The organism is Pleomorphomonas diazotrophica (genome assembly GCF_002844595.1).
Lineage (GTDB): Bacteria > Pseudomonadota > Alphaproteobacteria > Rhizobiales > Pleomorphomonadaceae > Pleomorphomonas > Pleomorphomonas diazotrophica.
The window spans coordinates 1-40964 of sequence record NZ_PJNW01000018.1 but is presented as its reverse complement, the minus strand read 5'-3'; the positions used below and the strand labels follow the sequence as shown (position 1 = coordinate 40964).

Genomic DNA, 40964 nt, shown 5'->3' with positions numbered 1-40964 from the left:
GCCATGCTCCGCCACCCAGAGCAGCAGCCTTTCGCGAACCTCGTCGATCCCGCCCTTGGCGTCCAGCCAGGCTTTGTAGACGAACTGTGCCTCAGGTGTTGTGCCATGCTCCGCCACCCAGAGGAGCAGCCTTTCGCGGACCTCGTCGATCCCGCCCTTGGCGTTCAGCCAGGCTTGGTAGACGAAACTCGCCTTAAGTGTCGTTTCATTCCCGGCAAGCCAAGGCCTCAGATGTGCCAACACCTCGTCCGGCTGCGTTCCCCATTTCAACAGCGACACGATGAGATAATGACTGTCGAGAGCCACCGGTGCTGCGAGAAGTCGCTTAATGACATCGTCGTGAAAACGCGTGGGATCAAACGCATGAGCGCAGCGCAGGACCATGTTGCTAGGGTGTCGGAAAGCAACCGCAACACCAAGCGGCACGTTCAACGCCCGCTCAGCCGTCACCCGGTCGACCACCGTTCGGCCTTTCGTGGCCGCCCATTCGCCAGCTCGCGCAATGGTCAAATGGGTCTCCGGCGCATCCGCCAAGCGAGTTCTCAGCACGTCGGAGGATGCAAGCAGAGTGATCAACTCTGAGGGATGCAGGAGCCGGCTCTTAATGAGCGGAGGAAGGGCCGCGAGTGTCTTTTTGTCATCGCAGGCGATCAAGGCCTCAATTAGTGCCTTGCCCGATAGCTTCTGGAATAAGGGATGATCGCCCAGTCGATCCAAGGCAGCAATGAAACGGTCGAGACGGTCTTCTTTCAGCGCCGCCAACCCGAGATCCTGAACCCTATCCTGCTCTCCCCCCGGCATCGCGGACAAATGGCGCGCGAGTATTGCGTCCGCCAGTACGTCGTGCGCAGCCGAATAAGCCTCGCCCTCGGCCTCGATCCAGCGGTCAGCTTTCAAAACGTCGAAGACATCACGTCGCAAACCGGAGTTGGCCCGAAATGCATCTACTTCAGTCTTTGGCATCGGTAGGCGCACCACAAGATCTGCAAGCAGGTTTTGGACAGGCTGCGATGGAAAACGGTCTTCGAGAGCTCTGAGGCGGACAGAAGCCCAGCCTGAGAAGTCCTTGATTGCGGCTAAATTTCTGAACTGCAAGTCGAACTGTGCACGATCCTTTTGATAAAGAAATCCCGCAAATGCCGCCATCACCGGCAGGCCCTTGCAAGTTCTTGCAATTTCGTCCGATTGAGGAATTCTGAAATGACCAGTGATCTTTCGTACAACCCAGTCTGCATATCCATCTTGGGTTGTGTGTTGAGAAAGGTCTGTCGCTTCGGGTTGGAGGTCGGTTAGCCGGTCCGTGACCTTTTGAAGAGAGCTAGAACGCGTCGAAGCAAGAATGGCGAGGCGGTGTCTGCCATCAGACGCAAGCCTGGCTACGGCCTCGGATAATTGATCTAGTTCTTCGAATGCCTCAGCATAGTCGATAAAGAGTAGTAGTCTTGCCGAGTCGGCATGGCTTTGGCAAATCGAGTCTAGGTCAGACACGCGTGCCTTGCGATCAAGGCGGATTGGCCACCAACCGGCTTCCCGCGCTTTCTCACATACTTCAATCGAAAGGCGGGTCTTGCCAACCCCGCCCGGCCCGAAAATCACAAGGGCCCTGGTATCATTGCCTTGAGTTAGGAACTGGAGAATGGCATCGAACTGTGAGACAGGGTTCCGCTTAGTCTCTGACATATACGAGTCAAGCGAGAAATATGGCAGGTTTCTATTTGCCAGAAACTGTTTGAACCCTCCCCCTGAGCCGAAGCTAAGCGCAATCTCGCTATAACCTTGCGGAAACCCACCAAACCAGCGGTAGAAAAGTGGCGCGAAACGAGCGCTTTCTCCAACAAAATCATCCCAATAACGCAAATCAACCGCGACATGCGCTAGATGGCTTAGCTCGTCGTGCTCCTTGGACAGCTGTTCAAAGAACTCTGAAATAGATTTCCGTAACTGGTTCCGATCATCTGCGCTAGGGCAGATTGATGAAGTAACGAAGGTGTAAGTCCTCAATTCGCCTTCAGATCGTAACCAAGGCCGGTACTTTTTTCGCCGAATCTCATCTCCGCGAGCCAAAAGCGGAAGGTTTTCTTCAAGATGACGCTTAACTTCAGTCCAACGTTCTACGGCGGTTGAATTTGTATCGGCTCCTATAAATTTACATTCTACGATCCGCTGAATTTTTTGTTCGGCGTCAGCAATATCGATTGCTCCATCGGGACCGCGCGCCAGCCCCCGGACGAGATCTTCTCCAGGCGACTCCAAGCGAAGGAACTCGTCCACAAAGCGCTCAAACGCACCGCCGCTATCCTCTCGATCGAGAATGCGGCTATCAAAACGCTTTCCCGCAAAGTCGTTCATTGAGTTGATGCAGTCTTTTCTTTCCGCCTTTGCCGCAAGCTACAAAAAGCCCAGAGCCCAGCAATGACGATAGTGTCTACCAGCGCCCCATTCTATTGTTTCAAGGCTCAACTTCAAGGTGCGCCGTACACGTATGACCATAAAGTGGCAGGCAGCGATTGGCTGCTGTATCGTGTCTGTGAGTCCGCTTCGGAGACGGCTATGCGTTGGTCGCCCCCCCGCTCTGGGACCAATCTCGGACTTCGTCGAACCACGGGGCGGCCGCTTTCGTCACAGCGTCCGGGGAAGGGGATGGAAAACTCCCGGCCAATATCCGACTCCGCCACAGCTCGGCACCCTGAAAGTCAGCGCGGTTGAAGGTCGCGACGAATGTCCGTTGCGATATCGCTCAAGTCGTTGTTCAGCTGATGGTCGCGCTGCGCGAGAACACGGGTGGTCGCGGAAGGGAGGGCCTTTGCGTAGAGTTGCAAGTGCTCGGCGGGCACTTCGTCGTCGGCGGAGCCGTGGTAGAGCAACACTGGAATATCGGCGGGAAAGCCGGTTGCGGAATGGGTGAGCGGCGCGATTTCGTCGCTCTGCCAGCCGCCTTCGCCAAGGAAGGGCGCGGCAAGAAGGAGGATGGCTCCCGGCTTCTGCCTCGGATACTGCTCGGCGAGGACGTGGATCAGGACCGCGCCGCCAATGGAATGGCCGATGACGATGGCGCCTTCGTCGAGGCGGCTCAGTTCGTCAAGAAGCGCGGTTTTCCAGGCCGGGTAGCTCGGGCTGGCTTCATCCGGCATGCGGGGATAGATGACCGTGTACTCTTCTCCGAGTTCGCGTTCGAGGCTTCGGACCAGCTTGTCGTCCCACCCGTCATGCACGCCCGCGCCGCCGCCCTGAACGAACAGAACCTGTCTGGTCATCTCGCAAACCTCCACGGGCGATGCGCCGTCTCATGGCGGTGACGCGGCAACCCAGAGACCGCTATGCCCGGCTCGCCCGGACGCTCAGCCACCAATCGTCGGGCCTTCCCATGCACCGGCGTATCTCGCCGACGTTCCAACTGGCGTCGGCGAGGGCGGAGCGCAGGGCGCTCTCGCGCCAGTATGTCTCGACATAGTGCCGGGGCGCCGCGGCACTGCCGAGCGTGAACGCGCTGTCGCCGTCACCGTCCCTGACCGAGGCGTGCAGCCGGCCGCCGGGACGGGTCGCCTCGGCAAGCCGTCGAAGCACCGTGCGGAAATCCCGCCGCTCGACATGAATGAGGCAGGCGCAGGCCCAAACGCCGTCGTAAGGCCTGTCGGGATGGAGCGGGTCGGCGAGGTCGTCGGTCAGGGGGTCCAACAGATCGGCCTTGAAGCCGCTCTCTCGAAGCAGTTCCACGAAGCCTTTCGAGACGTCGGTGCGCCTGACGCTGATCCCGCGCGTTTCCAGCGCTAGCGCGTCGCGCCCGCCGCCGCTTCCGATCTCCAGCACCCTGCCGGAACCGCCAAGTTCGGTCACGAAGGCATCGATCTCGGCCGCGACCCATTCGGGCATTGCGGCCGCCTCGGCAGCGTATTCCGCCGCCCTCGTATCGTAGGACTGTACGGTGTCTCGGTTGGTGCTCATTCCAGCACTGATCCCAAAGCAGAGGTCCCGACGCGCGAGCTTACCAATCCATCGCGCGTCCAACAATCCAGCGCGGGCCGCGCCCGCAGGCGCGACACCGACCCTTCGCCTGGGAATTTGAATGAACTCAGCAAGGTTGTACCGCATGCGTTGAGGCATGAGCCCTGGCTGTACGAGTTGGAGCTGGACGACGAAGGTTGGGTGGCGACGAGAGGTCTGCTTTCGGCGCTGCGCCCCCCTCGGGGAGGGATGGCGGATCTTGGCGAAGCCGATCTCTCGGAGATGATCGCGCAATCGGAGAAAAAGAGGCACGAGATAGCCGGCGGCCGGATTCGCGCCCTTTACGGACACTCCCTGCCGGAAAAGCTGCTGAAGCAACCGGCCGAGCCACCTGGGACGCTTTATCACGGCGGAAGACAGTCGATGCCATCAGGGCGAACGGACTGCGGAAAACCGGTCCCTACCTCGCCCCATCCACGATCACCAGCGGCCGCCCTAGCGTGCAGGTCTCGATGCGGGCGTCCACCTTGTAGACTTCGCCCAACATGGCCGGCGTGATGACGTCGAGGGTGGGGCCGTTGGCGATAAGGCGGCCGGAGGCGACGACCATGGCGTGGTCGCAGTAGCGCATGGCGTGGTTGAGGTCGTGCAGCGCGATCAGCACGGCGATGCCGCTCTTTTTGGCGAGACGCCGCATGTAGTCGAGCACCTCGATCTGGCGGTAAAGGTCGAGCGCCGAGGTGGGCTCGTCCATAAGCAGGATTTTCGGCTTCCTGACCAGCGCCTGGGCGATGGCGACGAGCTGGCGCTGGCCGCCGGAGAGCGCGCCGAGATCGCGGAAGGCCAGATCGGAAATCGACAGCGAGGCGAGGATCTCGTCGATCTCGCGCAGCTCGTCCTCGGCCACGCGCCAGCTCGCCCCCTGCTTGGCGGCGAGCAGCACGGATTCGTAGACCGTCAGCACCGCGTTGGCGCCGGTGTCCTGCGGCATGTAGCAGATCGGCCGGGCCGCGGCGTCGGCGCCGTCGACATGCACCACGCCCTCGCCCTTCAGGAGGCCGGCGATGCGCTTGAACAGCGTCGATTTGCCGGCGGCGTTGGGGCCGATCACCGCGGTCAGCGCGCCGCCCTCGATCGGGCCGGTGGTGATGTCGGAGAAGACGGTGGCGCGGCCATAGCGCGCGCCGATCCCGTCGAGCGTCAGGGCTACCACGCGCGCCTCCTGTTGGTGAAGATCAGCGAGAAGAAGAAGGGCACGCCCACCAGCGCCGTGATGACGCCGATCGGCAGGATCGCGCCGGGGATCAGCATCTTCGAGACGACGGAGGTGACGGAAAGCAACAGCGCGCCGCAGATCATCGAGCCCGGCAGGAAGAAGCGCTGGTCCTCGCCCACCACCATGCGGGCGATATGCGGCCCGACGAGGCCGATGAAACCGATGGTGCCGACGAAGGCGACGGGGATGGCCGCCAGGAGGGAGACGAGCAGCATGGTCTCCAGCCTCAGCGCCCGCACATTGACGCCGAAGGAGGCGGCCTTGTCGTCGCCGAGCCTCAGCGCCGTCAGGGCCCAGGACTTGCGCGCGAACAGCGGCACGACGATGACGAGGATGGCGCCGGTGACGGCGACCTTCGTCCAGGTGGCCTTGGTGAGCGAGCCCATGGTCCAGAACACCACGGCGGCGAGCGCCTGCTCGGAGGCGAGATACTCGAGCAGCGACAAGAGTGCGTTGAAGGTGAAGACCAGCGCGATGCCCAGGAGCACGATGGTCTCGACCGTCACGCCGCGCAGCGTGGACACGCCGTAGATGAACAGCGACGCGGCGATCGCCATCAGGAAGGCGTTGATCGGGATCATGTATTCGACGGCGGCCGGGAACACCGCGACGCCGGCGACGAGGCCGAGGGCCGCGCCAAAGCCGGCGGCGGCGGAAATGCCCAGCGTGAAGGGGCTGGCCAAGGGATTGGCGAGGATGGTCTGCATCTCGGCGCCGGCCAGCGACAGGCAGGCGCCGACGGTGACGGCCATCAGCGCCACGGGCATGCGGATGTCCCAGATGACGACGCGAAGCTGCACGTCGACGGCGGCCGGCGACAGCACGGCCGAGATCACCTGAGACAGCGAATAGCGCGCCGGGCCGAGCGCCATGTCGGCGGCGACCGAGATCACCAGGCAGATCAGGAGCACCGTGAGTATGGCGATCCGGCGGGCGGCGAGCGCGCGATAGACGCGCCGGGTTTCCGGCGCCGCCTCCACGGCATCGCCTGCGGCAACGGCGGCCATCAGGTCGTTCCTCCGTCGCGCGCCAAGGCATGCACACATTTCCGAGCGCCGATCCTAGGTTCGGGGAAAACCACAGGGCGAGGAGGGATTAATATAGCGTCCGCCTTTCCCACGTCTCCATTGTCACGCGCTGCATCTATGGGCGCTCTATATCGGCGTTGCGCTCTGTCCTGCCTGAGGTCCTCGCCTACGCAAGGATGACAACTTATATATATGTTTTTATTATATAATTCTGTCACCTCCGCGCAGGCGGGAACCTCAGGCCGCATAGGGCGAGCGGGTGATATCAGATGCCCCTTTCCTACTTGGGCGCTCTCTCCACCGCAGCCCAAAAGAGAGACCATCGGAGATGTGTGCATAGGGTAGCGGTCGAGCGGGATGAGGACGGCGGCCGCCGTCACGAGAGAGGATGTCGTCATTCTAAGGTCTCGAAACATGCGGGCGCCGGTGGCGTGAGCCACCGGCAACCTTCATCACGATCCGCTGTTCAGCGAGGCGAAGTAGCCGGGGTGGTAGGTGACCGGCAGGAAGCGCTCGTGCAGTTCCCGGAAGGTCGCGTCCGGATCGAGATCCTTGAAGAGGTCCGGATGCAGCCACTTGGCGATCTGCTGCACGGCCACGAACTGATAGGGGCTGTTGTAGAACTGGTGCCAGATGGCGTGGACGTTGCCCTCGGTCACGCCCTTGACGCCGGTGAAGCCGGGGCGCTGCATGAGCGCGGCGAGCTTCGTCCTGGCTTCCTCCTGATTGGCGCCGGGGCCGACGCCCACCCACTTGCCGCCGGGGACGTAGAGTTCCCAGTTGGAGCCGGTGACGATGATCTGATCCGGGTTGGAGGCGATGATCTGCTCGGGGTTCACGGTGCCGAAGGTGCCGGGAATGATGTCCTTGGCGAGATTGACGCCGCCCGCAAGCTCGACCATGGCGCCGAAGTTCTCGTTGCCGAAGGACATGCAGCAATCGTCCGAATAGCCGCCCGCCCGCTCCATGAAGACCACGGGCTTCCTGATGTCGCCGGCCTTGGCCAGTGTGTCGGTGACCTTGGCGATCTCGGCCTGACGGAACTTCACGAACTCCTCGGCCCTGTCCTCCTTGCCGAACAGCGTGCCGATGATGCGCATCGAGGCGTCGGTGTTCTGCATCGGCTTCTCGCGGAAGTCGATGTAGACGAGGGGTATGCCGACCCTGGCGAGCTTCTCGATATAGCCGGATTCTTCCGTCGCCGATTTCGCCTCGGTGTTCATGATGATCACGTCGGGCTTCAGCGCCACGGCCTGCTCGATGTCGAAGGTGCCGTCCTTCATGCCGCCGAAGGTCGGGATCTTCTCCATGTCGGGGAACTTCTGGAGGTAGATGTTGTAGCCGTCGAGGTCGGCCTTCTTGAAGTCGTCGCGCCAGCCGACAACGCGCTTGAACGGCGCGTCGGTGTCGAGCGCGGCGGTGAAATAGATCTGCCGTCCCTCGCCGAGGATCACGCGGTTCACCGGCACATTCACCTCGACCTCGCGGCCGGCAATGTCGGTGATCTTGACCTTGTCGGCCATGGCAAGGCCTGGCATCAGGGCGAGCGAAATCGCGGCGGCGCGAGCCACCATTTTGAAATGAAACACGTTTTTCTCCCCGTATCGGATTTCGTGGGGATTATGATTTTATGACTTTAACAGTCAAGAATTATCTTTTAGAAGGCTTCCAGCCTCATTCCCATCGACGGACTTTCGCCATGACCACGCACGCGGCGCGCGCCAACATGAACCTCCGGGACGAGATCCAGGCCTATTGGTCGAAGAGGGCCGAGACCTTCGACAGCCAGCCGGGCCATGAGATTTTTTCCGAGGAGGAGCGCGCCGCCTGGCATGCGCTTCTGAGGCGCCATCTCGGCGACGGAGCGGGTCGCGCCGCGCTCGATCTCGCCTGCGGCACGGCGGTGGTCTCGCACCTGCTCGACGATCTCGGTTTCGAGGTGACGGGCATGGACTGGGCCGAGCCGATGCTGGAACGAGCGCGCGCCAAGGCGGCAAAGCGCGGCCGGCGGATCCGCTTCTATCTCGGCGACGCCGAGAACACGCTGGAGCCGGACGCAAGCTACGACGTGATCACCAACCGCCATCTGGTGTGGACCCTGGTCGATCCGCTCGCCGCCTTCCGCGAGTGGCACCGCCTGCTGAAGCCGGGTGGAAAGCTGCTGGTGGTCGATGGCGATTTCGTCAATGCCGGCCCGATTGCCAAGGCCGCCCGCGCGCTGTCGGCGTGGCTGGTCCGCCTCGGCCTCGGTTCGTCGGGACCGGTGAATGGCCCCGTCACCGGCGAGATGGCCGCCACCCACCAGTCGATCCTGTCGCGCGTCTATTTCTCGGAAGGCGCGCGCGCCGACGCGGTCGTGGCGCTGCTGAAGGAGGCGGGCTTTTCCAGGGTGACGCTCGACACCGACATGCGCGCCATCCACCGCACCCAGCGGAAGAACTTCTCCTTCCTCAAGGGCCTCGAACGCGCCACCCAGCACCGCTACGCCATCTCAGCGCAGAAATGAACGCTGCCGCCGCCGTCAGCGGCAAGCCCGGCTGGCTGCCGCCGCTGACTGAACGCGGCCCTGGGCCGCGATGCCCCAGTGGCGCGGCTCAAGGTCCGGGTGACGACGCAGCTTGACTTTCAGGGTGCGTGTCGACGTCGCCGGCTAGAACACGATCGACCATCCGGGCAGCCGACCCGAGATAGTTGGCGGGATCGGTCAGTTCGCCCAGTCGCTCCAATCCAAGCGGCGCCGCAACCTCGGGCATCTCGGACAGCGCCTCGAACAACGACGTGTCGCGTTCCACCGCCCGGCGGCACCCGGCATAGACCAGGTCATGCGCCGTCTGGCGGCCGGTGATCGGCGCCAGCGCCATCATCACCGCCTCGGCGACGATCAGGCCTCTCGACACGTCGAGATTGGCGCGCATGCGCCCGGCATGAACCTCGAGGCCGCCCAGCATGAACGTCGCCTGCCGCAGAGCGCCCGATGTCAATCCGAAGGCTTCGGGAACCGCCGCCCATTCCAGGTGCCATGGACCGGTCGCGCGCTCGAAATCATGCACCATGGCGTCGAGCATCAGCCCGGCATGCTGCCGCACCATCCTGGCGGCCGCGATGATGAGTTCGCACGAAACGGGATTGCGCTTCTGGGGCATCGTGCTCGACGCGCCGCGATGCCGGACATAGGGCTCCGACACCTCGCCCAGTTCGGTCGTCATCATGATCGAAATGTCGAAGGCGAGTTTGGCCAGGCTGCCGGAAATGAGCGCCAGGAGCTGGACGGCCTCGGTCATGGCGTCTCGCGTCGAATGCCAGGTGATCGTCGGCACGCCAAGACCGAGGGCTCTCGCGAGCCCGGCCTGCACCCCCAACCCCTGGTGGCCGAGCGAGGCGAGCGTGCCCGACGCGCCGGAGAACTCAACGACCAGCACTCGCGGGCGCAGCTCGCGCAGTCGCTGGGCGTGACGGGCGAGCGCGCTCAGCCAGACCGCAGCCTTGTAGCCGAAGGTGATCGGCAGCGCGTGCTGAAGATGGGTGCGACCGGCCATCGGCGTGTCGCGGTGGGTTTCCGCCAACATGCGCAGCGCATCCATCGCGTCGCCGAGCTGCCGCTCGATCAGGTCCAGTCCGGCCCGCACCTGCAACACCGTCGCGGTGTCCATGATGTCCTGCGTGGTCGCGCCCCAGTGCAGATAGCGCCCGGCTTCGCCAGCCGCATCCGCGAGTTGTTCGACGATCGGCAGAATGGGATAGCCGACGATCTCGGTCTCGCGGGCGAGACGCTCCTCGTCGAAGGAATAGGTTTCGGCCGCCTGCGCGATCTGGCGCGCCGCATCCGTCGGGATGATGCCGAGATCGGCCTCTGCTCCGGCGAGCGCGACCTCGGTTTCGACGCAGCGCTGCCGGAAGGCCTGCGCGCAGAAGATCTCGCGCATCCGCCCGTCGGTCAGGCTTGAGCCGAAGAATGGGGAATCGATCAGGGACAGGCTGTTCACGATTTCTCTCCGGCTCGGGTCGGGTGATAACCGGGACGCAGCAGCATGAGGCGTTGCGCGCAACGGTTCTCGCTGGCGGCGGTGAACGCAGCGGCGCCCATCAGGGCGAGGCCGACAGCCCCGGAGCCGAGGACCAGCATCGAGAGGGAGCCGGCGAGCGTCAGATGCGCATTCGCGGCCAGCGCCCATGCCAAGGCCAGGAAACAGGTGAGGCCGAACACCCAGGTCCCCAGCAACAGCAGTTCGAGGGTGCACAGCTGCAGATGGACGCGCCGCGCCGACAGTCGGACCGCCGTCGCCGGATCGGCGTAGAAGCGGCCGAACTCGCCGTCATCGCTGGCAAGCCACACCTGGAACCGGCGCCACTGATCGACCGAATGGTTGTGGCGGATGTTGACGCCGTTCTGCAGGATCGCACAGACATTGGCGAGGACGGCCGGGCCGGCGACGAAGGACAGCGGTATGGTGGAATTGTCGAGACCGAGCATGATGTTCCCCGTTTCGGCGCGGATTCTTCCCTGCGCCGGCCGCCACGTCACTGCAAATTGACGTGCTTGGTGATCTGATAGGGGTCGAGGATCTCGATGCCGCCTTCGGTATCGATGCCGCTTTCCTTCCAGCCGCCCAGCGGCGCTTCGGGCTGGTGGGTCAGGCCGCCGTTGACGCCGACCACGCCATATCGAAGCGCGTCGACCAACCGGCGCAGCCGAGCTTCGTCGCGCGTGAAGACGTAGGACGACAGTCCGAACTCCAGGCCATTGGCTTGCGCCAGCATCGCGGCTTCATCGGTGAACGGCAGGATCGGGGCGACCGGTCCGAACGGCTCCTCGTGCAGGATCGCGGCGTCGGGTGGCACGTCCGTCAGCACGGTCGGTGCATAGAAGTTGCCGCGCTCGCCGATGCGACGACCGCCGGTCAGGATCGTTGCGCCGCGCGTCCGGGCATCCTCGACCAAGCCTGCGATCGCAGCGACCCGCCGCTCATTGGCGAGCGGTCCCATCTGCGTCTCGGGATCGGCGCCGTCACCGACGCGGAGGGCCGCCGCCAGCTCGACGAACCGAGCCGTGAACCGTTCGGCGATGCTCGCCTCAACGAAGAAGCGCGACGGGCAGAGGCAGATCTGGCCGGCGTTCATGAACTTGGCTTCAACCAGCAGTTCGGCCGTTGCCTCGGGATCGACATCGCCGCAGACGATGACCGGGGCGTGTCCCCCCAGCTCCATCGTCACCGGCTTCATCACCGCGCCGGCCGCGGCCGCCAGGCGCTTGCCGATCGGGATCGAGCCGGTGAAGGTGATCTTTGCCACCTCGGGCGCATGGATGAGCTGGGTCGATACCTGGTCGGCCTCGCCGAACACCACGGCGATGGCGGCAGGATGCACGCCGGCGGCCAGCAGCGCCCTGGCCATCTCGATCACCGACCCCGGGGTTTCCTGCGAGGGCTTGCAGATGATCGAGCATCCCGCCCCGAGCGCGCCGGCGAACTTCTTGGCCGCGAGTGCCATCGAGAAGTTCCACGGCGTGAATGCCGCGACGACGCCGATCGGGTGCGGCTGGATCTCGATGCGTTGCCCCGGCGCACGACCGGGCACGATGCGGCCGGCGATGCGGCGCGCCTCTTCGCCCCCCCACTCGAGAAAGTCGGCGGAGCGCTCGATCTCGACACGCGCCTCGGCCAGCGGCTTGCCCTGTTCGCGGGTGATGACATGGGCGATGCGATCGATGTCATCGCGCAGGCGGCGCGCCGCGTCCTTGAGGATGCGTCCGCGCTCCCAGGGCGGCACGGCCTGCCAGCTCATGAGGCCGCGTGTGGCGGCGCTGAGGGCCTCGTCGAGGTCGCGGGCGGATGCATAGGCGACGTCACCGAAGGTCTCGCCCGTCGCGGGATTGACGACGGGCACAGTCTTGCCTTCGGAACCTTCACGGCTGGTGCCGTCGATCAGAAGCTGGAACATGCTGGTCATGGCGGATCTCCTGGCTGATTGGACGCTCGACGGCGCTCGCTTGGCTGTCTCAGCGGCTGAGCGCCTCGAAGATGGCGTCCGTGAAGGCCGGGATATCGGACGGCATGCGGCTGGTGATGAGGTTGCCGTCCACGACGACCTCCGCATCAACGACTTCAGATCCGGCATTCTTCAGGTCGGTGCGTAGCGAATACCATCCGGTCGTGCGGCGGCCGCGGACGATGTCGGCTTCAATCAGGACCCAGGGGCCGTGGCAGATCGACGCCACGGGCTTGCCGGCCGCGTCGAACGCCTTGACGATGGTCACGGCCTCCTTACTCATGCGCAGCTTGTCGGGATTCACGACGCCGCCCGGCAGGATCAGCGCGTCGTAATCGGCGACATCGACCTCCGATAGCGTCATGTCCGGCACGATCTCGTGCTCGGACGGGTTCGACTTGCCGGTGGCCGTGTCATAGATCACGCCGCTGATCGGCGCTGCGCTCGGAGACGCCAGCGTCACGTTCGCTCCGGCCTCCATCAGCGACCGGCGCGGATCGTAGAGTTCGGCGTCCTCGAAGCCGTCGGTGCACAGGATCAGGACGCGTGCGTGGGAAAGGTCGGTCATCGTCAGTCTCCTCAAGCGTCTGGTGGGGCAGGTGCCAACCGTGAGGAGAAGTATTGCCGCGTTCAGAGCGGGCGAGTTGCCGGAAGCTGCGGTGTTCTTGCCTATTTGTCCAAACCGGCTTCCAGGGGGGATCGAGATCGGTCGGCCGATCTGGAGACGCTTCGGCAGGATCGCGGCGATGGCCTTATGAGGCTGCTCCCCTCACGAAACCTGCCGGAGCTCCCTCGCTCTCCGCTCCTCTTCCCGCACCCGCGCCACCACGTCCTTCGCCGGCATCGGCCGCGAGAACAGGAAGCCCTGCACCTGGGTGCAGCCGTGGCGGCGCAGCGTGTCGGCTTCGGCGGCGGTTTCGACGCCTTCGGCCAGCACCGAGAAGTTCAGCTGTTTGCCGAGGGTGATCAGGGTGGCGATGAGCTGGGCGTTCTTGTCCTGGGCGTCGATGCCGGCGATCAGGAAGCGGTCGATCTTCAGCTTGCCGAAGGGCAGGGAGGCGAGCTTGACCAGCGAGGAATGGCCGACGCCGAAGTCGTCGATGGCGATCCTCACCCCGGCGGCCTTCAGCCGGCAGAGCTCGGCGTTGACGCCGGTGAGGTCGTGGATGGTCTCCTCGGTCACCTCCACCTCGAAGCGGTCGGGGCGGATGGCGAAGCGGTCGATGGTGTCGAGAAGGATGCCCACCGGGTTGCCGGTCAGGAACTCGCCGGGCGAGATGTTGATCGCCACCGTCGAGCTGCTGTCGCCGGCGCGGGTCAGTGCCCGCAGCAGCCGGCAGGCCTCGGTGGCGACGAACTGGGTGAGCCGGTCGCCCATGTCGGCGCTGCGCACCGCATCGAGGATTTCCATGGGACTGACGGCGCCGAACTCGGGATGGCTCCAGCGGATCAGCGTCTCGTGGCCGGTGACGGCGCCGGTGAGAAGGTCGTGCTGGCCCTGGAAGACCACGTTGAGGCGGCCCTCGGCGAGGGCGTCGCCGATCTCCGCCTCGATGCGCTGGCTGCGTTCGAGCTTGATGCGCAGCTCGGCGTCGAAGCGTGAGACCTGGTGCTTGCCCTTGGCCTTGGCGGCGTAGAGGGCGATGTCGGCCGCGGCGAACAGTTCGGTGAGATCGGTGGCGTCCAGCGGGAAGAAGGCGAGGCCGATCGAGGCGCCGATCGACAGGGTGGCGCCGTCGATCACGAAGGGCCGCCCCATCCCGGCCACCACCTCTGCGCAGAGGGCCTCGGCGCGCTGCTCGCAGCCGGTGGTGCTGATGATGATGGCGAACTCGTCGCCGCCGAGCCGGGCGATGAACTCCGAGGGCTGGCAGGCGCGGGAGATGCGGGTGGCGGCTTCGATCAGCACCTTGTCGCCCACGAGGTGGCCGCGCGTGTCGTTGACCAGCTTGAAGTTGTCGAGATCGACGACGGCGAGCGCCAGCTTGGAGCCCTTCTCCCGGCGGGCGGCGAGTTCGGCGTTGAAGGCGGCGCGGTTGTTGAGGCCGGTCAGGCTGTCGTGGTTGGCGAGATAGTCGAGCTTGCGGTTGGTTTCGTTGATCGATCTGGCGAGCGCCAGCGAACTCAGGCGGGCTTCCTCCCCCTCGGAGAACCGCGCCGACCCGCGCCGGGCCTGCAGGATCATCATGGTGAGCAGCAGCAGCACGTTCGCCCCGACCACGCCGCAGGCGAGGTTGCCCTCGGCGAAGAAGGTGCCGGCTGTGGCGAGCAGGATGGGCGTGAAGAACAGGATGCCCGGCCGGCCGAAGGTCATGCTCTGGATCAGTGCGCCGGCGGAAATGCCCGCCATCAGGAAGGCCGTCAGCGCCCCCGACATGGTCTCGATGTTGCCGATCTGCAGGAGCGGCACGGCGGCCCAGGCGAGGCCGGCCAGCAGGGACAGGGCGCTGAGCTGCCTGAGGCATCGCTCGGTGTCGCGGCTGGCCGCGGGCCGGCGGCGCTGGCGGAGGAGCCAGAGCCCCCGCAGGATCGATGTGCCGATCACGGCGGTAAGCCAGCCGGGAATCCACCAGTGGCCGGCCTCGATGTCCAAGACGACCGCGCCGGATATGGCGATCAGGATGGAGGAAATCAGGCTGACGGGCAGGTTGGCGAGGGCAATGTTCAGTTGCTCGGCCCGTATCTCATGATGATAGGGCCGTTCCTTCAAGCGTTCGCCTCGTGATTTGCCGGAGCCCGTCGCTCCCATGCATGCCCTCCAGGAGCGCCGTTCGATCTAGCGGATCAGATCGGCGCTCGAAGTTCGTTTCTTTGCCGCATCATCTTGTCGATCCTCGTTGCACTCCGGTCTGATGATGCTCGAAGGTCCTGTTTGTGTCGCATCATCCTGTCGATCCTCGTTGCACTCCGGTCGGATGATGCGCAAGGCAAACAGGGTGTAAATCATCTTGGTAGAAATCACTGTCACCTATGACGTTCTACGCGGATCCATAGTCGTGACACAGATAGCTTGAGCTTCCATTAATTGGCTGCTGCACTTTCACTTTTGATGATTTGTGCAACTTTCGGGTGAACTATTCGTTTGGGCGCCGCCTTTCATTTGAACTCTTGGCCAACGGACATCCGTAATACTTACAGTGGCAAGCTACCTGGGGCTGTTCCTGCTGCCGACATGCCTGCCGGCCAGAGGTGTCGCCTCCATTCCGAGAGGGATGGTTCGCGGGGCAATGCCAAACTGCCGAACGCCCACCGTTGGCGAAAGCCGGGCGCCTCTCGCCTGCCGTCGGTCAAGTGGGGCGGCTGAATTCTCAAACAAAAACATGCTCGCAGGAACGCACTCTGTGAAGCTGCAGCGCTCGGCGGGAAAATGAAACGAACATTTGTGCGGGCCTTCGGATTTCCGGGGTTTCTCGAATTCAGTACTTCCGTTGTTTTTACGATCCCTGTCATATTTACGAGCCCTGTTAATTCTTATGAGCATCTAAAAATACAGGCGGTGACAGAGGATCAACTCGCTCTGTCGCTTTAACACTGTGTAAACCTGACTTGGACATGTTGGTTTTGTATGGTCGTCCTTGCTTAGCCGCTTCGCACCGATGGGCTCCTATCAAGGCTGGTCTTCCTACCTCCCCGCGTTCGCGGGCGGATAGCAGGCAGCCCGCCAGGCAATGCTCAACAGTGAAGCGGCTCCGGAGGACGGCTTGCGGGTTCATCGGTCTTTTCTTGGCGCCATGGCGGCGATCCTTGCCGCCTGCCTCCACGCCCAGGCGGCGCCACTTGCCATCAACGACAACAACACGCACATCGACCGCGGCGTTCTCTACACCAACGAGCTGTTCCTGACGGGGAGCGGCGGCACCGGCCCCTACACCTTCCAGGTCAACTCAGGCCTTCCGCCCGGCGTGGTGGTCAACTCGGCCGGCCAGATCTCCGGCGCCACCTGCGGATCCAACGGCAACTTTCCGCTGTCGGTGACGGTGACCGACAGCGTCGGCGGCACGCTCACCGCCACCAACAAGGCGCTGCTCGTCAACGCCGCGCCGGCCGGCGGCTGCAGCCTGACCTTCACCAGTTCGGCGCCAACCAGCACCGCCTATTTCGGCCAGCCCTATTCCTTCTCCTTCGCCACCTCCGGCGGCTCGGGGTCGGTCGTCTATTCGGTGGGATCGGGGGCGGTGCCCACAGGGCTCAGCCTGTCTTCGTCGGGAACGCTCTCGGGCACGCCGTCGGCGCAGGGCACCTTCACCTTCTCCATCTGGGCCTCGGAGGGCTCCAACACCGGGTCGAGCGCCAACTACACCATCACCGTCGGCGCGGCGCCGGCCGGGCTTGCGGCGATCTCCGGCGTGGCGCCCAACACCGGCCCGACCACCGGCGGCACCACCGTCACCCTCACCGGCACCGGCTTCACCGGCACGACGGGCGTCACCTTCGGCGGCACCGCGGGTACCAGTGTCAACGTTGTCTCCGATACGTCGCTCACCGTGGTGACGCCGGCGGGGACGATCGGCGCCGTCGCGGTGGCGGTGACCAACGGCGTCGGCACCGGCACGCTCCCGAGCGCCTACACCTATGCGCTGGCCAGCCAGACCATCAGTTTCGCCAACCCGGGCGCGCAGAGCTTCGGCACGAGCCCGACGCTCACGGCCACCGCCGATTCCGGCCTCGCCGTCAGCTTCGCGTCCAGCACCACCGGCGTCTGCACGATCACTTCGGGCGGCGTGCTCACCTTCGTCACGGCCGGCACATGCACCATCACCGCCAGCCAAACCGGCGACGCTACCTATGCGGCCGCCACGCCCGCGCAGCAATCATTCAATGTCAACGGTGTCATCCCGGGCGCGCCTGTCATCGGCACGGCGACGGCGGGCGACGGCGAGGTGACCGTCAGCTTCACGGCGCCGGCGAGCAGCGGCGGCGCAGCGATCACCGGCTATACCGTGACCTCCGACCCCGGCGGCATCACGGCGACGGGCTCGTCGAGCCCGATCACCGTCTCCGGCCTCACCAATGGCGTCGCCTACAGCTTCACGGTGACGGCGACCAACAGCGTCGGCACCGGCGCCGCCTCGGCGCCCTCCAACGCGGTGACGCCGCTCGCCAGCCAGACCATCACCTTCAACAATCCCGGCGCGCAGAGCTTCGGAACGAACCCGACGCTGTCGGCAACGTCGAGTTCCGGCCTCAGCGTGTCCTTCAGCTCTGCCACCACCGGCGTCTGCACCATCACAGGCGGCGGCGCGCTGGCCTTCGTCGCCGCCGGCACCTGCGCCATATCCGCCGATCAGGCGGGCGATGCCTCCTACATCCCCGCCGCCACGGTGCAGCAGAGCTTCACCGTCAATCCGGTGGTGCCCGGTGCGCCTGTTATCGGCACGGCGACGGCGGGCGACGGCGAGGTGACCGTCAGCTTCACGGCGCCGGCGAGCAGCGGCGGCGCAGCGATCACCGGCTATACCGTGACCTCCGACCCCGGCGGCATCACGGCGACGGGCTCGTCGAGCCCGATCACCGTCTCCGGCCTCACCAATGGCGTCGCCTACAGCTTCACGGTGACGGCGACCAACAGCGTCGGCACCGGCGCCGCCTCGGCACCGTCCAACGCGGTGACGCCGCTCGCCGCGCTCACGGCGCCCGTCGCCGGCGCCGCCAGCGCCACGGTGGCCGCCAACTCCACGGCCAATCCCGTCGCGCTCGTCCTCGGCGGCGATGCGGCGACGTCGGTGGCCGTCGACACGGCGGCGAGCCACGGCACGGCCTCGGCCTCCGGCACCACCATCACCTACACGCCGGCGTCGGGCTTCTCCGGCAGCGACAGCTTCACCTACACCGCCACCAACAGCGCCGGCACGTCATCGCCCGAAACGGTGTCCATCACCGTCACGGCGCCGACGCTGGCGCTGAGCCCGGCGGGCGGCGCGTTGCCAGAGGGTACCAAGAGCGCGGCCTATGGCGAGACGCTGTCGGCCTCGCTCGGCACGGCGCCCTACGCCTTTACGGTGACATCCGGTTCCCTGCCGTCCGGGCTCGGCCTCAACACCTCAACCGGCACCATCTCCGGCACGCCGATCACGGCCGGCGCCTACAGCTTCACCGTCACCGCCACCGATGCCCATGGCGCCACGGGCTCGGCGAACTACAGCCTGACGATCAACGCGCCGGTGGCCAGCCTCGTCTTCATCCCGGCCGGCGGTGCCTTGCCCGAGGCGATGGCCGGCGAGGCCTACAGCCAGTCGATCTCGGCGAGCGGCGGCAGCGGCTCGCTGCTCTACAGCCTTGCCTCCGGCGCGCTGCCGCAGGGCCTGGTTCTGAACGTCTCGACCGGCGCGCTCAACGGCCCGCTGAGCGACACCGCCACCTCCGGCGACTACAGCTTCACCCTTCAGGTGACCGACGGCAACGGCTCCACCGCCACAGCCGCCTTCACGCTCAAGGTCAACGAGCGCGTGGTGACGGTGACCGACAAGGTGGTCAACGTGCCGGCCGGCGACGCGCCGCTCAACGTCGATCTCGAGCGCGAGGCGACGGGCGGCCCCTTCACCGCCGCCGAGTTGGTCAACGTATCGCCGCCCAACGCCGGCACGGTTTCGATCGTCAACGGCGAGTTCGCCGCGGCGGGGCCGGTGGGCACGCTCGGCTGGTATCTCAAGTTCATTCCCAACCCCACCTACAAGGGCCAGGTCAGCGTCACCTTCCGCCTGACCAGCGCGCTCGGCATCTCCAACCTTGGCGTCGTCTACTACAACGTCGCCTATGACCCCGAGGACGTGGCCGTCAACGTCGATACCCTGGTGCATGGCTTCGTCGAGGCGCGGCAGAACCTCCTCGCCAGCACCGTCGCGGTGCCGGGTCTCCTGGAGCGGCGGCGCATGGCCGAGGCGCGCACGCCGATATCGGGCCGGGTGACGCCGGGCGAGGGGGGCGTCACCGCCATGTTCGCCACCAGCCTCGCCGAGATGGAGGCGGTGCGGAACCTTGCCGATGGCGTCACGGCCGCACCGTCGGCCTTCAACGCCTGGGTGAGCGGCACCGTCATGCTGCACGAGCGCGAAGAGAACGGCGGCAGATGGGGCAGCTTCGCCCTGCTGTCGGCCGGCGCCGACTATCTCCTCGGCGAGCGGGCGCTGATCGGCCTGTCGCTGCATTACGACCGGATGACCGACCCGACCGACCAGGACGCCACGCTCACCGGCAACGGCTGGCTCGCCGGCCCCTACGCCTCCTTCGAGGTGGCGGACGGCCTCTACTGGGATACCAGCCTGCTCTACGGCGGCTCGTCGAACGACATCGAGACCAGCTTCTGGAACGGCCGCTTCGACACCAGCCGCTGGATGCTGGACAGCTCGCTGAAGGGCGAGATCGCCCTGGGCGAGGGGCGGCTGACGCCGACGCTCCGGGCGCTCTATCTCTCGGAAACGGTGAACGACTACGCGATCGACAATGCCGACGGCGACGTGATGGAGCTCAAGGGCTTCACCACCGACCAGCTGCGGGTGAGCCTCGGCGCCGAGTACAGCCGCGACATCCGCCTCGACGACGGGGCGGTGCTGACGCCGCGCCTCGGCGTCATCGCCGGATTCTCGGGCCTCGACGGCTCCGGCGCCTTCGGCTCGCTGTCGGCCGGCCTCACCTTCAGCCCCAGAGAAGCCTGGAACGTCGACCTCGGCCTGCTCCTCGGCGTCGAGGGCGACGGCCAGACCTCGGCCGGCGCCAAGATCGGCCTCAGCGGACGGTTCTAGTCGTCACGCCGGGCGAGGCGCTCACGCCCCGCCTGTGCTGCCGACGGGCAGATCCCAAGTTGCAGGGAGGCAAGACAAGCCGCTAATCTGAGGCGTTGCGCGATTCCTCCGGGGGGAGGCAACGCGCGGCCGTCGCGGGGAGGCGATCGGTCCGGAACCGGACGTCCGGTCTCGATGGAGGTCGTCATGAAGCGAGGCCTGGCCGGTGCCGTCCTTCTTCTGGCTTCGTCGCTCGGCGCAGCCAGCGGTCCGGCCTGTGCGGCCGGCGCACCTGAGGCGCGCGAGAAAGCCGAGGTTCGGGCGATCTTCAAGCTGCTGCTCGCAGAGGTCTCGCCGGGTGATGGCTGGACCTATGACCTTCCTTGCGTCTTTTCCGAGACGTGGGACGAGCCCGAACCGCCCCGGCGAAAGCCATTGCTGAGCGTCCGCGAGGCCCTCGATCCGGACAACCGGCATCCGGAGCAGATTTGCGATTTCGCCGAAAGGAACAAGACGGCGCGGGCCATGGCGAAGAGCCTCGCCGGCCGCGACAAGCCCTATCTCGACACGGCCAACACCAGCTTTTCCTACCCTGCGTTCAACAGGACCCTGTCGCGCGCCACGATCATGAAGGAAGGCGGAAACGACCGCTGGACGCCGGAGGGGGCGGGCGACTTCGTGGGGTCGGGCACCCGGATCTTCCTCGAAAAGAAACGCGGCCACTGGGTGATCAAGCGCATGGTGAACGAGTGGACGATGAACTGACGATGGACCGTCTTCCGCCGGTCCGCCTCACAGGTCCATCAGCCTGAGGAAGCCGCCGGCGACGAGGGGGCTGCACGACATCAACCGCAGCGGATGGTTCCAGATCCTGTCGATGTTCTTTCCCATCGGCTTGGTCGCGCTGATCATCTGGTATTGCACGGCGCCGAAGGAGGGCGTCCAGGCGGTCTGACAGGCGGGGAAGTCCACTTGCGGCGCCACTTGAACCGCCCTATATTCCCGTCAGGAAACGTGGCGGAGATATGAGGATGGGACTGGCTCAATATGCCGACGACGGCCTGTTCGCGCCGACCAAGATCGCCGACGCCTTCCGTACCACGAAGGACGAGGTGGCACGGTCGGCCGGGCTGGGCCGCGACGCTGTGCTCCGGGCCGAGCGCCTTCGTTCGGACAAGACGCAGCGGCGCCTGCGCGAGATGATCGAGATCGTCAACAAGGTGGAGCCGCGCTTCGGCTCCGCCCTGATGGCCTATGCCTGGTATCGGTCCGAACCGTTGCCCGGCTTCAGTGGCGCCACCGCCATGGCGTTGGTGCAGCAGGGTCGGGCAGGGGACGTTCTTGATTATATCGATGCGGTGGATGCCGGCGTCTTCGCCTGATGCAGGCCCCTATGCGCTTTCAAGGCACGCTCTATCGCGCCCTCAATCCACTCTATGCTCGCGAGCCATTGTCGGGGCACGGCGCCGCGCTCTACGGCGGCCGCTTCAACGCCAGGGGAACGGCGGCGCTCTATCTGACACTCGACGTGGTCACCGCCATTCGCGAGGCCAACCAGGTGGGCAGCCTGCAACCGACGACGCTCGTTTCCTATGACGCCGACATCGACGATCTCTTCGACAGCCGCGACGTCGCGGCGCTCACGACCTGTGGCATGACGGCGGCCGACCTTGCCGTGGCGACCTGGCGCGACGAGATGCGGGCAACGGGACGATCGAGGACGCAAGCCTTCGCCGCCGAGCTCCTCGCCGCCGGCTTCGCGGGGCTTCTCGTTCGCAGCTTCGCAAGGGGATCGTCGGAAGCCGACCTCAACCTCGTGCTGTGGCGCTGGTCCGACAGTCTGCCGCACCGGCTGACGGTGATCGACGACGAGGGGCGGCTCTTGGGCCGGTGACTGGTGGGGGCGCCCGATATCCGCGGCTCGCACCACTTGCCCGATCCGATCAAGTGTAATACATTTTGGTACAGCGAGATTGACCCGAACATGAAGGAAAGCCAATGCCCCGCAACACGTCCGTGACGCTCGGGGAGCACTTCGCGAGCTTCATCGGCGACCAGGTGAAGTCCGGTCGCTATGGATCGGCCAGCGATGTCGTGCGGGCGGGGCTGCGGCTTCTGGAGGAGCACGAGGCCAAGGTGAAGGCGCTGCAGGAGGCGCTGATCGCCGGCGAAGAGTCCGGCGAGCCGCAGCCGTTCGATTTCGAGGCGTTCAAGGCCCGAAAACGCACCGAGCATGAGGGGCGATGAAAGCCCTCGCTTTCTCGCCTGCCGCTGTTGCCGACCTCGACCATATCTGGGATCACAGCGCCGAACGCTGGGGGGCGGATCAGGCGGATCGCTACACGGACGAAATCCGCGATGCCTGTCTCGGGCTGGCATCTGCCATCAAGCAGGGACGGCCGGTCGACGTGCGTTCCGGCTACCTGAAATATGCCATCGGAACGCACATGATCTACTTCCGCGATCGCGGCGACCGGTTGGATGTCATCCGCATTCTGCATCAGAGGCAGGATGTGAGCCGCAACCTGCCGATTTAGGCGGGTACGACCTCACGCCGCCCCGAGCTCCCTCACGAAGGTCTGGACCTGGAGGCTGAGGTCGCGGGATTGGGCGTCGAGCTGGCCGGAGAGGGTCATCAGCTGGGTGGCGGCGGTGCCGGTCAGTTCGGCCGAGGCGCCGACGCCGGTGATGGTCTCGGTCACGTCGGCGGTGCCGGAGGCGGCGCGCTGGGTGTTCTGGGCGATCTCGCCCGTCGCCGCGCCCTGTTCCTCCACGGCGCCGGCGATCGCCTCGGAGGTGTGCTGGATCCGGTCGATGGTGGCGACGATGCGCGAGATGGACTCGACGGCGAGGCCGGTGGCCGACTGCACCTCGGCGATCTTGCGGCCGATCTCGTCGGTGGCCTTTGCCGTCTGGTCGGCAAGCTGCTTCACTTCCGCCGCGACCACCGCGAAGCCCTTGCCCATCTCGCCGGCGCGGGCCGCCTCGATGGTCGCATTGAGCGCCAGAAGGTTGGTCTGGGCGGCGATGGAGTTGATCAGCGTCACCACCTCGCCGATCTCCTGGGCCGAGACGGACAGCAGTTGAACGTTGCGGGCCGAGGTCTCGGCCTCGGTGGCGGCGGCGCGGGCGATCTCGGAGGAATGCGACACCTGCTTGGCGATTTCCTGGATGGAGGCGGAGAGTTCCTCGGCGCCGGCCGCCACGGTCTGCACGTTGGTGGAGGCTTCCTCGGCGGCGCCGGCCACCTGCTGGGCCTGAAGCGCCGTTTCCTCGGCGGTGGCCGACAGGTTGCGGGCGCTCACCGCCACTTCGCCGGACGACTTGCCGAAGCCCTCGGACAGCGTCCGCATGCGCTCGGCGAAGTCGCGGGTGAGGGCGGCGGTCCGCTCCAGCCGCTCGCGCTCGGCCGCCTGCCGGCCGGACAGGTCGCTGCGCAGCGCCTCGGCCTCCAGGAGGTTGCGCCGCACCTGATCGAGCTCCTCGGCCATGCGGCCGAACTCGTCGCGCCGCGCCTTGCCGGAGGCGGCCGCGAGGTCGCCGCGAGCGATCGCCTGAAGCGACCGCGATATGGCGACGACGCCGCTCGACACCTCGCGGTCGATCCTGAGGCTGAGGATGGCGACGGCGATCAGCGCCGTGAGGAGGATGGAGATCGCCGTCGTCTGGAAGGTGGCGACCATGCCGTCGAAGGTGGCGTCGACGGCCTGCGCCTCCGCCTCGGCCAGCGTCCGGAGCGTGCCGAAGGCGGTGGCGATCTCGGTGACCACGTCGTCGATCTTGCCGTCGAGATCGCGGATGTCCTGCGTCATCTCCGTCGACTTCTCGAGGCGCGGCATCATGTCGGTCTCGTAGAGGGCGACGAGCCGGCCGAGCGCTTCCTCGCCCGCCTTGAGCGCCGCCGCCTGATCCGGCGCGTCGATCCAGGCCTTCAGGCCGTCGATGGTAGCCCGCTCCTCGGCGATGGCCGCCGCCCAGTCGCGCCGGCTGACGTCGAGGTCGCGGTTGATCTCGGTGTCGGCGATGATGCGATAGAGCCGGGCGCCCAGCGCGCTGGCGGAGGCCGCTTCGTTGGAATGAGCGGCGATGGCGGCGCCGCTGTCCTGGGTCGTCCTGATCCAGCCGAGGCCGTACCAGGTGCCGAGCGAGAGAAGCACCAGCAGCGTGGTGAAGATCACCAGCAAGGACCTCAGCTGAAACCTGATCGACTGCATGTCATCCCCCCGCCCGACCAAAAGCATGCCGCAATTCTGTCGCGATGCGTATTTCCGGAAGTATACTCTTGACGATCTTGTATAATTTTCGGTTACGCCGGCGCGGTCCGGCGTATTGCCGTCATGGTCGAAACTTGGCAAGTCTATAGACAAAAATAACAAGGCAGGTCGGGGCAAGCGTTCTTGCTTCCAGACGGGCGGTGGTCAGTTGATCGCGAGGCTCGCGTCGGTGACCACCACATCGATGCGGCCGGAGGCGCAGAGCGCCCTGTCCGAGGTCGGGAAATAGCGGAAGGCGTCGCCGAAGCAGGCCGACAGCGGCGCCTTCGCCCGATCGATCAGCCCCTGGTCGGCGGCGCAATAGGTGACGCGCGTGCCCTGCTTCTGGATGCGTGTGCCTCGCTGGATCGGGTCGGGGACGGCAAAGCCGACCGTCCCGAACACGCGCCGCACGGTCTCGGCGGCGCCCGCCTCGCTGGCGCTGGGGTAGCTGACGAGGACTGTTCTGTCTGCGGTTGCCTCGGCGGCGAGAGGCGACGCGCAGGCAAAGGCGCTGCCCTGGCCGAGGATGGCGCCGGTCGAGGCGGAGGCGAGCACCGGCTGGCTGAGCGTCACGGCAGCGTCGAGGCTCACCGTGCCGCCGCTGTAGGAATAGGCGCTGTTGCGAAGGGCCGGGTCGAGCGGCAGCGCCGTGAGCAGGATGCGGACGGAGCGCGGCGGCAGCGGGTTCGACGCGTCGGCGGCCCGGTAGAGCGGGGTGAGCTCCATGGGGACGAAGGTGGCCTTCCGCAGTTCGTCGAAGGCGGAGATGGCGAGAAGCAGCCCGCCCTTGCTGTCGCTGTCGCGGTATTCGATGGCGGCGTCGTAGACGATGGTGTCGGCCAGCGCCTTGAGCGCGGTCTGCGAGGCGTCGGTGAGTTCGCCCCTGTCGTCATAGCCGAGGGTGACGCGCAACAGGTTGGTGCCGGCATTGACCAGCTTCTGCTCGGCATAACCCTCGGTGCCGTCCGGCGTCTGCACGCGGACGAAGGCGCCGTTGGTGTCGCCGATCGCCAGGAGCTGCCCCTTGTCGAGCGTGGTCACGGCCGCGCCGCCGGCGTTGGCGAAGCGATAGACCGGCAGGTTCGTGCCGGCCGTCGCCAGGCTGAGCTGCGACAGGTCGTCGGGAAAGCCGGCGATGACCGGTGTGCGGGACGGTGGCGGCGTATCGCCGCCCGCCGGCGTCCTGCCGCCGGATTCCTCCGCCGCCGCGCTGGCCAGTTGCCCCGGTTCGGTGAAGGGCGACCTTGCCGACGCGACGACCCGCCATTCGCCGGTGGCGGTCTTGACCGGCAGGTCGGCGCTGGCGACCTGGTTTGTGGCGAGGTCGGCGCAGGAGGGCAGCTCGCCGCCTTCGACCAGTTCCTCGAACTTGGTCTTCCAGCCGGCGATGTTGGTCGAGAAATAGGAATAGAGGAAGAAGGCGTCGAGATAGGTCTTGCTGAGGCAATAGCGCCGCTGGAAAGACGGAGCGGCCTTGAACTGGTCGAAGAGCCGCAGCTCGGTCCGATAGTTGGCCCTGGTCGGGTAGAGGATGAGCGGCGGCGGGTTGCCGGCCCGGTCGGGCACCTGGGCGGAGCCGGCCATGCTGATCGCCACCTGATCGAGCACCGAGGAGGTGTTGCCATAGGCGCCGGCCACCGGCTGGGGCGACGCGGCCTCCTCGGAAAATCGCGGGTCCGCCGCCTCCTTCTCCGCCTTGGTCCGCTCCTTGTCCAGCACGTCGAGAAGGCGCTGGGTGAAGGTGGAGCCGTCGCTGGCCACATTGCCGTTCAGGGTGGCGAACCAGATGGTTTCGCCGGCCGTGTCGATCGGCATGCGGGTCATGCCGGGCTTGTAGGCCGGCGCTCCCGCCCCGGACACCGAGGCGAGCGACAGCGGCAGCTGGTTGCGGCAGGCGTCGAGAATGATGTAGCGCAACGAAACGTCCAGCGCTTCCAGCCGCTCCCTTATGGTGGCGAGTGGCAGGGCCATGTCCTTCAGGTCTTCCTGGAAGGTGGGGTTGAAGTCGGCGGGGATCAGCAGGTTGTCGGTGCCGTTGGTCACGCCGTGACCGCCGAAATAGACCAGAACGACCGGCTTCTTGCCCGAGGTCGATCGCAGTTGCCGAACGTTGAGCGAGAAGCGGTTCAGCGCTTCCAGGATGTCGTTGCGCGTTACCCGGCCGCCGTTGTTCCTGGGCTCGGTCACCCGGAAGTCGGCGTCGCTCAGCGCTTCGACGACCCTTTGCGTGTCGCGGGCGACGCCCGGCAGGCTCGGAATGCTGACGTGGTCGGCCGGGTCGTAGGTGGCGACGCCGATGACCAGCGCGAGGCGCGGCGGCAGGGCGCCGTTGCCGTCGGGCGTCAGCGCCTGACCCAGAAAGGGCACGGCCTCCTCGGCGCCTTCCGCCCCGGCGCCGATCATGGCGCCGGTTTGCTGGGCGCGAGATGAACCTGAGGATATCGCGACAATTGCCAGGGCGAATAAAGACAAGGCCAAGAAATGGCAAAGGAAAAACATCCGCGACCGAGTCATCGCAGCCACCCAGATGTTGCCTAATTGATTCAACTTAGCATATAATACGTATGTCTTCAAGACAACCGATGGGGGGTCGGATGCGCTTCCATGTCATTTTGGCTTTTGCCGTCACACTGTTCGTTGCCGGATCGGCCGGCGCCCACAATGAATGGGGTACTTTCAATCCGGAATTCAATGACGAGGCTGGTCCACTTCTGACGGAAGTGACCGACTTGGCCAACTCAACTTCAGACGAAGACAAAAGATATTTCTTCTCGCGAGCGTTATTGTGGCGTCCGGGGCAAATTCTGAAGGCGTGCTTTATTGGCGGAACCCAGGCCGAAAGGAATTCCATTTTCAACTCGGCTGCCAGACTACTGAACGGTGCGAGGATCAATGTCAGCATCGACTTTCAGAGCACAAATCCATTCCCCGACTGCAAGAAGAACGCCCAAGGGCTTTATACCGAGGAGATCCGGATCGCCGTGGGTTCGGGCGTGAAGTGTTGCAGCGCCCGCATCGGACGCAACGGCATGAAGAAGCGCAACCTCGGCGAGGCGAACATCTTCCTGGGCGGCGCGCCGCAGGGCTGGCAGGTGTGGCACGAGCTCATCCACGCCCTCGGCTTCTTCCACGAGCATCAGAAGCCCGATGCGACCTGCCGCTTCAATTATGCGGAAATCAAGCGGCTGTGGGGCTGGGACGAGGCCACGGTCAAGGCGAACTTCGACCGGCTGAACAATGACGAGCGGGACCTCCGCTTTTCGAGCGGCTTCGACCGAAAGTCGATCATGGACTATTACCAGTCGAGCCCGACCATGCTGGTCGATGGCGCGCAGAGCCCCTGCTACAACCCCGCTCCCGCCCAGACGCTGACCGGTGTCGACTACGAGGGGCTGCGCCTCGCCTATCCGATGTCGGCGGCGCCCGACGCGCACAGGCAGCGGGTGGCGCGCGTCCGCGCCGTCGTCGACCTGAGCGGGGTGTCGCCGGAGCTCAGGGAACTCCTGGACATGGAGTAGGCGCGCGGGGCGGTTCGTCTTTCGGGCGCCCGGGTACGAACTCATAGGACGGGACGAAGAGGGCCGGAGAATGGGCAATGGGTCCGGGGTGCGACCGTCATGGCCACCCCGATCGCCCAGCCCGGAGCCCGTCTTGCCGCTCTTTCCGCCGCCCCATTCCCGCTTCCATCGGCGCCTTCGCGTCATTCTCTTCCTCACCATCACGCTGGCCGCCGGCGAGGGGCTGGCCGGCGACGGCGGCTATTATCTGTTCGGCGACAGCGCCACGACCGGCACCATCACGGACCCTGACGCCACCGGCGTCCTGGCGCAGGTCGCGCTGTTCGAGCGGCGGGTGGCCTGCGGCTGGCTGACGGTGCGGCCGGAGGACCGGTTCGTCGTCGCGGCCGGCACCGGGGACATCCTCGGCGCCATGATGCGCGGCGAGAATGTTGTGGCGGCCGCTGCCCGCGTCTCGGTCAACCTCAGCGAGGCCGCCGAGCGGCTGGCCTCCCAGGGCGCCCGCACCATCCTCGTCGACGATGTGCCGGACTTCGCCCATTCGCGGCTGATGGGTGGCTTCATCGGTGGTGGTCCGGCGCTGCGCGACGCCTTCGGCCGGCTGTCGGCCTCGATGCGCGAGGCGCTGAGGGCCGACCTCGCCGCGCTGAGGGAGCGGCTGCCCGGCGGCATAGAGATTGCGGTCATCCCCTCCAACGACCTCTTCCGATCCATCCTCGCCGAACCCGCCGCCTATGGCTTCGTGAGCGTCACCGACGCCTGCCACGACGAGGGCGCACTCTGCGACCCGACCGGCGAGCGGCAGAACGGCTTCCTGTTCCGCGACAGCCTGCGTCTCACCGAGCGCGGCCATGCGTGGCAGGCCGCCGTCCACTCCCATCTCGACGCCGACGCCTGGAGCCTGGGATTGACCTGCCGCGCCGGCCTCGACAAGGATCGGGTGGCGCAGTCGGCGGACGTCAATCTCAAGGTCAGGTTCTGAAAGGCTTCATGGGGATGCTGGGGCAACACGTCATGACGCTCGCGGCCGTCGCCGTCATTCTGCTCACGCTGGGGCAGGCGCTGTTCGTGGCCGGCCTGCTCACGGCGCTGCCGGTGCTGAGGACGCGCGCCAACCGCTGTCTCGCCGGCGCGGTGGTCTGCCTCGCCGTCTCCGGCCTTGCCGACGCCACGTCGGCGCTCGGGCAGGGCGCCGCCTCGCTCAGGCTGATCGCCCTTGGCCTCTTTGCCGAGGCCGCCGCCGCCCCGCTCCTCTACCTTCACCTCACGCTGCTCGAGGAGAGCCGGTCCGTCTCCCGCCTGCCGGTTCACGTCTTCGGGCCGGCGGCCATCCTGGGCCTCCTGCTGCCGGTGGTGTTCCTGCCGGACGGGGCCTGGGATGGGCTGCTTGCCGGCGCGCCGCCGCAGCCGGGTCTGGCGCTCGCCGCCCTGATGGCGGCCACCGCGCTGATCGGCACGCCGCTCCTGCAGGCCTTCTATCTCGCCGCCGCCGGCCGGCTCTGGTGGAACTGGCAGGTGACCGGCCCGACCGGCGAGCGGCGCCGCGCCTGGGCGGGCCGGCTGCTCCTGGGGCTCGGCCTCGTCTGGCTGATCAGCCTTGCCGCCGGCGCCTACGGCCTCACCGCCGATGCCGGCGACGGCTTCATCTCGCTCGCCGACCTCATCTTCGGGCTCGTGCTCAACGCACTGATCTGGCTGGGCCTTGCCACGCGCGGCGCGCTCAGCCGGGCCAGCGCCAGCCTCAGCAACAAGGTCGAGGAGAGCATCGGCAAGTACCGCCGCTCCGGCCTCACCGAGGAGCGGGCGCGGGACATCCTGACAAGGGCGCGCGGGGCGCTGGTCGACAAGCGCCTGTTCGCCGATCCGACGCTGACGCTCGCCCGCCTCGCCAAGCGGCTCGGCGTGACGCCCAACGAGCTGTCGCAGGCCATCAACCAGACGGCCGGGCTGCGCTTCAACGACTTCATCAACCAGACGCGCATCGAGGAAGCCAAGCTCCTGCTCGCCTCGCCAGCCCGCGCCGGCCAGACCATCATCGACATCGCCTACGAGGTGGGCTTCAACTCCAAATCCACCTTCAACGCCGCCTTCGTCAAGGCCGCCGGCACCACGCCCTCGGACTATCGGCGCGGCGTGGCAGTGGCGTCGTGAGGCGCGCGCAGTTCCGGCTCTGTTAAAGCGAGCCGATAAACGGCTTCAGGCAGCTTGTCGTTTCCAGAAGGCCGATGGCTTCCATGCGGATCAGTAACTGCTCAGCATCCATCTCCGGCTTCTGGAAGCGCTCCCGCATCTTGCGTAGCGCAGGGATGGCCGAGGCGGTCTCAAGCGCCACCGTGTTGGCGATGAACACGTCGGCGGAAAGGGCGTTCAGGCCGAGTGGCGACAGCACCTCCGTCGGGAAGTGCTTGAGGTTGTCCGTGACGATCACATCGGCCTTCGCCTTGAGGGCGGCAGCCAGAACATGGCCGTCGTTCGGGTCCGGAAGGTGGTCGCCGAGATGCAAGAACTCACTGTAGTCCGCGACATTGGCATCCTCGAAAGCCCGCTCCATCGCCGCGCGATGCTTGGCGGCGCGTGTTCGTGCGTCGCCTTCCCCTCTATCCTCAAGGATGGCTTCTATGGCCCGTTCGGTCTCACCCAGCACGATGGCCGACCAGCGCACCCGGAAATGTCCCGCCTCCGCCAACGTGAGAAGAAGGTTGCGCTTCAGCGCTCCGGCGAGAACGTTCGCATCGACGAAGGCCGTGAAGCGGTTGGCGAACATGCTTCAGATCAGGTCCCTGTCCAACTCGGCGAGGTCGGCCAGCGCTCGGCTGCGGCGCTCGTCCCGGCTGAGCTGGTAGGCGAAAAGATCCTCGGCCTTTATGCGCCGATGCCGCCCGACCATCGAATAGGCAAGTTCGCCCTTCTCAAGCAGAGATACCAGGAAAGGGCGGGATACGTTGAGGATGTCGGCCGCCTGTTGGGTGGTCATCATCCGGTGGAGCGGGACGAGCGTCACCGCGTCGCCGCTGCCGATATGGCGAAGCAGGCCGAGGAGCAGCCGCGACAGTGCAGGCGTCAGGACGATTTCCGAGGGCTGTTTCTTGCCGTCTTCCACAACGCGCAGCTTCGCGTCGCCCTCCATCTGGGCGGCGATGATCCGGCGAAGCTGGTTCGCGGCGGCCATTTCCTGCTCGGATGGCAGGCGACCGCCGATCTCGGAAACATGCGCTGATATGGCCATGGCATCCTCGCTGGTTGGATTCTCAATATAAGCCATCTTGCGATATCAAGCCAATAATCGAAATAAACGAAACGAGCTTCTTTCTTGGCTCAAGCACAGGGTGCTGCGAGTTTGCCGCCTTTTGCGGGCTAACGGCTGGTGGTCGCCCCTCCAGCCGCCCCATCCAGCACCAGGCGGCGGGCGAGGGCGAGGGCCTTTTCGTCGCCTAAGGCGGGGAACAGGCGGTCGCGGTGGCGGTGCATGGCGAACCAGACGATCACCTCCAGGATGCCGCGCGCCACGGCGGCGACGGCGGCTTCGTCGTCCTGAATATGGAGGGCGAGGAAGGCGGTGAGCTGGCGGAGAAAGCGCGTCTTGGCGCCGAGCACGTGGATGTCGCGCACCGCGTCCATTTCCAGCGACAGCCGGTCGAGCAGCCAGATCAGCCGATAGCGGGCGGCGAGGAAGGCGAAGGTTTCGTCGACGATGGCCGAGAGCGTGGCGCGGAAGGGCAGGGCGGGGTCCCGCCCGGCGGGCGTTAGCACCGGCCAGTCCAGCGTCACCGGCGTCAGGATGGCGTCGATCAGTGCGACGACGCCGTCGAGCCCCGGCGCGGCGAGCGGCGGCGTCACTTCGGAGAGCCGGCCGGCCGCGCGGAGAACCGCCAGCTTCAACAGCGCATCCTTGCCTTCGGCGTAGTTGTAGATCGACCCGGCCGAAACTCCGGCCGCCGCCGCGATATCCGCCACCTGCGTCAGGCGATAGCCGCGCTCGGTGAACACGGCGAGCGCCGCGTCGGCGAGGGTCGCAAGGCGGTCGGGGTCTTTGCGTCGCATCCGGTTTTCTCCGCCTGACCCGAAACTCTACTGGGGCGGGCATCTGACTTAGTGTTCTGCGCTTCCGGTGCTCACGGGCCTTAAGCCCGCTCCGCTCCGGTTCTCGAACTCGTCGCCATCTGCCGCGCCCCAGCGAGTTTCAAGTCAGGCTCTCACACTTGCTTTAAATGAACGAATCGTTCATTTATTATGGCATGCATGACAGCGGAGTGCACGCCATGAATGGTCTGGGCAGCAGGCTATCGTCACGCCTCTTCTGGGTCGACAATCTGCGCAATGTCGCGGTGCTCTCGCTCGTGCTTTTCCACACCGCGCGGCTGTTCGACCCGGAGCCCTGGCATATCAAGGATCGGCACACCTATCTCGCCGCCGACGTGGTGGTGGCGTTGTTCAACGTCTGGGGCATGCCGATGCTGTTCCTCTTGGCCGGCTTCAGCATGATGCTGTCGCTCGAACGACGCAGCGCCGGCCGCTTCGCAAGGGAGCGCGTCACCCGTCTCTTCGTGCCTTTCGTCTTCGGAATCTTCGCGCTGGTGCTGCCGCAGGTCTATCTCGAGCGCATCGCGCCTGCTGACCTCGTGACGCAGTCGCCGCTCCGGCTCGACGTCGGCTTCATCGGATTTATGCCGCGCTTTCTCGACTGCTGCTACGACCAGGCCAACTTCAGCTGGCATCACCTGTGGTTCCTGATCTACCTGTTCGTCTATTCGTTGCTGCTGTTGCCGGTCTTCCTGGCGCTGCGGTCGGACGCGGCCCGGCCGCTCAGGGGCGGTTTCGCCACGGTCTTCTCCAACGTTCCGATGCTGCTTGCGCTCGGCCTGCCGCTGATCGTCATCGAGGCGACGCTGCGCCCGGTCTACGGCAGCAGCCACGCCCTCATCGACGACTGGGCCAACCACGCCCATTTCGTCTACCTGATGCTGCTGGGCGCGCTCTTCGCGCTGACCGAGGTGCCGCTCGAAACGCTCCGGCGGCGTGTGCCCGTGCTGGCGGCGCTGGCGGCGGTGCTGCTCGCCGCCGCGCTCATCCATCGCTTCGTGACGCCGCTGCCGCTGACGCCGCTGATGTGGACCATCCTCCGGACGATGACGGAATGGACGCTGCTCCTCGCCCTCATCGGCGGTTTCATGCGGTTCGACCGGCGCGTTCCCTGGCTCACCGGCTTCACGCCCTATGCCATGGCCTTCTACATGCTGCACCAGACGATCATCATCGCCCTGGGCTTCCTGACCATCGGCTGGAGCGACGCGCCGCTTCTGAAATATCTCGCCATCGTCGTGGTCACCACGGCCGCCAGCCTGGCGCTCGCCGCCCTGATCGACCGCCATCCGGTGAGCCGCTTCCTGTTCGGCATGGCCGGCAAGAGGCGGGCGGTGGCGGGCAAGTGAGGAGCGCCGGTCAGTATAACCATGAGAAAACGCAGGCGAGGTAGATCGCGTCGGCGTCCATCAACCAGGTGTTGAAGTTGTAGCTTGCAGCAGGATGCACGGAACAGAATTATGCCAGACGAGATTCAGTGTCTGACAGTCGATCTCTTCCGATTTCCTTTGTGTAGCGCGCGTGCTGGTGCGTTATTCATACGGTTGCAATCGCACGAATCGCGTTGCTAAAAGTTGATCTGGAAAATATTGACTGACGTTAATCAGTCGGTGAGGGTTTGTCTCTATCCTGGCGCCCATGGGTGAGCCGGATGGCGGATCGCGCGCGTTCTGCGCCAAAATCGATCCAAGGCTGGGGCCGGTCACCTCCGATTTCCACACGCATCAGCGTCGAGCCGGCTTTCGGGCCGTCAGGAGGTTTGTACATGGCGTTCCATCTTCAGATCCGCGGCCAGCTACTGGTGGCGTTCGGCATCGTCATCGCAGGCGGCTTGGGCAGCGGTCTGTTCGTCCAGATGGCCAACCAGAGCATGAAGCAGAATGTGGACTGGACGATCCATACCTATGAGGTGCTACAGGCGGCCGACAGCACGCTTGCTGCCCTGGTCAACCAGGAAACCGGCATGCGCGGCTACCTGGTGACGGGCAACGAGGCGAACCTCGACCCGCTGAGGGCTGGCGAGGCGGATTTCAAGACGGCGCTCGCCGCCGCCAAGGAGCTGACCGCCGACAATCCCGCGCAGCAGACCCGTCTCGACGCCATCGCGGCGGAAGTTCAGATCTGGCAGACCGAGGTGTCGCACCAGGCCATCGACCTGATGGCGAAGCCCGAGACTCAGGGCGCCGCCCGCGACATCGAGCGTCAGGGCCTCGGCAAGAAGAGCTTCGACAAGATCCGCAGCCTCCTCACCGAGTTCAAGTCGGCCGAGGCATCGCTGCTCGACAGCCGCAGCGCCGCCATGGCGACGGCGCAGACCGTCATCACCGTCGCCACTTTCAGCTCCATCCTTCTTACCATCCTGATCGGCCTCGCCTCGGCCGTCGTGCTGAACCGGCGCGTGGCTGCGCCGATCCGTGAGAGCATCGGCGTCATGCGCGACATGCAGGCCGGCAACTATCAGGTCAAGGTCGGCTATGCCGAGCGCATGGACGAGATCGGAGCGATGAGCGCGGCCCTCTCCGCCTTCCGCGACGAACTGACCCGGGCCGCCAAGGCGCGCGAGGAACAGGAGGCGGCGCGGCAGGCCGCCGAGGCGTCGACGCGGGCGCGGGCCGAACTGGCCGAGCGCTTCGTCGGGCGCATGGAAGCGCTCGCCGAGGGCTTCGGCCGGTCGTCCGGCACCATCGCCGAAGCGGCGCGTAACCTGTCGGCAACTGCCGAGGAAACGTCGCGCCAGGCGCAGGCGGTGGCCGGTGCCGCCGAGGAGGCGGCCTCCAACGTGCAGACGGTGGCCGCCGGTACCGAGGAGCTTTCAGCCTCGATCAGGGAAATCTCCACCCAGGTCAACGGCTCCAACCGCATTGCCCAGGATGCCTCGCTGGCAGCCGAGCAGAGCGCCAACAATATCCGGAGCCTTGCGACGGCCGCCCATCAGATCGGCGAGGTGGTCGAGCTGATCAGCAACATCGCCGCCCAGACCAATCTCCTCGCCCTCAACGCCACCATCGAGGCTGCACGGGCGGGCGAGGCCGGCCGGGGCTTCGCGGTGGTGGCCGCCGAGGTGAAGGACCTCGCCGACCAGACGGCCAAGGCGACCGACGACATCGGCCGCAAGGTCGGCGAGATCCAGGTGGCGACCAACACCACCGTCGCCTCGGTGTCCGAGATCACCAAGACCATCATGGCGATCCAGCAGGCGTCGCAGACCATCGCCGCCGCCGTGGAACAGCAGGGGGTCGCAACGTCGGAGATGTCGCAGAACACCCACCGGGCCGCTGCCGGCACCACCGACGTCACGGCCAATATCGCCGGGGTGAGCAATGCCGCCGAGGTCACCGGCGCGTCGTCGGTCCAGTTGATGCGCCTCTCCGACGATCTGACGGCACAAGTGACCGATCTTCAGTCGGAGGTGACGGCCTTCGTGGCGTCGCTGCGCGCCGCCTGACGCGGCCTGCATGGGTGGCGGGCCGGCGGTTGACGCCGCCGCGCCCTCAGCCCGCCATCTCCTCTCCGGCCTCCGCGACGACCGCCTTGGCGCTGAAGACGAACTGGCAGCGCACGCCGTCCGGGGCGGCGACCCAGTCGGCGCGGCCGGCCGGGTCGTGGGCAAGGCTGTTGCGGATCAGCATGGAGCCGAAGCCCTTGCCGGCGGCGCCGGTCACCGGCGGACCGCCAGCCTCGCGCCAGTCAAGCGTCACCCGGGCGCCTTCCGTCTCGGGGCAGGGTGTGACGGTCCAGTTGATGTACACCTTGCCCTTGGCGGTGGACAGCGCGCCGTATTTCAGCGCGTTGGTGATCAGCTCGTGCAGCGCCAGTGCCAGACCGAGGCTGGTGCGCGGCCCCAGCTCGGCGTCGCCGCCGGCGTCGATGACGATGCGGTCGTCGAGCTGATAGGTGATGGCGAAGGTGTCACGGACGATGGCGTCGAGCCGGCTGTCCCCGGGGCCGGCCAGGATGCGCACCTGAGCCCGGTTGAGGGCGGCGATGCGGTCGCCGAGGCTCTTGCGGGCGGCCTCGATGGAGGTGGCGCGGCGCAGCGTGTTCTCGGCGACGATCTGCATGATGGTCAGGATGTTCTTGACGCGGTGGGCGCTCTCGCGAGCCACCATGTCGAGCCGCTCCTCGATCTGCTTCCTCTGCGTCAGGTCGTGCACGGCGCCGAGCACCCGCTCGGGCTGGCCGTGGACGTCGCGGACGACGATGCCGCGGGCGCCGATCCAGGTGATGCGGCCGTCGATCAAGAGGCGCAGTTCCAGCGGCATGTCGATGCTGGTGCCGGCGCCGCCGGATACCTGGTCGACCAGACGGGAGACGTCGTCGGGGTGGATGCGGTTCAGCACCTCCTCGACGGGCACGTCTTCCGGCTCCGCAGGCAGTTGCAACAGCTCGCGGAACAGCCGGGTGCCGCGCACCGTGCGGCGCTGCAGGTCCCAGTCATAGGTGCCGAAGCCGCCGCCTTCCTGGGCTAGGCGCAGCAGGTCGGTCTGTCGCTGCAGGTCGCGCTGGGCGCGCCAGCGCTCTGTCACGTCATGGCCCTGAACGAAGATGCCGGTCACCTCGCCCTGGGTGTCGCGGATCGGCTGGTAGACGAAGTCGACGTGCCTTAACGTCGACCGGCCGCCGGGGCGGCTCAGGAACACCGGCAGCCCCTGCCCCGAGTAGGGGGCGCCCGTCTGCCAGACCTCGTCGAGGATGTCGATGAAACCCTGGCCGACCACCTCCGGCAAGGCCTCGGCGACGCTGAGCCCGACCAGCGCATCGCGGCCGACCAGCCGGCGGTAGGCGTCATTGGCGAGCTGGAACACGTGGTTGGGGCCGGTCAGCACGGCGATGAAGCCGGGCGCCTGCTCGAAGAGGTCGCGCATGAGGGCGATCTCGCCGAACAGCCGGTCGCTGGCCGTCTGCACGGCCTGCGCCCTGGCGAGCACGCTGGACTCGGCCATGTTGGCGCGCGCGCTGCGCTCGCGCAGCGCCTGAAGCTCGGTGACGTCCTCGGTGTGCTGGAGGATGTAGGCGAGCTCGCCCTGCTTGTTCCGGAGCGGCATGTGGGTGGCGCTCCAGAAGCGGACGACGGGCGGCTCCCCGGGCCGCGACGTGTTGTAGGGAATGAGCGCCACGTGGTCGGGCTGGTTGGTGGCGAGCACCCGGCTGAAGGATGCGTTGAGGATCCGATACTCGTCGGAGGCGGGGTCGGCGGGGAAGGCCTCGAACATCGGCCGGCCGACGATCTCGTCACGATCATCGCGTCCGACAGCCTTGAGATAGGCCTCGTTGCAACCGGCGATGACCAGATCTCGCGTCAAGATCACATAGGCATTGGCCGACGCATTGAATATGTCCTTCAAGTCCAGGTCGTCGGCCGCGAGTTTGCTGAACATCTTCATCCCGCCGCATCAAGGCAGCTGAAGAATGGCAAAAATGATCTTGGCTTTCAACGGCAAATGCGGGCGGCAAGACTATTGGGGAAGCTATGAAAAGCCTCAGTAACAATGGGCTGCATGGCAAGAGCGAAAGGTGAGCGGACCGCTTTTTAAGGTACGGTTCGGGCCATCGCAGACTCTAGGCCGGCGTCGAGCGGCATAGGCCGGATACAAAAGGGGAGAACTGTGCGGCACTTATCCTTCCGGGCGGCCGATGGTCTCCCACACATACTTTCCGGGGCGACTCTCGCATCGGGATTTGCCCGTTCGGGTGGCCTCGTTGCTGGACTGCCGGCCCGCTTGTGCGGACCGGCGCATCCGTCTTGCAAGCAGGTCTCTCGCCGGCGGCCTTACTTGGCGGCTTCGTCGATGAGGTCGGCGACCACCTGGGGCTTGGACACCATCACCACATGCGAGGCGCCGTCGACCACCACGGTGTGCTTGGAGCCGGCGCGGTCGGCCATGAACTGCAGCGCGGCGGCCGGGATGTTCTTGTCGCCCGAGCCGTAGACGAACCAGGACGGCAGGCGCTTCCAGGCGGGCTCGCCGGACTTCTCGGTCAGCGCCGCCTCGGTGATCGGCCGCTGCCCGGCGGCCATCAGCGCCGCCTCGGCCTCCGGCACGTCATGGGCGAACTGGGTCCGGAACTTCGACTGGTCGATATAGAGGTCGACGCCGCCGGAGGCGAGCTTCACCGGCGCGGCCAGCGCCTCGCCCAGCGTGCCGCCGGGGAACTTGCCTGCGAGGTCGGCCGCCGCTTCGCCCGCTTCCGGAGCAAAGGCGGCGACGTAGACCAGCGACTTCACGTTGTCATGGCCGTTGGCCGCGGTGGAGATCACCTGGCCGCCGTAGGAGTGGCCGACCAGGACGACCGGGCCGTCGATGCCGGCGACCACGTCCGACACATAGGCGGCGTCGGCGGCGACCGAGCGCAGCGGATTGGCGGCGGCGACCACCGGGTAGCCCTTCGATTGCAGGGCGGCGATGACGCCGTTCCAGCTCGATGAATCGGCGAAGGCGCCGTGGACGAGGACGATGGTCGGCTTGGCCGGCTGAGCGGCGGCGCCGGAGACGAGGGCGCTGAGGACGAGGGCGGTGGCGGCAATCTTGGACATGGCTATTCCTTTCCAGAACATGGATTTGGGTGAGCTCGAAGAGTGTGAGGAAGATTGGGGAGCCGGCCGGGTCTCGGAGCCCGGCCGGCGCGCGTCCGGGGGGATCAGCCGCGGATGAAGGCGAGCACGTCGGCGTTGAAGCGGTCGGCTTCCGTTTCGGCGAGGCCGTGCGAGGCGCCGGCGTAGACCTTCAGCGTCGAGCCGGCGACCAGCTTGGCGGCCCGTTCGGCCGAGGCCTTGATCGGCACGATCTGGTCGTCGTCGCCGTGGATGATCAGCGTCGGCCGGTCGATGGCCTTGAGGTCGTCGGTGTAGTCCACCTCGGAGAACTCGTGGACGCAGTCATACTGGCCCTTGATGCTGCCTTGCAGGCCGATGCGGCGGAAGTTCTGGCGGAGACCGTCGTTCTCCGTCACGCCGTCGCGGTTGAAGCCGTAGAAGGGGATGGTCAGGTCGTAGAAGAACTGCGAGCGGTTCTTCGCCGTGCCCTCGCGGATGCCGTCGAACACCTCGAGCGGCGTGCCGTCCGGGTTGGCCGGCGTCTTCCGCATCAGGGGCGGCACGGCGCCGACCAGAACCACCTTGGCGACGCGGGCGGTGCCGTGGCGGCCGATATAATGGGCGACTTCGCCGCCGCCGGTGGAATGGCCGACGAGGACGACGTCCTTGAGGTCGAGCGCCTCGATCAGCTCGGCGAGGTCGTCGGCGTAACGGTCCATGTCGTTGCCGTCCCAGGTCTGGTCGGAGCGGCCGTGGCCGCGGCGGTCATGGGCGATGACGCGGAAGCCGTTCTGGCCGAAGAACAGCATCTGCTGGTCCCAGGCGTCGGACGACAGCGGCCAGCCGTGGGAGAAGACGATGGGCTGGCCGGCGCCCCAATCCTTGTAGAAGAGGGTGGTGCCGTCGGTGGTGGTGAAATGGCTCATGACGATATCCTCTCGGGTTTTTCAAGACGCAGTTCCGGACGCAAAACCGGTTTCCACTTTTGCTGGAACTGCTTCCGACTTAATTAATTGTGTGCAATTTGTTTGCACACGATCTATATGCCGAAGTGAAGGGCGGTTGTCAATCGCTTGCAAACAGATCGCGTGCGAATTATTTATGACGGAGGGCGGTTCCGATGGGTGAACGGAAGGGTTCCAGGTCAGGAATTGCACTGAAAACAAAAAGATAGAGCAGGGACGGCGATGCTGCTATCGCTCATCCTGCCCCCCGGAGAAAAACGCCGATGACCGCCGACCCTCAGCCAGCCGCCCTCGAAGTGCCGCGCATCGACGATCTCCTGTGCTTTTCGATCTATTCGGCCGGGCTGGCCTTCAACCAGCTCTACCGGCCGCTCCTCGAGGAGATCGGCCTCACCTATCCGCAGTTCCTGGTGATGGTGGCGCTGTGGGACCGCGACGGGCGGACGGTGAAGGAGCTGGGCGAGGCGCTCTATCTCGATTCCAGCACGCTGACGCCGCTCCTGAAGCGCCTGGAAGCGGTCGGCCTGCTCTCGCGCAGCCGCAACCCGAAAGACGAACGGCAGGTGCTCTTGCGCGTCACCGACAAGGGCAACGCCCTCCGTCCCAAGGCGGCCGCCGTCGCCTGCGCCATCGTCGACACCGTCGGCATCAGCGCCGAGGCGGCCAAGACCTTGCGGAGCGGGCTCGACGGCATCCGCAACAAGATCCATCGCCAGGACTGATTGCGGCTGCGAACCACTTGCAAGTCGGTGACGGTCTTGCTACGGTAAGACCGATTGCAACATGCAATCGGACGGATGATTTCTGCCATTTGTTCGTCGAAACGCTATGGCACGCACACGTCTCCAAGGGAGTATCCGTGCGTGCAGTGCGCAATGATGGGAACGTATGAAAGAGGGCGCCTGATATCACCCCCGCGCCTTATGCGGCCTGAGGTCCCCGCCTGCGCGGGGATGACAGATTTATATAATAAAAACAATAATATAGATTGTCATCCTTGCAAAGGCGAGGACCTCGTGCAGAACGAAGTGCAGCGCTGTTATAGAGCGCCCATGGATATAGCTCGCAACGATGGGACGTGGGAAAGGCGGACCCGATATCAATCCCTCGCCCTGTGGTTTCCCCGTGTCAGGGAGAGATGCTCGGTGATGTGCATGCCATAGCGCCGAAGCGGGAAGGGAGGTCCATCATGCCGAAGTTCATCACCATCGGATATGGCGATCGGGCGGGCTACGATCGCACGCCTCAAGCGGTGAGGGACGCCGCCCATGCCCGCGACGCGGCGCTCGGCGCGGAGGGTGCCCTGATCGGCAGGGCGGGGGCGCCGGTGCAGGTGCGCAACCCCGAGGCATCAGGCGTGGAGACGCGCGACGGTCCGTTCATGACGTTCGCCTTGCCGGTGGCCGGCTTCGCGGTGATCGAGGCCGGCAGCCTCGCGGAGGCGATAGAGAAGGTTTCCACCGTCCCCTGCGCCGTCGCCCACGGCGTCGTCGAGGTGTGGCCGCTGGAATAGGACACTTCCAGCCAAAGCGCTCCGGCATGCACACATCTGCGGCGAGAGCGCTTCGGGACGGTGGAGCGCGGCGGATCAGGCTCCATTGGTTCTTGGAGCGTGATATCATCCTCACCGCCCCTTCCTGCCCGAGGTACACCGTGCATTC

At 65.9% G+C, this 40964-nt stretch carries 35 protein-coding genes; 16 read left to right on the top strand and 19 right to left on the bottom strand.

Annotated features, from left to right (window positions below; all coding sequences use genetic code 11):
- The 3 genes from CXZ10_RS21420 to CXZ10_RS19860 form a co-directional block, all read right to left on the bottom strand.
- A partial coding sequence (locus tag CXZ10_RS21420; RefSeq protein WP_210199972.1) for a hypothetical protein occupies nucleotides 1-2349 on the bottom strand: 2349 nt, incomplete at its 3' end.
- Between the two features lie 344 nt (nucleotides 2350-2693).
- Nucleotides 2694-3254, bottom strand: a complete 561-nt coding sequence (locus CXZ10_RS19865; protein ID WP_101291115.1) for an alpha/beta fold hydrolase — start codon at nucleotides 3252-3254, stop codon at nucleotides 2694-2696.
- A gap of 61 nt (nucleotides 3255-3315) precedes the next feature.
- The gene (locus CXZ10_RS19860) at nucleotides 3316-3942 is read right to left on the bottom strand and encodes a class I SAM-dependent methyltransferase (RefSeq protein ID WP_101291114.1); all 627 of its coding nucleotides are present in this window, start codon (nucleotides 3940-3942) and stop codon (nucleotides 3316-3318) included.
- Nucleotides 3943-4059: 117 nt separating this feature from the next.
- Here CXZ10_RS19860 and CXZ10_RS22030 point away from each other — a divergent pair, with 117 nt between their 5' ends.
- A complete protein-coding gene (locus CXZ10_RS22030; RefSeq protein ID WP_101291113.1) occupies nucleotides 4060-4500 on the top strand; it encodes an RNA 2'-phosphotransferase in 441 nt (146 codons plus the stop codon).
- On the opposite strand, the gene CXZ10_RS19850 is transcribed toward CXZ10_RS22030, so the two are convergent.
- From CXZ10_RS19850 to CXZ10_RS19840, 3 genes are all read right to left on the bottom strand, one after another.
- Nucleotides 4403-5155 (bottom strand): ABC transporter ATP-binding protein, encoded by a 753-nt coding sequence (locus CXZ10_RS19850; RefSeq protein WP_101291112.1) that lies wholly within the window; start codon nucleotides 5153-5155, stop codon nucleotides 4403-4405. The two genes, CXZ10_RS22030 and CXZ10_RS19850, sit on opposite strands and share 98 nt — an antisense overlap.
- Nucleotides 5149-6225 carry a FecCD family ABC transporter permease gene (locus CXZ10_RS19845; protein ID WP_180336098.1) on the bottom strand — a complete coding sequence of 359 codons (1077 nt, stop codon included), beginning with the start codon at nucleotides 6223-6225 and terminating at the stop codon, nucleotides 5149-5151. Before CXZ10_RS19845 ends, CXZ10_RS19850 begins: the two co-directional genes overlap by 7 nt.
- A gap of 473 nt (nucleotides 6226-6698) precedes the next feature.
- The gene (locus CXZ10_RS19840) at nucleotides 6699-7820 is read right to left on the bottom strand and encodes an ABC transporter substrate-binding protein (RefSeq protein ID WP_101291117.1); all 1122 of its coding nucleotides are present in this window, start codon (nucleotides 7818-7820) and stop codon (nucleotides 6699-6701) included.
- A 125-nt stretch (nucleotides 7821-7945) separates the two neighbouring features.
- Here CXZ10_RS19840 and CXZ10_RS19835 point away from each other — a divergent pair, with 125 nt between their 5' ends.
- Entirely contained in the window at nucleotides 7946-8752 is an 807-nt protein-coding gene (locus tag CXZ10_RS19835) for a class I SAM-dependent methyltransferase (RefSeq protein WP_101291111.1), read from the top strand.
- 88 nt (nucleotides 8753-8840) lie between these two features.
- Here the strand turns inward: CXZ10_RS19835 and CXZ10_RS19830 are convergent, their stop codons facing one another.
- From CXZ10_RS19830 to CXZ10_RS19815, 5 genes are all read right to left on the bottom strand, one after another.
- Nucleotides 8841-10169 (bottom strand): class-II fumarase/aspartase family protein, encoded by a 1329-nt coding sequence (locus tag CXZ10_RS19830; RefSeq protein ID WP_244617244.1) that lies wholly within the window; start codon nucleotides 10167-10169, stop codon nucleotides 8841-8843.
- 56 nt (nucleotides 10170-10225) lie between these two features.
- Nucleotides 10226-10717, bottom strand: a complete 492-nt coding sequence (locus tag CXZ10_RS21885; protein ID WP_244617234.1) for a hypothetical protein — start codon at nucleotides 10715-10717, stop codon at nucleotides 10226-10228.
- Nucleotides 10718-10764: 47 nt separating this feature from the next.
- Nucleotides 10765-12192 (bottom strand): NAD-dependent succinate-semialdehyde dehydrogenase, encoded by a 1428-nt coding sequence (locus CXZ10_RS19825; protein WP_101291109.1) that lies wholly within the window; start codon nucleotides 12190-12192, stop codon nucleotides 10765-10767.
- Nucleotides 12193-12241: 49 nt separating this feature from the next.
- Nucleotides 12242-12799: a type 1 glutamine amidotransferase domain-containing protein gene (locus tag CXZ10_RS19820; protein WP_101291108.1), complete on the bottom strand. Its 558-nt coding sequence runs from the start codon at nucleotides 12797-12799 to the stop codon at nucleotides 12242-12244.
- 201 nt (nucleotides 12800-13000) lie between these two features.
- Nucleotides 13001-14980, bottom strand: coding sequence for a putative bifunctional diguanylate cyclase/phosphodiesterase (locus CXZ10_RS19815; protein WP_101291107.1), 1980 nt, complete (start codon nucleotides 14978-14980; stop codon nucleotides 13001-13003).
- A gap of 952 nt (nucleotides 14981-15932) precedes the next feature.
- On the opposite strand from CXZ10_RS19815, the gene CXZ10_RS19810 reads away from it, so the two are divergent.
- The 7 genes from CXZ10_RS19810 (at nucleotide 15933) to CXZ10_RS19780 (ending at nucleotide 22486) form a co-directional block, all read left to right on the top strand.
- Nucleotides 15933-19970, top strand: a complete 4038-nt coding sequence (locus CXZ10_RS19810) for a putative Ig domain-containing protein (protein WP_180336097.1) — start codon at nucleotides 15933-15935, stop codon at nucleotides 19968-19970.
- A gap of 186 nt (nucleotides 19971-20156) precedes the next feature.
- Nucleotides 20157-20714, top strand: a complete 558-nt coding sequence (locus tag CXZ10_RS19805; RefSeq protein WP_143741573.1) for a hypothetical protein — start codon at nucleotides 20157-20159, stop codon at nucleotides 20712-20714.
- Nucleotides 20715-20826: 112 nt separating this feature from the next.
- A complete protein-coding gene (locus CXZ10_RS22025; RefSeq protein WP_425298951.1) occupies nucleotides 20827-20904 on the top strand; it encodes a hypothetical protein in 78 nt (25 codons plus the stop codon).
- 76 nt (nucleotides 20905-20980) lie between these two features.
- Nucleotides 20981-21331: an antitoxin Xre/MbcA/ParS toxin-binding domain-containing protein gene (locus tag CXZ10_RS19795; protein WP_101291103.1), complete on the top strand. Its 351-nt coding sequence runs from the start codon at nucleotides 20981-20983 to the stop codon at nucleotides 21329-21331.
- Nucleotides 21332-21342: 11 nt separating this feature from the next.
- On the top strand, nucleotides 21343-21843 hold the full coding sequence (locus tag CXZ10_RS19790) for an RES family NAD+ phosphorylase (RefSeq protein ID WP_101291102.1): 501 nt from the start codon (nucleotides 21343-21345) through the stop codon (nucleotides 21841-21843).
- Between the two features lie 104 nt (nucleotides 21844-21947).
- On the top strand, nucleotides 21948-22196 hold the full coding sequence (locus CXZ10_RS19785) for a type II toxin-antitoxin system ParD family antitoxin (protein WP_101291101.1): 249 nt from the start codon (nucleotides 21948-21950) through the stop codon (nucleotides 22194-22196).
- A complete protein-coding gene (locus CXZ10_RS19780; protein WP_101291100.1) occupies nucleotides 22193-22486 on the top strand; it encodes a type II toxin-antitoxin system RelE/ParE family toxin in 294 nt (97 codons plus the stop codon). The genes CXZ10_RS19785 and CXZ10_RS19780 overlap by 4 nt, the downstream gene beginning before the upstream one ends.
- 12 nt (nucleotides 22487-22498) lie before the next feature.
- On the opposite strand, the gene CXZ10_RS19775 is transcribed toward CXZ10_RS19780, so the two are convergent.
- Nucleotides 22499-24163 carry a methyl-accepting chemotaxis protein gene (locus CXZ10_RS19775; RefSeq protein WP_180336095.1) on the bottom strand — a complete coding sequence of 555 codons (1665 nt, stop codon included), beginning with the start codon at nucleotides 24161-24163 and terminating at the stop codon, nucleotides 22499-22501.
- Between the two features lie 204 nt (nucleotides 24164-24367).
- Nucleotides 24368-26608 (bottom strand): caspase family protein, encoded by a 2241-nt coding sequence (locus tag CXZ10_RS19770; protein WP_180336094.1) that lies wholly within the window; start codon nucleotides 26606-26608, stop codon nucleotides 24368-24370.
- A gap of 191 nt (nucleotides 26609-26799) precedes the next feature.
- Here CXZ10_RS19770 and CXZ10_RS19765 point away from each other — a divergent pair, with 191 nt between their 5' ends.
- The 3 genes from CXZ10_RS19765 (at nucleotide 26800) to CXZ10_RS19755 (ending at nucleotide 29874) form a co-directional block, all read left to right on the top strand.
- On the top strand, nucleotides 26800-27723 hold the full coding sequence (locus CXZ10_RS19765) for a M12 family metallopeptidase (protein ID WP_180336093.1): 924 nt from the start codon (nucleotides 26800-26802) through the stop codon (nucleotides 27721-27723).
- A 133-nt stretch (nucleotides 27724-27856) separates the two neighbouring features.
- Nucleotides 27857-28705, top strand: a complete 849-nt coding sequence (locus CXZ10_RS19760; protein ID WP_101291096.1) for an SGNH/GDSL hydrolase family protein — start codon at nucleotides 27857-27859, stop codon at nucleotides 28703-28705.
- A gap of 32 nt (nucleotides 28706-28737) precedes the next feature.
- Entirely contained in the window at nucleotides 28738-29874 is a 1137-nt protein-coding gene (locus CXZ10_RS19755) for a helix-turn-helix domain-containing protein (RefSeq protein ID WP_143741572.1), read from the top strand.
- A 22-nt stretch (nucleotides 29875-29896) separates the two neighbouring features.
- On the opposite strand, the gene CXZ10_RS19750 is transcribed toward CXZ10_RS19755, so the two are convergent.
- The 3 genes from CXZ10_RS19750 to CXZ10_RS19740 all read right to left on the bottom strand — a co-directional run bounded on the left by CXZ10_RS19750 (nucleotide 29897) and on the right by CXZ10_RS19740 (nucleotide 31764).
- Entirely contained in the window at nucleotides 29897-30487 is a 591-nt protein-coding gene (locus CXZ10_RS19750) for a PIN domain-containing protein (protein WP_101291094.1), read from the bottom strand.
- 3 nt (nucleotides 30488-30490) lie between these two features.
- Entirely contained in the window at nucleotides 30491-30949 is a 459-nt protein-coding gene (locus CXZ10_RS19745) for an excisionase family DNA-binding protein (RefSeq protein ID WP_101291116.1), read from the bottom strand.
- 128 nt (nucleotides 30950-31077) lie between these two features.
- On the bottom strand, nucleotides 31078-31764 hold the full coding sequence (locus CXZ10_RS19740; protein ID WP_101291093.1) for a TetR family transcriptional regulator: 687 nt from the start codon (nucleotides 31762-31764) through the stop codon (nucleotides 31078-31080).
- A gap of 218 nt (nucleotides 31765-31982) precedes the next feature.
- Between CXZ10_RS19740 and CXZ10_RS19735 the strand changes: the two genes are divergently transcribed.
- Both CXZ10_RS19735 and CXZ10_RS19730 read left to right on the top strand, forming a co-directional pair.
- The gene (locus CXZ10_RS19735) at nucleotides 31983-33152 is read left to right on the top strand and encodes an acyltransferase family protein (protein WP_180336092.1); all 1170 of its coding nucleotides are present in this window, start codon (nucleotides 31983-31985) and stop codon (nucleotides 33150-33152) included.
- Between the two features lie 416 nt (nucleotides 33153-33568).
- Nucleotides 33569-35248 carry a methyl-accepting chemotaxis protein gene (locus tag CXZ10_RS19730; RefSeq protein ID WP_180336091.1) on the top strand — a complete coding sequence of 560 codons (1680 nt, stop codon included), beginning with the start codon at nucleotides 33569-33571 and terminating at the stop codon, nucleotides 35246-35248.
- Nucleotides 35249-35294: 46 nt separating this feature from the next.
- Here CXZ10_RS19730 and CXZ10_RS19725 read toward each other — a convergent pair whose 3' ends face one another.
- The 3 genes from CXZ10_RS19725 to CXZ10_RS19715 all read right to left on the bottom strand — a co-directional run bounded on the left by CXZ10_RS19725 (nucleotide 35295) and on the right by CXZ10_RS19715 (nucleotide 39264).
- Nucleotides 35295-37181 carry a PAS domain-containing protein gene (locus CXZ10_RS19725; RefSeq protein WP_180336090.1) on the bottom strand — a complete coding sequence of 629 codons (1887 nt, stop codon included), beginning with the start codon at nucleotides 37179-37181 and terminating at the stop codon, nucleotides 35295-35297.
- Between the two features lie 392 nt (nucleotides 37182-37573).
- Nucleotides 37574-38338 carry an alpha/beta fold hydrolase gene (locus CXZ10_RS19720; RefSeq protein ID WP_101291089.1) on the bottom strand — a complete coding sequence of 255 codons (765 nt, stop codon included), beginning with the start codon at nucleotides 38336-38338 and terminating at the stop codon, nucleotides 37574-37576.
- 104 nt (nucleotides 38339-38442) lie between these two features.
- Entirely contained in the window at nucleotides 38443-39264 is an 822-nt protein-coding gene (locus tag CXZ10_RS19715) for an alpha/beta fold hydrolase (protein WP_101291088.1), read from the bottom strand.
- 302 nt (nucleotides 39265-39566) lie between these two features.
- Here CXZ10_RS19715 and CXZ10_RS19710 point away from each other — a divergent pair, with 302 nt between their 5' ends.
- Both CXZ10_RS19710 and CXZ10_RS19705 read left to right on the top strand, forming a co-directional pair.
- A complete protein-coding gene (locus CXZ10_RS19710) occupies nucleotides 39567-40025 on the top strand; it encodes a MarR family winged helix-turn-helix transcriptional regulator (RefSeq protein WP_101291087.1) in 459 nt (152 codons plus the stop codon).
- Nucleotides 40026-40492: 467 nt separating this feature from the next.
- A complete protein-coding gene (locus CXZ10_RS19705; protein WP_101291086.1) occupies nucleotides 40493-40816 on the top strand; it encodes a YciI family protein in 324 nt (107 codons plus the stop codon).
- The last annotated feature ends 148 nt before the right edge of the window (nucleotides 40817-40964 follow it).

Bases quoted from the DNA above. Each gene is read 5' to 3' on its own strand.
- CXZ10_RS19835 (WP_101291111.1), top strand. From the start codon at position 7,946: ATGACCACGCACGCGGCGCGCGCCAACATGAACCTCCGGGACGAGATC.
- CXZ10_RS19735 (WP_180336092.1), top strand. From the start codon at position 31,983: ATGAATGGTCTGGGCAGCAGGCTATCGTCACGCCTCTTCTGGGTCGAC.
- CXZ10_RS19775 (WP_180336095.1), bottom strand. From the start codon at position 24,163: ATGCAGTCGATCAGGTTTCAGCTGAGGTCCTTGCTGGTGATCTTCACC.
- CXZ10_RS19780 (WP_101291100.1), top strand. From the start codon at position 22,193: ATGAAAGCCCTCGCTTTCTCGCCTGCCGCTGTTGCCGACCTCGACCAT.
- CXZ10_RS19840 (WP_101291117.1), bottom strand. From the start codon at position 7,820: ATGGTGGCTCGCGCCGCCGCGATTTCGCTCGCCCTGATGCCAGGCCTT.
- CXZ10_RS19730 (WP_180336091.1), top strand. From the start codon at position 33,569: ATGGCGTTCCATCTTCAGATCCGCGGCCAGCTACTGGTGGCGTTCGGC.
- CXZ10_RS22025 (WP_425298951.1), top strand. From the start codon at position 20,827: ATGTTCTTTCCCATCGGCTTGGTCGCGCTGATCATCTGGTATTGCACG.
- CXZ10_RS19750 (WP_101291094.1), bottom strand. From the start codon at position 30,487: ATGTTCGCCAACCGCTTCACGGCCTTCGTCGATGCGAACGTTCTCGCC.
- CXZ10_RS19845 (WP_180336098.1), bottom strand. From the start codon at position 6,225: ATGGCCGCCGTTGCCGCAGGCGATGCCGTGGAGGCGGCGCCGGAAACC.
- CXZ10_RS19865 (WP_101291115.1), bottom strand. From the start codon at position 3,254: ATGACCAGACAGGTTCTGTTCGTTCAGGGCGGCGGCGCGGGCGTGCAT.
- CXZ10_RS21885 (WP_244617234.1), bottom strand. From the start codon at position 10,717: ATGCTCGGTCTCGACAATTCCACCATACCGCTGTCCTTCGTCGCCGGC.
- CXZ10_RS19720 (WP_101291089.1), bottom strand. From the start codon at position 38,338: ATGTCCAAGATTGCCGCCACCGCCCTCGTCCTCAGCGCCCTCGTCTCC.
- CXZ10_RS19725 (WP_180336090.1), bottom strand. From the start codon at position 37,181: ATGTTCAGCAAACTCGCGGCCGACGACCTGGACTTGAAGGACATATTC.
- CXZ10_RS19860 (WP_101291114.1), bottom strand. From the start codon at position 3,942: ATGAGCACCAACCGAGACACCGTACAGTCCTACGATACGAGGGCGGCG.
- CXZ10_RS19795 (WP_101291103.1), top strand. From the start codon at position 20,981: ATGGGACTGGCTCAATATGCCGACGACGGCCTGTTCGCGCCGACCAAG.
- CXZ10_RS19765 (WP_180336093.1), top strand. From the start codon at position 26,800: ATGCGCTTCCATGTCATTTTGGCTTTTGCCGTCACACTGTTCGTTGCC.
- CXZ10_RS19820 (WP_101291108.1), bottom strand. From the start codon at position 12,799: ATGACCGACCTTTCCCACGCACGCGTCCTGATCCTGTGCACCGACGGC.
- CXZ10_RS19710 (WP_101291087.1), top strand. From the start codon at position 39,567: ATGACCGCCGACCCTCAGCCAGCCGCCCTCGAAGTGCCGCGCATCGAC.
- CXZ10_RS19785 (WP_101291101.1), top strand. From the start codon at position 21,948: ATGCCCCGCAACACGTCCGTGACGCTCGGGGAGCACTTCGCGAGCTTC.
- CXZ10_RS19825 (WP_101291109.1), bottom strand. From the start codon at position 12,192: ATGACCAGCATGTTCCAGCTTCTGATCGACGGCACCAGCCGTGAAGGT.
- CXZ10_RS19770 (WP_180336094.1), bottom strand. From the start codon at position 26,608: ATGATCGGCGCCGGGGCGGAAGGCGCCGAGGAGGCCGTGCCCTTTCTG.
- CXZ10_RS19755 (WP_143741572.1), top strand. From the start codon at position 28,738: ATGACGCTCGCGGCCGTCGCCGTCATTCTGCTCACGCTGGGGCAGGCG.
- CXZ10_RS19805 (WP_143741573.1), top strand. From the start codon at position 20,157: ATGAAGCGAGGCCTGGCCGGTGCCGTCCTTCTTCTGGCTTCGTCGCTC.
- CXZ10_RS19790 (WP_101291102.1), top strand. From the start codon at position 21,343: ATGCGCTTTCAAGGCACGCTCTATCGCGCCCTCAATCCACTCTATGCT.
- CXZ10_RS19830 (WP_244617244.1), bottom strand. From the start codon at position 10,169: ATGCGCGAGATCTTCTGCGCGCAGGCCTTCCGGCAGCGCTGCGTCGAA.
- CXZ10_RS19715 (WP_101291088.1), bottom strand. From the start codon at position 39,264: ATGAGCCATTTCACCACCACCGACGGCACCACCCTCTTCTACAAGGAT.
- CXZ10_RS19705 (WP_101291086.1), top strand. From the start codon at position 40,493: ATGCCGAAGTTCATCACCATCGGATATGGCGATCGGGCGGGCTACGAT.
- CXZ10_RS19745 (WP_101291116.1), bottom strand. From the start codon at position 30,949: ATGGCCATATCAGCGCATGTTTCCGAGATCGGCGGTCGCCTGCCATCC.
- CXZ10_RS19815 (WP_101291107.1), bottom strand. From the start codon at position 14,980: ATGGGAGCGACGGGCTCCGGCAAATCACGAGGCGAACGCTTGAAGGAA.
- CXZ10_RS19740 (WP_101291093.1), bottom strand. From the start codon at position 31,764: ATGCGACGCAAAGACCCCGACCGCCTTGCGACCCTCGCCGACGCGGCG.